Origin of the sequence: Rothia aerolata (assembly GCF_014635585.1) — a bacterium.
Taxonomy (GTDB): Bacteria; Actinomycetota; Actinomycetes; order Actinomycetales; family Micrococcaceae; genus Rothia; species Rothia aerolata.
In genome coordinates this window covers 1,164,440-1,222,110 of the sequence record NZ_BMDC01000001.1, presented here as the reverse complement: position 1 = coordinate 1,222,110, position 57,671 = coordinate 1,164,440, and the positions used below count along the sequence as shown (strand labels likewise).

The window sequence follows — 57,671 nt, the reverse complement described above, 5'->3', positions numbered from 1 at the left end:
CGAATTTACCACCTTCCCACTGGCCGGAACCGCCGCCCGCGAGGCAGAGATTGGCTCCACCGACGACGCTCAGATTGGTGAAGAGCTGATGCGCTCGCCCAAAGACCGCGCCGAGCACTCCACCGTGGTAGACGATATTCGTACCCGCCTGCTTCCCCTGTGCGAAGACATCGCTGTGCCCGCCGTGCCCCAGCTGGTGGCAACCCCGCAGCTGTGGCACCTGGGCACCAAGATTACCGGGCGACTCAGCGAGGGGCTGAGCTCCCTGGACGGCGCTCGGGCAATTCACCCGACCCCGGCGATTTGTGGTTTCCCCGGCGACCGGGCTCTGAAGCTGATCGAAGAGCTTGAGGACTTTGACCGCGGCTTCTTCGGCGGTCTGGTGGGCTGGATGGACTCCCGAGGCAACGGCGAATGGGCGCTGGTGCTGCGCTGTGCTGAAATCAGCTCGACGACCGCCACCCTCTTTGCCGGGGCAGGAATCATCGCTGCCTCCACCCCCGCCGGGGAGCACGCCGAGACCGGCAACAAGTTCGGCTCCTTTGGCAAGGCGCTGGGCATTACCACCCGCTAGCTTGCCTCGATAATCCTCTTGACCTCCAGCGGGGTGGTCACCGGGTGGAGCTTAAGTTCCAGCGGGCGGTCGAGCGCCACCGCAATAAAGTATTCGCCCTGCACCTGCCAGCCCACCCAGAACTCCTGGGCTTCTTGGCCGGCAAGAGTGAGGACGCCGCGGGTCGAGAAACCTGCCACGGCGGCTGGGTCGCGGGGAAAGTCTTGGGGGCTAAACTCCACCGCGTCAGGCCCGGCGACCAGGCCGTGACCGGTCGCCTTCAACACCGCCTCTTTGCCGGTCCAGAGGAGAAGCCGCAGTAGCTGGGCGGTCTCCCTATCAAGTGCTTCAACAGCGGTGGTTTCCGCCTCGGTGAGAGCTACCCGGTCAAAACCGTCTAAAAAGTTACCGCGCAACCGCTCGATATCCGCACCCAGCCGGGCGGCGCCGTCCTCGGTCATATCCCCGCTGGTAAGAGCACCCGCCACCATACCGGTGGTACGCGACATGCTGAGGTTCACCCCGGCAATGAGGGGCTTGCCGTGCTCGCTGCTGTTCCGGCAGACACGGCAGCTACGGTCTACCGGAATGTCGGCTGCGGCGGTGGGCCTAACCCCCAGGGCAGAGGCGGCCATAGCGCGCATGAGGGTCTGCTGGGCTGCGTAGAGGGTGGCATCATCGGCACTGCGGTACTCGGCGGCCTTCATCTGCTCGGCAATCCCCACAAAAGAAAGCCAATTGACGCCGTGCCCGGAACGCAAAACAGCAGAGGGCATCACAAAAACATCAACCTGCTGAGCGTGCGAAGAAGCCATACCCGCTATCTTACAGGCGCCCGGGTACTCGCGGTTTGGGCGCTCGCTACCGGCGCGTTTATTCTTGAACTATGGCTCAGTACCTGATTGACGCACCGGCGCCACCCCTGCCGAACCTAGAATTTGTCTATACCGGCATGGACGATCCGCGGGCCGCCTTCATGCTCGCTGACCTGCAGGGCGAATACGACCGGCTCTACCCCTCTCAGGCCCGGGCAGCCGAGGAAGATAAGGAAATCAATTCCTACCCCGCCTCCGCCTTTAGCCCCGAAGAGGGCGGCGCCTTTCTGCTGGTGCTCAGCGGGGGAGAAGCCGTTGCCGGGGGTGCCCTCATGCGCACCCACGATAGCCTGGCACTTGAAAACTCAGCGGAGTTCAAGCGGATCTGGACCCACCCGAAGTTCCGGGGCCTGGGGCTTTCAAAGTACCTGCTGGCCGAACTCGAAAACCAGGCAGCCCGCATGGGCTACGACCACGTTTTTCTCACCACCGGTCCCAAACAGCCCGTCGCGGTGGCGCTCTACCGGGCAACCGGCTACGCCCACCGGCAGGCTGAGACCCCCGCAGGATTTCCCTTCCACGCTTTTCAAAAACCCCTGAGCGAGCACCGGCGGGCGCTCAATCTTGAACTCACCCCAGAACCCCAGGAGTAACTGTGACCGACCAGAAACCGATTATTGCAGCCGCAGACGGCTCCGCCCTGGGCAACCCCGGCCCGGCGGGCTGGGCATGGTACATCGATAAAGACCACTGGGCCTCTGGCGGCTGGAAAAAGGGCACCAACAACATGGGCGAGCTCAAGGCGGTGCTGGATCTTTTCGAGTCCACCGCTCATGTGGCTGACCGCCCCCTGCATATCTTCTGCGATTCCAAGTACACCATTGATTCCATCACCAAGTGGATGCCCGGCTGGAAGAAGAAGGGCTGGAAGAAGTCAGACGGCAAGCCGGTGCTGAACCAGGACCTCATGAAGGCGCTAGACCGGGCTATTTCAGGCCGCACATACACCTTTGAGTGGGTCAAGGGCCATGCCGGTCATGAGCTCAACGAAATCGTAGACGAGCTGGCCCGGGCTGCCGCCACCGCCTATAAAAAGGGAGAGGCTCCTGAGGCTGGCCCCGGGTTCGGGGAAGACCGGGACTCTGCGAGCTCGGCGGGTTCTGAAGAGGCGGTGGACTTCTCTTTCGACTCCTTTGACTCTGACTCGACAGCGAGCACCGGCGATGCGGTGGAGGACTCTGACCGGGCTGAGGAAGAAGAGCACAGCGCCCGCATCGCCGAGATTGGCCCTGAGCGTCTAGCTGCCCATCAGGAGGATCTGCTGCTGCGCAAAGAGGTCTACACCGATGAGCAGAAGCTCGATTCTCTGCTCACCGAGGATTTCTGCTGGATTACTCCTGCTGGCCGCACCGCTGACCGGGCTACGGTTCTGGAGCACCGGGAGAGGGCTTTTGTTTCGGTGGGGGAGCCGGAGCCGGTGAGCGCCCAGCTTTTGGGTGAGTCTGCGGCGCTGGTTGTCTCACGGGTGACGACGCCGCGCGGGCAGGTGCTGCGTTCTAGCGTGTGGGTGCGGGAGAACTACCGCAACGAGATTGGTGCCTGGCTGCTGCACTTCCGCCAGGAGACGGCCTGCTAACCCCTCCCCAAAATGCTCAGGAGCCGGCTTCTGTGCAAAATGCCGCTTAGTGAACGGCTCCGTGCACAGAACCTGGCTTCTGAGCGAGAACCTACCCCAGGAACATCGCCGCGTTCGCCGACTCGGTATCGGCGTAGTTTACCCCTGCCCGGGAGAGCGCCTCGTTAATCTGGGCAATGGAGTCCTCTACCTGGCGCTGGGTAGCGCGCCAGCTATTGAGCACACCCTGAAAGTTCACCGATGCTGAACCAGTCCAGGAGTTCTGCAAATCCTGCAGGGAGGCGGTCAACCCGTTGACCTCTGAAACAATCGCATCAACCTGAGCCCGCGCAGCAGCGCTTTTTGCAGCGATAATATCGGAATCAACAACAAACTGAGCCATAATCTTTCTCCTCAAATCTAGAGTTTGATAACTCTTGATAGTTTTTACCGCAAATTAATTCTTGCGGTTGCTCTAAGACTAGGGCAGAAAAGAAGAGAAAAGAGGGCCTCAAACAAATCTGTGGATAACCACCGCCCCAGCGGGCTAAAAAATGGTTATCCACAGCAGCCGGGTGTACAGTTTGGCCGACTTATCCACATATAAGACCGAAAGTTACGCCTTCTCGCAGAGCGGGAAGCGCAGGGCAAAGGTGGCACCGCCACCGGGAGTCTCAAGAATCTCCACGCTACCGTCGTGCTGTTCCACGATACCGGCCACAATGGAAAGACCCAGACCGGTGCCGCCGGTTTCCCTGGTGCGGGAGGTATCGGCTCGGTAGAAGCGCTCAAAAACCCGCTGGCGTTCTTCCCCGTGAATACCGGGGCCGTGGTCGCGTACCTGAACCTCGGCAAGCCGGGTGCCGTCGTCCTGAACAGAAGTTCCCACCGCAATCTCCAGCGGGGAGCCCTCGGGGGTGTAGCGCAGGGCGTTGGTCATCAGGTTGGCAACCACCTGGCGCAGGCGCATCTCATCGCCGTAGACCAGTGCCTCGGTGGGTTCAGCGCCGTCCTGTAAGCCCACCACCTCAACCTCGCGGTCGGGGGCGGTTGCGAAAGCATCGTTGGAGGCGTCGGTGGCGATAGAGAGCAGGGAAACCTGCCTGTTCTCGGTTTCCCGTCGCTCGTCAATGCGGGCCAGGGTGAGCAGGTCTTCCACTAGCTGGCCCATGCGCTTAGACTCCGCTTCAATGCGGCTCATGGCGCTTGCTACCGCTTCTTCATTGGGCAGGGCTCCCTGGCGGTAGAGCTCAGAATAACCGCGAATAGAGACCAAGGGGGTACGCAACTCGTGGGAGGCATCGCCCACAAAGCGGCGCATCTTCACCTCGGAGCGTTTCTGGGCGTCAAAGGCTTTCTCAATCTGAGAGAGCATCTTGTTCAGAGAAACCGAGAGGTGGCCAATCTCAGTGTAGGGGTTGTAGTTGTTCATACGCTGGGTGAGGTCACCGGCGGCGATTCGGGCCGCGGTGCGCTCTACCTGAGCCAGGGGCTCAAAGGTGCGGGTGACCATCACCCAGCTCAGGGCAATCGAGGCAAAGAGGGTTGCCAGACCAAAGGTGAGGGTCAACAGCGCCACCAGGGTTGCCGAGGCATTCATCTGGGTGAGTGGGGTAGCAACCAAAACCGAATATTCGGTGCCGCCGGCCTTGACCCGCATGGGCATCACCCGCCACTGGGTAGCGCCCGACTGAGAATCAACGGTAATTCCAGAGCCCGAGTACTTCGAGACAGTCTCGGCATTCCAGTCGGTAATGGTAGGGGTAGAGTCGTCAGACCGAATACTGGTAATTGAGTTGAGAATCGCCCCGTTATCATCGAGCAGGTAGGCCTGAAAACGAATCAGCGGCCCGTCTGAGGGAAGCTCCCGGTTGGTAATCATATAGCTCACCAGCGCCGGGGTGTTGGAACGCATTTCGTCATCAATCTGGTTGGTCATCTGCCCGCGCAGGGCAGAAATCGCCACCAGCGAGGTCACCGAAATCGCCAGCGCCAGCAACAGACCGGTTAAAAGAACCAACTGGGTTCGCAGTGAAAGCGCACCCAGCTGGCCAAAAGTTTTTTTGATTCTCTCCACGATTTACTTTGAAGTACGCAGCAGGTAACCCACACCGCGCTTGGTGTGAATCAGGGGCTGCTGATCGGGAACGTTATCGATCTTACGGCGCAGGTAAGAGATGTAAGACTCCACAATGGAGGCATCGCCGTTGAAGTCGTATTCCCACACGTGGTCAAGAATTTGCGCCTTGGAGAGCACCCGGTTGGGGTTGAGCATCAGGTAGCGCAGCAGCTTGAACTCGGTGGGGGAAAGGTCGATCTCGCGGTCGCCGCGGAAAACCTCGTGGGCGTCGTCGTCCAGCACCAAATCCCCCACGCGCAGGCGGGAGTCGTCGAGTTCGGTCTGCTGGGTACGGCGCAGGACGGCGCGGATGCGGGCCACGACCTCGTCCAGGCTGAAGGGCTTGGTGACGTAGTCATCGCCGCCCACGGTCAAACCGGTGACCTTGTCTTCGGTGTCGTCTTTAGCGGTCAAAAACAGCACGGGGAAAAGCCGCCCCGCAGCGCGCAGCTTGCGGGTGACGGTGAAGCCATCGAGGTCGGGCATCATGACGTCGAGAACCGCCAGGTCGGGGTTCTCGGTTTCTGCCTTCTCTAGGGCCTCGCGACCATTAGAAGCGGTGACTACCTCGAACCCGGCAAAGCGCAAAGAGGTTGCCAATAGCTCAAGAATGTTCGGTTCGTCGTCTACTACCAGTAGTTTTGCTTCAGGTTGATTAGTGTTCACGGTTAGTATTCTGCTCTCTAAACCTGAGTGCTGGCTGAATCTTTAACGAGTGCCAGCTGGTGAACCCGATGCCCGGCGCCGTAGCACCGACAGAATCATCACAATCACCAGCAGCAGAAGCGCCAGCGGCACCAGCAGTAGCGAAAGCTGGGTGAGAATATGCGGTGCGGAACCGGTGGCCCACATCAGAAGCAACATCACCACCCCGGAGGCCACGCCGATAATCGCGCAGAGACCCCCGAGAGCTCCCAGGAATCGAATGGCTGAGGTAAAGGGTAGGTTGTTTTGGACCGGTGCCACGATGATCACTCCAGGGCTGTGCGGAAATATCTTTAGTTTCTCTCTCAAATATATCTAGCGAACCGCGAAATCTGACAATTGCTGGCGACCTGAGAATAAAAGCCTGTTTTAATAGAGAGTATGTCTACGGATACTATTGCTACTTCTGAACCACAGAATGATACTGAGCCCACTCTGGGTGCGGTGACCAAGCGTCGTCGCACCACCAAGGTTGATCCGGTTCTTGCCGAAGCCATTGACGTTGCCCGCGCGGGAATTCTTGAGATTACCACCGAGACTTCGATTGGCTCTGTGCACCATCTGCGTGGTGAGGAAGAGCGGCTGACCACCCACCTCTTTGAGTGCACCCTGCCCGGCTACCGCGGCTGGTTCTGGTTCGCCACTCTCTCGCGGGCACCGCGGTCGAAGCGGGCAACTATTTGCGAGGTAGGGCTTCTGCCCGGGGACGACGCTCTGCTGGCTCCCGCCTGGGTGCCCTGGGCGGAGCGCCTGAAGAATATCGCTCCCGCTGATCTTGAGGAGCTGGAGGGGTTGGACGACGCTGAGGAAGCTGACGAAGAATAAGAGCTAGTCGAGAGGGTTGATGGTTACGAGTCAAGGTCAAAGCTATCCTGCAAGTGGCCCGGCGCCGGTGGTGGGGAAATCTCCCATGTTTAGGTCGCTGTGGATTTTCAACTACCGCATTTGGTTTATCGGGGCGCTGGTTTCTAATATCGGCACCTGGATGCAGCGTACCGCCCAGGACTGGCTGGTTTTCAACGAGCTTTCTGACCACGATTCAACCCGCATGGGCATTGTGATGGCCCTGCAACTCGGCCCCCAGCTCTTTCTCGCGCCCTACGCCGGGGTGATTGCAGACCGGGCGAACCTGCGAAAACTTCTGCTCTTTACCCAGTCTGCCATGGGACTGCTGGCTCTGGGATTGGGGCTGCTGGTGGTTACCGACTGGGTGGAGATTTGGCACGTCTATATCTTTGCCCTGGCCCTAGGCGTTGTGTCTTCCCTTGACGCCCCGGTGCGGCAGACCTTTGTCTCCCAGCTGGTCTCTGACCAGGATCTTCCCAACGCTGTGGCGCTGAATTCCACCTCCTTTAACTCTGCCCGCCTCATCGGCCCCGCCCTGGCAGGTGTGATGGTGGTGGCTATCGGCACCGGCCCGGTCTTTCTCAGCAACACGGTTACCTTCCTCGCCATGATTGCGGCCATTCTGGCTATTAGAAATGACCAACTGCGGGTGATGCCCCGCTCTAAGAAGGGCGCGGGCCGCATGAGGGACGGCTTTGCCTACCTCAAATCCCGGCCAGACATTGTGACCGTGATGGTGGCGGTCTTTTTGATTGGCACCTTCGGCATGAACTCCGCCCTGCACATTGCCGCCATGGCAACTACCGAATTTGGCCAGGGCGCGGGCGAGTTCGGCCTGCTCAATTCGGTGATGGCCATCGGTTCGGTGGCCGGAACCCTGCTGGCGGCCCGGCGAGACCGCCCGCGGCTGAGGTTCATCTACGCTGCGGCGGCCGGCTTTGGCCTCTGCTCTTTCCTGGCGGCAATCTCGCCCAACATTTACTTCTTCGGCCTGGCGCTGATTCCCTCGGGCCTTGCCCTGCTAACCATTGCCACCTCGGCCAACGCCTATATTCAAATCACCACCGAGCCCGAAATGCGGGGCCGAGTGATGAGCATCTACATGGCGCTCTTTATCGGCGGCACCCCGCTGGGGGCCCCTCTGGTGGGCCTGGTCAATGACCTCTTTGGCGCTCGCTGGGGCCTGGGTTTTGCCACGGCTTCGGGCCTGCTGGCTGCGGCGGTGGGCCTGGGCTGGTACTACCGCTCCCAGCACCTGCACCTGAGCTTTGACCGCTCTGCTAAGACCAAGTTTGTTCTGCGGCGCGAGGTGCTAGACAAAGAAGAAACCGGCGATTCCGAAGAACCGCCGGTCACCACGGCCGCTATTGAGGTGCAGCAACCTCGCTAGTTAAGAAACATACAGGCTGAAGTGGGTACGCTGGCTGGCAACTGGCATCGGGGCTGGCGTTTAAGGGAGGTTGCCAGCCAGCGTACCCACGAAAGCATTACTTGTTTTCAACCACGTAATCAATGCACTTCAGCAGCGCCGAGACGTCCTCGGGGTCAATCGCGCTGAAAGTGGCAATGCGCAGCTGGTTGCGGCCCAGCTTGCGGTAGGGCTCGGTGTCTACCACGCCGTTGGCCCGCAGCGCCTTAGCCACAGCGGCGGCGTCCACAGACTCATCGAAGTCCACGGTGCAGATTACGCTGGAGCGCTCTTCCTCCTTCTGCACGAAGGGGGTGGCGAAGGATGACGACGCCGCCCAGTCGTACACGCGGCGGGCGGAGTCAGCGGTGCGCTGAGCCGCGAAGTCCAGGCCACCGTTCTCATTGAGCCACTTAATCTGCTCGTTGAGCATCACCAGGGTGGCAAGGGCGGGGGTGTTGTAGGTCTGGTTCTTGCGCGAGTTATCGATGGCGGTCACCAGGTTGAGCGAGTCGGGAATCCAGCGGCCTGACTCTGCGATTTCCTGGGCGCGGGCAATCGCCTTGGGGGAGAAGAGGGCCAGCCAAATGCCGCCGTCGGAGGCAAAATTCTTCTGGGGCGAGAAGTAGTAGACGTCGGTCTCGGCAATATCTACCTCTAAACCACCGGCAGCTGAGGTGGCGTCGATAACCACCAGAGCGTCGTCCTCAATACCGGCAGGTCGCTTCACCTCGGCGAACACGCCGGTGGAGGTTTCGTTGTGGGGCCAGGCGTAGACATCCACGCCGTCTTCGGCAACGGGGGCCGGGCGGGTGCCGGGCTCGGAGCTAATGATGCTTGAGGCCTCCAAGAAGGGAGCCTTATCGGTTGCCTTGGCAAACTTGGAGCCGAACTCGCCAAAGCTCAGGTGCTGCGCCTTGGAACGTACCAGGCCGAAAGCAGCGGCGTCCCAAAAAGCGGTGGCACCGCCGTTACCCAAAATTACCTCGTAGCCCTCGGGGGCCTTAAAGAACTGAGCCAGGCCGGTGCGAATCTCACCCACCAAATCTTTCACGGGAGCCTGGCGGTGGGAGGTTCCCAGCAACTTCTCACCGGCGGTAGAAACAGCGGCAACCTGTTCGGGGCGAACCTTCGAGGGGCCGGCGCCAAAGCGGCCATCGGCGGGGAGGATATCCTTCGGGATGGTGGGAAACTCAGTCACTTTATCTCCAAATCATGCGATCCCTGGGCGGGATGCGCTCTCGGTTTGTGCTCCCGGGGGAGCCGGCTCACATCTACTGTGCACCTCTATTGTGCAATTGTGACTAAGCTGAGACCACCAGCACGCTGAAAATGCGGCAATAATTTCAGCATCTGAGCAAACCGCCGTAATCTTACACATTTCTTCAGCTGGCTGGAGACATCTATCATAAGTAGGAGTAGGGAATATCAGCTGCCTGCCGGTGGTTATACCCCTATGGGGTAAACGCCCTAGATAAAATCGAATTGAAACCGAATCACAGACAAGATGCTTGCACACCACAAGCGCGCCAGAGGTAGAGGAAATCACCAAGAGCATGACTGATCTTATTGATACCACCGAGATGTATCTGCGCACCATCTTGGAACTGGAAGAAGAGGGCATTACCCCCATGCGCGCCCGCATTGCTGAGCGCCTGGACCACTCCGGCCCCACCGTTTCTCAGACCGTGGCGCGCATTGAGAAGAACGGTTATGTTGAAGTTGCCTCAGACCGTTCGCTGAAACTGACCGAAGAGGGCCGCAAGCGCGCCGTTGAGGTAATGCGCAAGCACCGACTGGCAGAGCGTCTTCTGGCAGATGTGATTGGTCTTGATATTGCCTATATTCACGACGAGGCCTGCCGCTGGGAGCACGTGATGAGCGAACGCGTTGAGCGCCGCCTCATGGACATTCTGCACAACCCCACCTTCTCTCCCTACGGTAACGCCATTCCCGGCCTTGAGGAGCTGGGTAGGGAAAGCAGCACCAACGACCGCCGTACCGTGACCATGAGCATTGCCGCCCGCGACTCTGGCCCCGAAGACCGTTTTACCGTCTCCCGTTTCCCCGAGTTCATTCAGACCGATATTAAACTGCTGGAGCAGCTGGGGGATGCCGGTATTCAGTACGGCTCCACCGTTTCGATTTTGGACGACGGCGACGGCTATGTGAAGGTCACCGCCGACGGCGAGACCAGCAGCCTGCGCTTGAACCAGGAGGTTGCCGACGCAATCGTGGTGAAGCGCTAGGATTTTTCTTTTTCTCTGCCCCGTGCCTGGTTCTAGGCGCGGGGCTTTTGTGTGCTTGGGGGACAGGGGTGGCCTTTCTACCTCTTTTCAGGGGACGAAAGATAAGTTACACGAGTCACACAGTATGTTGATTTGAGGGTTGGCAAGGGGTGTGTGGCATAGGTTTCTTAAAAAATTTTCAGATTTTGTTACCAAATCGTGATGTTGGTAAATGTGGGTTTCTGTGTGGGTTTTTACCAAGCTGAAGCCCTGAAAATCAAGTAAGTGCAGAAGATGTAATAGTAAGCCCACTGTGTTTTCCGTGGGATTTTTTGGCGATCCTGTGGAAAACTCACCTCAAAAAGCCTCGGTTCCGTTATCAAAGCGTGACATTTCCTCTGGGGGTGTGTAATGTTTTCTTCCGTGCCGAGCACTGGTCGGCGAGGCACCCTTGAGAACAGACACGCCTAGTTCTGCCACTGTTCACCAGATCAAGGAACAAACAACATAAACATGCTTATGGCAGAAGCGGGGGACCCAATTCTTTGGGTTCTTGATCTAAGAGCCCTTGGGGTGAAGCTACTTCTAGTAGCCGAGTGAACCTTCTACTCGAACCCGACAGCTTACCTCGTGAGGCAATGGAGGAATTACTACAATGGCTAAGCACATGGCAGCTAAGAAGAACAACATCGTACGCAACGCATCCGTAGCAGCAGTAGCATCTGCAGCACTGGTTGGTTCCATCGCTCCTGCAAACGCATTCGCAGCAGCACCCGTTGCTTCTTCAACTACCACTTCTACTTCACCCGTTCTGTCTTCCTACGACTACAACGGTTACACCTCTTCAAGCTCTTCTGTAGCTAACACCGGTCTGGCTACCCAGTCCACTCCCAAGGGTGGCGACAACAAGCCCGGTGGTCTCACCGGTGATCGCCAGACCGTTATCGACGCAGCATACGACGGCATCGGTGGCTCCTACGTTTGGGGCGGCAAGTCCTACAAGGCTTGGGACTGCTCCGGCTTCGTTTCCTACGTTTACGCTAAGGCTGGCATCAACCTGACCGCCTACACCTACACCATGGCAACCGAGCTGAAGCCGACCTCAAACCCCCAGCCCGGTGACATCGTCTTCACCAACGGCTACGCACACGTTGGCATCTACGTTGGCGATGGCAAGATGATCTCCGCTCTGAACCCCTCACAGGGTACCCAGATCACCGCTGTTGACGGTGGCGGCTTCATGCCCGTAGACGGTTACTACACCGCTTTCTAATTAGAATTAATCTCTCATCATGAGGGAGGGAGCACCCCGGTGCTCCCTTTTCTTAAATCTCTACCCTCTGGTCTTATTTTCGGGTAGAGTAAAGCAAAGACTTTCCTTGCAGGTTTAGTCTTAGACCCTGCGCAAGGAACTTCAAACCGAACAAACGTGTTTGGTTGATGCGGCCCCAGAACGACCAGCAGTGGGCCGCATTTTTTATACCCGTTTTCGGCTACTACTAGAATGGTTTCTATGCCTACTCAGTTTGAAAGCCCCACCTCAAGTTCAGACCAGGAATTCACCTTTATGGCCATTGGCATGGTGGCCGGTGCCGTGCCGGGCATCATCGTCGGCCTGATTATCTCCCTCTTCCTGGGCCACGCAGCCATGTGGGTCTCCATCGCAGGTGCTATCGGCATTATTATTGGCCTGCTGATTTCCCGCGTGATGTACAAGAAGAAGGGGCAGCGGAAGAGCCATTAGGGCTGGAGCGGGCGCGGTAATAGAGCGCCTCAGCCAACATCCCTTAATGCCAGCCCCGAGCCAGTTGGTGCCGCGCGCCCGTGCCGCCTCTCCAGTTCCGCCCTCATATTCGCCCGCGCCCTCTCCTCCCAGAGGCTCCGGGCCCTTTCGCTTTTAAAGAGTTGCTCTCTTTCCAAGAAGCCCTCCAGGATTTCTGTCCGAGCCATCCTAAAGAACTCGTCGCTGACGTGCTCATATTCTGCCCTCACCCCGCTCACATAGCGGCGGTAACGGTCGGGTTTGGCCGCCAAAATCGCCAGGTCAGCATCAAAGAAGCGGTCTATATCCTCTGCTCCCAGCCCGGCTTCTTCCATACTTTGGTCAGCTTCTCCCGCGTGCTCGGTAGTGAGCTCTATCAGCCCGGCAACCGCCTGCACCTCGGCAGGTGCTAGCGCAGCGCCGTCCTGATTCTCCGCCACCAGCGGCGTCAGCACATCGCGGGCAAACTCAGCCGAGGCGCGCTCGTCCTGCCCGGGCTGCCCCTCATAGACAATGTCGTGTAGCCAGGCCGCCAGTAGCACGGCGCGCGGCGGCTCGTGTTCGCCATAGAGGGTCTCGAGCGCGGTCAGCATCTCGAGCAAATGAGCACTGTTGTGGTATTTCCGGTGGGGCTCTTCCCATTGATCGAGCAGGTGCTCACCGAGGTCTTGGTTGCCCGGTAGCCTCTCATTCCACAGCTTGAGCAAAGTGCCACGGATTTTCTTGGGCCGCTCCTTGAATGGCACCCGTAAACCCGAGTGAATAAGTCGCCGGGTGAGCTCGCCACCGGTGACAGGCTCAGCGCCAGCTTCGATAAGGCGGTCAAAGAGTTCGGCGGGAACATCGTAATGATCGAGGTCAAAAGCCCTGGGAGAGAGGCTATTTTTACGGGCAAAATCGTGTAATTCCGTGATGCTGGCGTTGGAAACCAAATGCGAAAATAGGGTGCCGTGGGCGGGCCAGGCGGGCGGGTCGATGAGAATAGCCATGGTCTCAGTCTTACACGCCCGGTTATGCTCATGCCAAAAGAAGCACTATACTGTTGTGAGTCTAAATAGACTCGCCCTCGTAGCTCAGGGGATAGAGCACCGCTCTCCTAAAGCGGGTGTCGATGGTTCGAATCCATTCGAGGGCACACTAAAGCGAAAACTTGCATTTTTGGGTCTTAAACCGCCTGTTTAAGACCCAAAAATGCTCTTCTTTCAGCAATTACTTCTAAAACCAGGGCGAGGGCCCGGGGCACGAAGTCGCCCTGATAAAAAACTTTTTCGTAAAAGTCATCGCGAAAGATGCGAATTTCCACCCAGCCGGCCTCTTTAACGGCCCGTGCCCGGCGCACGTCACGGCGAATCTGGTCTCTTTCGCCGTGGTGAATGCCCTCGTATTGGATACTGATTTTGAGTTCTTGCAAGGCAAGGTCGGGCTGAAAGAGAAGATAGCCGAAGTCGTCAAAGATAGGAATGTTACAGCTTATTCCCTGAACCCCGGCATCTTCGAGCATAAGCCTGAGCGCTGTTTCCATGTAGGAATCGCTTCCGGTGACAGCGCGCTGGTAGGCCGCACGACATTTTGAGATACCGGCTTTGCCCTTTGAAGTACTTAGAAATTCCTCAAACTCTGTTCGGCTGACCAGCGGAATATTTTGGTCTCTTCGGTGCTGGTGAAATACAAGAAGCCCGTCAGCTACCGCAACGAGCTCTTGAACTGTTAGAAATTTTGCGAGGTCAAGAAAAGTCCGCAAGGGTGTTGTGCAACGAATATTTTGAATGACGACAGTTTCATGTCGTTCAATACTCGCTGTTGAACAGCGAATATTTTTTCGTCGAAACTGGCTAGCGGCTTCTCCCTGCGCAACATAAAGTTTTTTCTCCTTAAAGAGACGCGGAGGCAGTCGAAGCCCCAGCAACTTTGCCGCCGATATTGCCGTGACAATACAGCCGGGCATGGTGCGGGCTTGCGCCAGCAAAAGTTCGGTTTCACTGGGCTGATACCCCTCTCGTTGATAAAGGGTGTGGGCAACACGCTGGGTGCCTCTGCGGGTGACCTGCTCTCGAGAAAGACCTTGCGTGGCGGCGTCCTGGAGCGTGTAGAGGGGTAAGGAGGGGTGGTTCTTTGGCTTGCTCATAGCCTTATCTTGACTCAAATGAAATCAAAAAGCATTAAAAATATTTAATTGTGGATAAGTATGTGCAAAAACTTGCAATTTTGGGTCTTAAAAGGGCCTTTTAAGCCCCAAAATTGCAACCTGTGGAAATTATTACCTCTGCTCCGGTAGCTCTCCCGCGGCAAAAGCATTGAGCTTGCCACGCACCAGGCGAATCGCCATGAAGACCAGCTGGGCAAGCATCAGAGCAAAGAGAATCCAGCGAAGAAGCACCAAGAGGGCAGCCAGGCCAACCGGCCCGTTGGGGTTTGCAATGGCCATGTCAATCACAAAACCGCCAACAATAAAGATCACCGCGTAGGCAAGGGGCACCATCATCATGGCGCGGCGCACCGCCAGCTCAAACTTGGAGGCTGAAATCATTCCCAGCCAGCCCGCTGCCAGAATCAGGGGCAGAATCAGACCGGTTGAGCGATGAACCGCCTGGTACTGCACAATATTGTCGGCGCCCAGGCCCTGATTGATAGCAAAAGCGTCGTCGGCATTGAACCAGAGGCGGGCCTCCGGCATGGAGACCCCCGCAAGCGAACCCAGTTCTGGCAGCAGCCAGAAATGATAGTAGCCAAAGAGCAAAAGACCGATTACAAAGGCAACGCCGGCGAACATAAAGGAGCTGTTCTTCTCAGGCTCAGCGCGCATGTCTCGGTGGGTGTATTCGCCCTTGCTGAGAGGACGGCGCGCGGGCCGGGAAACCTGTGAGGGCACGGGCTTCTTGGACTCGGCCTGGGTGTTTTCGCCGTAGAGGCGGGCTTTCTGAGATTTGGAGAGTGCCACGGGGTTCTCTAACTGTGCTTGGCTATTGATATTTCAGGTCTTAAGCTTAACGCAATGTGCCGGAATTAGAATAAGTGTTCGGTTTAGACTGGTGGGTGCGATGGATTATTTGTTTGATGAAGAAGACAGCTTTATGCCCCCTGCCTACCAGGTGTCTGGTTATGGCATGGATAACGAGTATGCGCCGGCGGCTTTTTTTGAAGAAGAACAAAACCGGGCGGCCCAGCTCACCGAGGGGCTGAACGAGCAGCAAGCTGCCGCTGTGACCCACGCCGGCTCGCCCCTGCTGATTGTGGCCGGGGCTGGCTCGGGTAAGACCCGCGTGCTGACCCATCGCATAGCCTACCTACTGGCAACCGGCAGGGCCCACCAGGGGCAGATTCTTGCCATTACCTTCACCAACAAGGCCGCTGCTGAGATGCGGGAACGCATTGAGCAGCTGGTTGGTCCGCGGGCTAAGAATATGTGGATTTCCACCTTCCACTCCTTCTGCGTGCGGGTACTGCGCCGCGAGGCTAAGACCCTGGGGCTGAAATCCACCTTCTCTATTTATGACTCGGCTGATTCCCTGCGCCTGATCACACTGGTGGCCAAGGGGCTCAACCTTGACCCCAAGAAATTTGCACCCAAGACCCTGCAGAATAAGATTTCTCAGCTGAAAAACGAGCTGGTTGATTCCGAAGATTTTGCTCGGAATATGAACCCCTCTAACCCCTGGGACCAGGCCATTAACGAGGTGTATAAGGCTTACACCCAAAGGCTGAGGGCCGCTAACTCCCTGGATTTTGACGATCTCATTGCCCAGACCGTTCACCTGCTGCGAGCCAACCCGCAGGTAGCGGAGTATTACCGCCGCCGTTTCCGCCATATTCTGGTAGACGAGTATCAGGACACCAACCATGCCCAGTACGCTCTGGTGAGGGAACTGGTGGGTGCCCACGGGAGCAACCAAAACGAGCAGACCCCCTACCCCAGCGCCGTCCCCCCGGCAGAGCTGACCGTGGTGGGTGACTCTGACCAGTCGATTTATGCTTTCCGCGGGGCTGATATTCGCAATATCACCGACTTTGAAACCGACTATCCTAATGCACGCACCATTCTGCTGGAACAGAACTATCGCTCTACCCAAAACATTCTTTCCGCCGCCAATGCGGTGATTGAGCGGAATAAGGATCGCCGCCCCAAGAAGCTCTGGACTGCTTCGGGGGCAGGCGCCAAAATTACCGGTTACGTGGCTGAATCAGAGCACGCCGAGGCCCGCTTTATCGCTCAGGAGATTGACCGCCTGCGCGACGAGCACGGCGTGAAGCCCGGCGACGTTGCGATCTTCTACCGCACCAACGCGCAGTCCCGCAGCCTAGAAGATATGCTCATGCGCGTGGGCCATCCCTACCGGGTGGTCGGTGGTACCCGCTTCTACGAGCGCAAGGAAATCAAAGACGCGCTCGCCTACCTGCGCATGTTGGTCAACCCCGATGACGACGTCAACGTGCGCCGTATTCTCAACGAACCCAAGCGCGGTATTGGTGCCAAGTCGGAGTCAGTGGTGGCTGACTTTGCCGAGGGCAACCGCATTTCCTTTATGGCTGCCCTGCGCCAGGTTGAGGATATTCCGGGTATGGGAGCCGCCGGTGCCAAGAAGATTCGGGCTTTCGTGCAGCTGGTAGATGACCTCATTCAGCTGGCCGCCACCGAGAACGCCGCCACCTGCCTCGAGGCTGTGCTAGAGCAGACCGGCTACCTACAGGCTCTGCGCGAGTCCACCGATATTCAGGACGAATCGCGCGTGGAGAACCTCTCCGAGCTGGTCGATGCGGTGCGCGATTTCGAGACCGATAACCCCGGCTCAAGCCTGGAAGATTTCCTGGAACACGTAGCGCTGGTGGCCGATGCTGACCAGATTCCCAATAAGCCGCGGGCAAGCGACGACGGCGAGGGCCCCACCGCCGCTCAGATCGCCGCAGAGGTTGCCGAAGCCCGCAGCCAGGGTGTGATTACCCTGATGACCCTGCACACCGCTAAGGGCTTGGAATTCCCCGTGGTCTTTTTGACCGGCATGGAACACGGGCTCTTTCCCCACCAGCGCGCCCTCACCGATGAAAAGGAAATGAGCGAGGAGCGCCGCCTGGCCTACGTGGGGCTCACCCGCGCTATGGAGCGCCTCTACCTCACCCGCGCAGAGAACCGCTCGATGTGGGGTCAGCCCCAGTTCAACCCGCCCTCGCCTTTCCTAGAAGAAATCCCCGAGGATCTCATCGACTGGAAGCGTTTGGGTTCTGGCATGGGAAACCGCATGGGCTTCGGTAGCGGCCGCTCCGGTGGCTGGGGGTCACCGGTGCGCACCTCCCGCTTCGACGCGCCGTCCTTTGGCGGGGGCTCAGGGCAGGACGTCGCCGCCCGCCGGAGTGCGGAGCCCTCCACCGCCGCGGTGAACGGCTCCGCCGGCTACGGTCTGCGCGAGGCAACCCGCGGCCAGAATACCGCCCGAGTGCAGCAGAAAAAGGAGATTCCGGTACTGGCGGTGGGTGACCGCGTGGAACACAAGTCCTTTGGCGAGGGTGTGGTGCTTGCCCTGGAAGGGGCAGGGGATAAGACCGTTGCCAAGGTGAAGTTCGCCGGTGAAGAGAAGCGCCTGCTGCTGCGCTACGCGCCCCTTACCAAGCTGTAGGGGAGCGGGCCGGTGATGCCGATAATAAATCTGCTGATGATTTTTCTCTAAAATAGGGGAAGATACACACAGAGAGTGTGAACGAGGAAGGTCACATGGCAGACGAATATATACCCGGTGGAATCCCCGCAGACGAAGATGTACTGCGATCCACCGCCTCAGAATTTACCGAGGCGATGGGGGATGTCAGCAATACCAGGGTGCAGATTCAAGAGATTACCAATCTGACCCTGATTCGTCTTGAGGTAAATCCGGGCTCCAAGGCGGCCGCCCGTATGCAGAAGGTGCTCGGCGTTGAGCTACCCCAGTACGCGGGCCAGGTAACCGGCGATAAGCAGGCAATGCAGATTCTCTACGGCACTCGCCAGATTGTCGCCTGCCTCTGGACAGATATCGATACTTTTTTGGTGGTGACTCAGGTGGACGACGTTAAGCTGGGGCGGGCGCTCAATGCGGCCTTGGGCTCGGAGGAAGGCCTGGTGCTGGACGTTTCCGCTAACCGCTCGGTCATTGAGCTTTCGGGCCCCGAAGCCTACGAGGTGCTGGCGCAGACGGTGACCTTTGAAACCGTACCCGACTTCTTTGACGTGGGTATGGCCTGGCGCTGCTGGGTGGGGGAGGCCGAAATGCTGCTGTGGCGGGTAGATGCCGAACAGTATTTGATGATTCCCCGCAACTCGGCAACGGCACCGGTGATAATCTCGATGTTTGACGCGATTACAGATGTTAACGAAGGCTAAAAACAGCCCGGTTTCGCCCGCCCTGTAGCCGGGGCACAAGTCCATTTTTCGGGCTATTTGGCCCCGCTCGAAAGAAACTGTTGCGTAATGTTCGCTCATAACGTGATGTTTCGGCTCACGGTTAGAAATAGCAATCTGCTTTGGGCTAGAGTTGCTTCTGGAGATGCGTTGTGCCCTGGCTCTCGCCCTGAAGGTGTTTGCTACAAAAACTCCTGGGCAGAGGCGCTAGCGTGCAGCGCTGACAATGGAAAGGCCGGTCACAAGGCCGGCACGTCTTCAACGAAGAAGGATTCAAGTGGACCTGTTTGAATACCAGGCACGCGATCTGTTCGAGAAGCACGGCGTTCCCGTGCTCAAGGGCATCGTTGCCACCACTGCAGAAGAAGCAAAGGCAGCCGCTGAAGAAATCGGTGGTGTTACCGTCGTCAAGGCTCAGGTTAAGGTGGGCGGCCGCGGTAAGGCTGGCGGCGTTAAGGTTGCCAAGACTGCCGACGAGGCTTTTGAATACGCGCAGCAGATTCTCGGTATGGACATCAAGGGCCACACCGTCAACCGCGTGATGATTGCTCAGGGCGCTGACATCGCTGAGGAATACTACTTCTCCCTTCTGCTGGACCGCGCAAATCGCACCTACCTGGCCATGTGCTCGGTTGAGGGCGGTATGGAAATCGAGCAGTTGGCTAAGGAGCGCCCCGAGGCTCTGGCCAAGGTTGAGGTTAACCCCGCTGAGGGCCTGAACGAGGCTAAGGCAGAAGAGATCGTCAAGGCCGCAGGCTTCCCCGAAGACATTCAGTCTGATGTAGCCGCCGTTCTGGTTAAGCTGGGCGAGGTCTACGATAAGGAAGACGCCACCCTGGTTGAGGTCAACCCGCTGGTTAAGACCGGCGACGGCAAGATTCTTGCCCTGGACGGCAAGGTCTCCCTGGACGACAACGCTGAGTTCCGCCAGCCCGAGCACGAGAGCCTGGTCGATAAGTCGGCAGAGAACCCCCTGGAAGCTAAGGCTAAGGCTAACGACCTCAACTACGTGAAGCTGGACGGCGAGGTTGGCATTATCGGTAACGGTGCTGGTCTTGTGATGTCTACCCTGGACGTCGTTGCTTACGCTGGCGAGAACCACGGCAACGTGAAGCCCGCTAACTTTCTCGACATTGGCGGTGGCGCTTCTGCTGAGGTCATGGCCGCTGGTCTGGACGTCATTCTCAACGACGAGCAGGTTAAGTCCGTATTCGTCAACGTCTTCGGCGGCATTACCGCCTGCGACGCTGTGGCAAACGGCATTGTGAAGGCTCTGGAAATCCTGGGCGACAAGGCTAGCAAGCCCCTGGTTGTTCGCCTGGACGGCAACAACGTTGAAGAGGGTCGCAAGATTCTCAACGAGGCCAACCACCCGCTGGTTCACCAGGCAGAGACCATGGACTCCGGCGCAGACAAGGCTGCCGAGCTGGCCCACGAGGCATAATCCGCCGATTAATTTCTAGAGAATTTAGAAGGTAAAAAGACATGTCTATCTTTTTGAACAAGGACTCTAAGGTCATCGTTCAGGGCATCACCGGCGGCGAAGGCTCCAAGCACACCGCACGCATGCTCGCTTACGGCACCAACATTGTGGGCGGCGTCAACGCTCGCAAGGCGGGTACCACCGTTACCCACACCAATAAGGACGGCGCTGAGGTTGAGCTGAAGGTTTTCGGTTCGGTTTCTGAGGCTATGGAAGAGACCGGTGCGAACGTCTCTATCGTTTTCGTGCCCCCGGCCTTCACCAAGGACGCCGTCATCGAGGCAATCGATGCGGAGATTCCCCTGGTTGTTGTAATCACCGAGGGTATTCCCGTTCAGGATTCCGCTGAGTTCTGGGCCCACGCTAAGTCCAAGACCGATGCCAACGGCAAGCAGATTACCCGCATCATTGGCCCCAACTGCCCCGGTATTATCACCCCCGGCGAGGCAAACGTGGGCATTACCCCCGGTAACATCACCGGTAAGGGCAAGCTGGGCCTGGTTTCCAAGTCCGGTACCCTGACCTACCAGATGATGTACGAGCTACGCGATCTGGGCTTCACCACCGCTATCGGTATTGGCGGTGACCCCGTGATCGGCACCACCCATATCGACGCTCTGGAGGCTTTCGAGGCTGACCCCGAGACCGAGGGCATTGTGATGATTGGTGAGATTGGTGGTGACGCCGAGGAGCGCGCCGCAGAGTTCATCAAGGCCCACGTAACCAAGCCCGTTGTTGGCTACGTTGCTGGCTTCACCGCCCCCGAGGGTAAGACCATGGGTCACGCCGGTGCGATTGTTTCCGGTTCTTCCGGTACCGCTCAGGCCAAGAAGGAGGCCCTTGAGGCTGCTGGCGTGAAGGTGGGCAAGACCCCTTCAGAGACCGCTAACCTCATGCGCGAGATTTTCTCTAACAAGTAGTCTCTAGGCTTTATAGATAAAGGCTGGAGCCCTGTGCTGTTATCAGCACGGGGCGCCAGCCTTTTCTCTGCTTGCTAGCCGGCGAACTCTTCGCCCACAACGTGGTTGGCGATGTCTTTGTAACCATCGCGGGTTTCGTACTGAACCCAGTAGCCGTGGTAGATAGTAAAGGGGCCCCTCAATGTTGGCGTCGGTGGTAGATTCGCCGGTTGCCTGGAAGGTGGAGCCTGGCCAGGAGGCTCGTTCCGAGGCCAGCATGATGGGCAGGACATTATCGCCGGTGAAAGCGAAGAGGTGAATATCGTAGTCCGAGCTATCAATGATGGTTCCGCCGTTGATTTCAAAGGTGGCAATATCGCGGGGGCCCTCGTAGTTCCAGGGGGAGCTGCTGGTAATCTCAAAGTCGGTGATCTTGAGTTCCTTGGGTGTGAGGATGTAGTAGAGAAACTCTCGGGTAACCGTGAGGTCTGTTCCCTGTTCTTCATCGGGAACATAGACCGTAAAGCCTGGCACGTTCGCGCCTTCGCCGGTGACGTTGTTGATAGAGACGGTGTTGGTCACCTGATCACCGGCTTCATTGCGGGTGAGGTCTACCAGGTCTGAGGGTTCCGCCCGGTAGGGGCCTACCTGGGACGCCGCGTAGGCGGGTATCGCTGCGGTGGCGAGAATCAGCGGCGCTGACCAGGCGGCTGATTTAGCAAGGGTTCTGCGAGTGACGTGAGTAGTCATAGCTTTACCCTTTCGAGGCTCTAGGAATAAGTTTGCGTGTGGCTCCTTGTGGTGAGTTTTCTGCGGGCGTGTAAATGCGTAAAAAACCTGACCCTACTCAACGACATTTATGCCGAACACCATAAAAGTCAGGGGTATACCGTGATACTCTGAGGTGGTGTCTAACCCGAAGCACTGGGATCGGGTTAAGCTATGTATCTTAAGGGGAAAATCTAATGCAGACAGAATCAACGCAGGTTCAACGCCGTACGGTCGTTAAGGGCGCTGCCTGGGCAGCTCCGCTGGTAGTTGCCAGCGCCACAGTTCCCGCTTACGCGGCGTCCAGGTGCGTTACTTCCACCCGTTTCAGCGGCGGCAATACCTACAACTGGGGTACCTACAATTCACCCACCGGTAGAACGAACCAAACTCTCACCCTGGGCGGCCAGTTCTACATCAATGACCTTCCTGCAGATGTCACGGTCACCAAGATTACCTACGAGTTTTGGACCGAAAATCGTGTTGGCCAGGATAGCCCTGGCCCCGGTGCTTTCTACGTGAAGAACGTGAGATCCGATCGATATAACCAGCCTTCAAACGCTATGCCCTGGACTCCCACAGCTGGCTCGGGCTTTGCTAACACCACGTCTACTACCGCTAATCTGGTTAATCATACTTATCAATCTGGATCCACTGCTCAGTCGTGGAACTTGATTATGACCTGGGACGCCAGCCGAGATTCAAACATTTCCAGTCGCTATACCGCTTCATCTACCGGATCCACCGGTTGTCGTAACTTCACTACCGGCCCCTCTAGTCGTTTCGTTGTGAACTACAGCAATGTGGTAGCTTCGGGTAGCGCGAACAGCCCTTCTACCAGTATTAAGGGTGAAACCATCATTACCGTTCAGCTATCTAACGGTGAGACTCTGCGTCACGTTGCTGGGTCTGGTGCTTAAAACTTCTAGACCACCGTTGCCCCGAAAATGAGGCCCAAGAGGTAGGTGGCCAGGGCGGCGCCGTAGCCGATGGCTAGCTGGCGGAAGCCCCGCTTGGCGGGGGAGGCTCCCGAGAGCAGACCAACAATACCGCCGGTACCCAGCAGGGCAATACCCACCAGAATCAGCGAAATTATCATGGCCCAGGTGCCCGACCCGCCAAAGATGTAGGGCAGAATCGGAATGAGGGCGCCAGAGGCAAAGAAGGCAAAACTTGAGGCAGCGGCACCAATATCGCTACCGAGCGCGCCGTGCTCATTGACGCCCGCGCCCTCCTCAGCCTCGACGTCGTCCCTGAAAGAGAGCGAGGGGTCGCAGTCGTAGCTCAGGTAGCCAAAGCGCTCCAGAGCGCGGTGCTCGGCGGCCTCATCGCTCATACCGCGCGCCTTATAAATGAGCACCAGCTCGTTTTTATCGATGTTGAGATCCTTGGCCACGCGCAGGGTCACCTGGGTGGGCTGGGAGGCATCGAGCATCTCGCGCTGGGAACGAACCGAAACGAACTCGCCAGCCGCCATCGATAGCGCGCCCGCCAGTAGACCCGAGATACCCGAGAGCAGAATCATGGAGGACGATGCGCCAGAAGCGCCGATACCCATAATCAGCGCGACGTTGGAAACCAGACCGTCATTAGCTCCAAAGACGGCGGCGCGGAAGTTACCCGAGAGCTTCTCGCGGCCGCTGGTGGAAAGAGCGCGCACGATTTCTTCGTGAATGGCCTCATCCGCTGCCATTTCCTCGGTGGCGTCGGGGTCTTCGGCGTAGGGGGAGCGCTGCTCGGCACGCTGGGCCAGTGCCAGCACAAAAACCGTGCCAAAATGCTTGGCCAGGAACTCTAGCATGCGGGCAGAGACCGAGGGCTTGGGCTCGGGCAGGGCGTGCTCGCCCAGCAGGGTGCGCCAGTGGTGCTGGTGGCGCTGTTCGGCTTGGGCAACCTCGTGAAGAATCTCGGCGTCACGACCCTCAGACCGCTCTGCCAGCGAAGCGTAAATCTGGGCTTCAGAGATTTCCTCGGCAAGGTAGCGCCGCCAGCGCCTAATCTGCGACTTGGTGGGCTGGGCAACCGCCCGGTAGATGTCGGTGTTGAGGTCTTCTAAGTACCGTTGGCGGTCTTCGGGGGATACTGAGGAACTTTCAAAGCTGGGCATAAAAAACCACCTGGGAGAGAAATAGTCTGTGTCTGCCTTGAGTCTACAGACCGATTTTCTCTGCCAGGTGGGTATTACTTGAGTTCGGTAAGACGAACCTTTTTGAGCTTGGTTACAGGCTACTTAATCTCGCCGGAGCCGTTTTCCAGGTGGGCACGAACGAACCACTGGAACTTCTCCAGCTCGGCGGTCTGGCCAATTAGCAGGTCTTCGGAGACGGGGTCAACATCGCCAATCTTGGCAATGGCTGCGCGGTGGTCTTCGATAATGCCGGTGTAGACATCGTTGATAGCGCGCAGATGGGTCTGGGTGTCGGCGCGACCCTCGGGGTAGTCGCCCCAGGAGCGGTTTGCTACCAGGTCGCCAGAGAGGCCGCTGGGGGAAACGCCCAGGGTTGCCATACGCTCTGCCAGCTCGTCTGCGAAGCCGCGCACCAGTTCAATCTGAGGGTCCAGCATCTCGTGAACACCAATGAAAGAGGGCCCAACTACGTTCCAGTGAGCGTGCTTCAGAGCTAGCTGCAAATCATTCATGGCGTGCAGGCGGAGCTGGAGTGCCTCAGCTACCTGGTGGCCGGTTTCTTCGGTGAGTCCGGGAACGGTGAATGATGCTTTGCGTGACATAGTGTGCTTCCTTTCATCTGGGGAACTTCCCCGTTTTCTTATTATGAGCCTATCAAGAATAAACCCCTCAATCAAGGCTTATTATGAATTACTCAAATTAAGGATGGCCTCAAGAGTAAGTTCTTCGTGCCTCAGTCTCAGGTCACCCTCGCCTTCTGGAACCGGCACCTCACCGGGCACAACAATCACTTTCATGCCCGCGGCGGTGGCGGAACGAACTCCCGAGGGGGAGTCTTCAATAGCAACGCAGTTCTTAGGGTCTGCCTTGAGCGCTTCTGCCCCCATGAGGTAGGGCTGGGGGTCGGGCTTGGGCTTGGTGGTCTGCTGGTCTCCAATGATGGCGGCAAAGACCCCCGCCGGTGCCTTGTTGGCGGTTGCCTGTGCCACCGAGGTGGTGGCATTGGTGACAATGGCGCAGGGAATCCCCGCCTGCTTAATCTCGCCCAGAAGCGCTGAGATACCGGGCAGAAAATCGTAGCTGGCCTGCTCAAAAGCCTCGTGCATGTAGGCAATGAGCTTCTCTTCAATTTTTTCCAGCGGCAGGTCAACGCCCACCTGCTGTAGACGCTCTAGGGTGGCACGAATGGAGTAGCCCAGCACCGCCTTGGTGTCTTCGCTAGTCCAGGTGGTTCCGTGTTCCTCGCAGATCCTCTTTTTGGCTGCTTCCCAGATGGGCTCGGTGTCAACAAGGGTACCGTCATGGTCAAAAAGAATAGCTTCGGGGAACTTCTGTTCTGAATGATTCGTGCTCATATAACCAGCCTATCGAAGCTGGTCTGCCCCTGCTGTCAGCGGAGGGAGGCGCCCGGTTTTTCTTCTAAAATATTTCCTGTGAGCATAGAAGAAATCCCTGCCCGAACCCTCACGCGCGAGACCAACTGGTTCACCCGCGCGTCCCTCTATGCAGTGGTGCCCGGCGCCCTGCTGGCCGCCGGCTGGATTACCGCCGGCCGCGTGATTTTTGGGGCCGGGGGTGACTTGGTTCCCATCTTTGCCCTGACCTTTGGCCCCGGCCTGCTGGCTGTTCTGCTCTTCGCGGGCCGCTGGATGCTTCAGGATACCCAGCGGCACGAGCCCGGCACTGGAACCACCATGACCATCGCCCTTTTGCAGGTGACCACCTGGCTGCTTGCCCTCATTTTTGGCCTGCTTTGCCCCGATCGGGTAGACGGGCGAACGGTCTCTGCTGCCTCGCAGATTCTCGGCGATGACTTTATCGGTCTCTCGGCGGGTTTCGGCAATACCTTTGGCATTTTGACCTTTGTCTCTGCCTTTGCCATGTTCTTTGTGACCATGGGGCAGGCACGCCGGTCGGCCAAGCTGGCGGCGGGTATTACCGAGGACGACGAGGAGCGGCTGGCGCGCGAGAATAGCGAGTATGACTTTCTGGACTAGTTTTCGCTGTGGGCTGTATTAATCCCTTGCTGTTTCATAGTTGAGCGGAGTAGACTCAAGTTAGTTGAAAACTTGAAACTCATGAAAGGCTCACTGTGGACACAAAATTCACCACCAAAACTCAAGAAGTCATATCGGCTGCCAACATGAACGCGCAGACCGCTGGCAACCCCACCATCGAAACCGCCCACCTGTTGAAGGCGCTGATGGACCAGCGCGAGGGCGTAGCTGTTGCTGTGCTCAAGGCAGCGGGACTCGACGTAGACGCAATCTCGGTGGCGGCGTCGTCCGAAATCTCAAAGCTGCCCAAGGCGAGCGGCTCCAGCGTGGCGCAGGCGCAGTTCTCCCGCAACGCCCTGCGCGCCATTCAGACCGCCCAGGCTAAGGCAGGCCAGTTCGGCGACACCTATGTCTCTACCGAAATGCTGCTGCTGGCTATCGCCGCAGGCGACGACTCAACCGCCGAAGCCCTGAAGAAGGCAGGTGCTGACGCTAAGACCCTAGAAAAAACCATTCCGACCGTGAGAGGAGACCGCACCGTGGATAGTCCCGACCCCGAGGGCACCTTTGACGCTCTGAACAAGTACGGTACCGATCTGACCGCCATTGCCCGCGAGGGAAAACTTGACCCGGTGATCGGCCGCGACTCGGAAATTCGCCGCGTGGTGCAGGTGCTCTCCCGCCGTACCAAGAACAACCCCGTTCTCATTGGTGAACCCGGCGTGGGTAAAACCGCCGTGGTGGAGGGTCTGGCCCAGCGCATGGTCTCCGGCGACGTGCCCGAGTCTCTGCGCGGTAAAACCCTGATCTCGCTTGACCTGGGCTCGATGGTTGCCGGTGCTAAGTACCGCGGTGAATTCGAGGAGCGCCTCAAGGCTGTGCTTGAAGAAATCAAGAAGTCTGAGGGGCAGATCGTTACCTTCATCGACGAGATTCACACGGTGGTCGGAGCCGGTGCAACCGAGGGTGCTATGGACGCCGGCAATATGCTCAAGCCCATGCTCGCCCGCGGTGAGCTGCGGCTGATCGGTGCTACCACCCTCAACGAGTACCGTGAGAATATTGAGAAGGACGCCGCTCTGGAGCGTCGTTTCCAGCAGGTCTACGTGGGTGAGCCCTCCGTGGAAGACACCGTGGGCATTCTGCGCGGTCTCAAGGAGCGCTACGAGGCCCACCACAAGGTGGCTATCGCTGACTCAGCGCTGGTGGCTGCGGCCAATCTTTCCAACCGCTACATTCCCTCCCGCCAGCTACCCGATAAGGCAATTGACCTGATCGATGAGGCAGCATCGCGCCTGCGCATGGAGATTGACTCGGCTCCCGAGGAAATCGATATGCTCCGCCGTGCCGTAGACCGGCTGACCATGGAAGAGCTGGCTCTGGCAGATGAGACCGACCCCGCTTCGGTTGAGCGCCTAGAGGCCTTGCGCGCTGAAATGGCAGATAAGAAGGAAGAGCTGGATTCGCTCAACGCTCGCTGGGAAGCCGAGAAGGCCGGCCTGAACCGGGTGGGTGATATCAAGAACCAGATTGATGAGCTGCGCTCCAAGGCAGAGGTGGCCCAGCGCGAGGGCAATCTGGGTGAGGCCTCCCGTATTCTCTACGGCGAGATTCCTGCCCTTGAAGCGGAGCTCCATGACGCGCAGAAGGCAGAAAGCGAAGCCCGCGATGAGCTGATGGTCTCTGAAGAAGTCACCGCAGACGACATCGCCGAGGTGATTTCTGCCTGGACAGGCATTCCCGCCGGCAAGATGCTTCAGGGCGAGACTGAGAAGCTGCTGAATATGGAGACTGAGCTGGGCAAGCGCCTGATTGGCCAGAAGTCCGCGGTGCAGGCTGTCTCCGACGCCGTGCGCCGCTCCCGCGCAGGAATCTCTGACCCCGACCGCCCCATCGGTTCCTTCCTCTTCCTGGGCCCCACCGGCGTAGGTAAGACCGAGCTGGCTAAGGCCCTGGCAGAATTCCAGTTTGACGACGAGCACGCCTTGGTGCGCATCGACATGAGCGAATACGCCGAGAAGCACACCGTCTCCCGCCTGGTCGGTGCCCCTCCCGGCTACGTGGGTTACGACCAGGGAGGCCAGCTGACCGAAGCAGTGCGGCGGCGTCCCTACTCGGTCGTGCTACTGGACGAGGTGGAGAAGGCCCACCCCGACGTCTTCGACATTCTGCTTCAGGTGCTGGACGACGGCCGACTGACCGACGGCCAGGGCCGCACCGTGGACTTCCGCAACGTGATTCTGATTCTGACCTCTAACCTGGGCTCGCAGTTCCTGGTGGATCAGTCGATGGAGGCAGCGGAACAGAAGTCTGCCGTGATGAACGTGGTGCACTCGGCCTTCAAGCCCGAGTTCCTCAACCGCCTGGACGACATCATTATGTTCGACCCGCTCTCGGTGCAGGATCTCTCCCGCATCGTGGGCCTGCAGCTGGACTCTATGGCGGCCCGCCTCGAGTCGCGGCGCATCACCCTCGATGTCACCACGGCGGCCTCCGAGTGGCTGGGCCTGGCAGGCTACGACCCCGCCTTTGGCGCTCGCCCGCTGCGCCGCCTGGTGCAGACCGAGGTGGGCGACCGCCTGGCCCGCGCCCTGCTGGCAGGTTCTATCAAGGACGGCGACACCGTGAAGGTGGACGTGAACCCCGACGTTACCGCAGAGGGCTTGGTTGTAACGGCTGAGTAGCTGCCGCGAGCGGTGGATTTTAGGCTCTTTTGAGAGAAAAAAGAGCCTAAAATCCACCGCTCGGCTTATATTGAGAGCTACCTCGCTGACTTCTCTCAGCTTAAGCCCCTAAGCTGGCCAGCAATGAGAAAACTTTTTCCCTCTCTTGCCCTTCTAGCAGCAGCTGCGCTTCTGACAGGTTGCGCCGATTCTGAGCCGCAATCTCGCCAGCGCACCTATGAGAACTTTCCCGGGGCGCCGTCCTCAGCTGAGGCTCCGCTTGCTCCCGGGGCGAGTACCGGGCAGGGGCCTATCGCCGAGCTCGCTGACCCCACCTGGCTAGAGGAAACCGCCCAGCAGACTAAGATTCCCCAGCGGGTTCTCGCCGCCTATGCCGGAGCGGCTCTCCGCACCTCTGAAACCCAGCCTCAGTGCCAGCTGAGCTGGAATACCTTAGCGGGAATCGGTTCTGTAGAGACTGCCCACGGGCAGTATTTGGGTTCTTCCGTGGACGACGCCGGGCAAGTAACCCCGGGAATCTTCGGCCCCGCTCTCGACGGCTCTGAGGGCGTGATGGAAATTAAAGACACCGATCACGGCGAGCTCGATGACGATCAGCGCTGGGACCGCGCGGTGGGCCCCATGCAGTTTATTCCCACCAGCTGGGAGGGACCGAAGCAGGACGGCAATGCCGATGGTAACTATGACCCTCAGCAGATTGATGATGCTGTGCTCACCGCCGCCGAGCACCTGTGCCAGGGTGAATCGCTAACCACCGATGCCGGCTGGAACTCAGCCATTGCCGGCTACAACCGCTCGGTAGTCTACGCCAATAAGGTGGCGGAGAAAGCTGAAGAGTACGCTACGTCGAACGGTGGATTTTAGGCTTAAATCTGGCAATTTTAAGCCTAAAATCCACCGCTCGGCAGCGCGTGAGAGAATAGAGCCGTGAACTTCGAATCTTCCTCGCGTGCTTCAAGCTATGTTTCAGATGAAGAGAGCCTCGCCAGGCCCGATATCGCTATTGCTCACAGATCTGCCCTGCGCTCGATTGAGCGCGTAGTGGCAGAGACCGCCCAGCCCACCCCACCGGAGCAGGCACTAGCTGGTATCTCTGACATGCTGAATCAAGGCGGGGTTCTGGTTCTCACCGGAGCCGGGGTCTCTACTGCCTCGGGTATTCCCGACTACCGCGGGCCCGCCGGTTCGCTGAAGAAACACCGGCCCATGACCTATCAGGAATTCCGATACGACGACGGCGCCCGGCAGCGCTACTGGGCCCGATCCTATGTGGGCTGGCGGCGGATGCGCCGGGCCGAACCCAACGCCGCCCACTATCTGCTGGCTAAGCTAGAGCAGCGCGGGGCGCTCGCCGGACTGATTACTCAAAATGTTGACGGCCTACACCAGCGGGCCGGTTCTAAAAATATGGTGGCCCTGCACGGCGATCTTGACCGGGTGATCTGCCTGATGTGTGGCAATCTCGAAGACCGCGCCAGCATGGATTCCCGCATGGAAGAGCTCAACCCCGGCTACTTAGAACGCCTGGACTCAGATGAGCTACAGGTTAATCCCGACGGCGATGTGGAGCTGGACGACGCTTTCATCCGCGACTTTGTAATGGTCGGCTGCCAGCGCTGCGGCTCAACCCGGCTCAAACCAGATGTGGTCTACTTCGGCGAGAGTGTTCCGGCAGACCGCAAGGCTAAGGTTGCCGAGTTCCAGCGGAATTCAGAGTCCCTGCTCATTGTGGGAAGCTCTGTTGCGGTGATGAGCGGTTTCAAGTTGGCAATTGAGGCGGGAAAGAAGGACCAGAAGATTGGAATCATTAACGGCGGACCCGGCCGCGCCGATAGCCGAGCGGATTACCTGTGGCGCAGCGATGTCTCGGCGGCTCTGGCGCAGCTGATTTAGATGCAGCGACTGTAACTTCGCTTAATACGGCCAAAGTTTTACTGTTCTCTCTCGGTGATTTATGCAGTTTGCGCAAGAAAACTATTGTTTGGGGTGAATTAAGTCTCGGATAGCGGGCACTGAGTCTGCATATAAAGCAAAAAACATGTACCCTTAAGACACGAAAGACTGTAAGGGATTCCGGCGATAGTGCACGCCCACTGTAAACCGCTGGACACGATGGATAAAGAGGGGGTCACGCCATGGGGCGCGGCCGTCAAAAGGCTAAAGCAACACGGCAGGCTCGGGAGATGAAGTACTTCAGCCCTGAGACCGACTATTCTGCACTCGAGCGCGAGCTGAATAGCGCCAAGAAAAATTCATCTAAGACATCTTCGAACCATCGTTACGATGACGAAGATGATTATTCGGAGTACGCGGATAAGTACGCCGATTCATATACAGACGAAGACTAAGTGGCCTCCCAGAACCACCTAGTCTCTTTTCTGTAGAGCAAACGACAGCCCCCCGCCAGTTGCGGAGGGCTGTTTTTGTATGCCGTGAGCCTACTTGTAGCTGTTGAGCAGCACTGCTGCGCCGCCGTCCACGCCCTTAGCGCCCTGCACGTAGTCGGCTGAGTTCCGGTGGGCTCCGTCGTCGGCCTCAACGGTGCCGAGAATCCAGGAGGGCAGCCCGCGGTCATTGAGCCGCTTGACGGCGGCGTCAGCCACCGAGGGGTCTACCACGGCAATCATGCCCACGCCCAGGTTCAGGGTGCGTTCGAGATCTGCCTGGGGTACGCTGCCCAGCTCGCCGACCAGCTGGAAGATAGCGGGGATTTCCCAGGTGGAGCGGTCTACCAGGCCCACGGTGCCGGTGGGTAGCACGCGAGCTAGGTTGGCTGCCAGGCCGCCGCCGGTCACGTGCGAGAAGCCTCGAATTCCGGAGCCGGTCTGGCCGTCCTCGCCATTGACAGGGAAGGCCTCGATCAGATTAAGGCAGTCTGCGGTGTAGATACGGGTGGGTTCCAGCAGTTCCTCACCGAGGGTGCGGCCCAGCTCATCCACCTGACGGTCGAGGGGCCAGCCCGCCACGTTGATGACCTTGCGTACCAGCGAGTAGCCGTTGGAGTGAATGCCGGAGGAGGCCATAGCAATCAGGACGTCGCCCTGCCGCACTCGGTCGGGGCCGAGCAGCTCGTCTGCCTCAACGATGCCGGTGGCTGCACCGGCGACGTCATACTCGTTTTCAGCCAGCAGGCCCGGGTGCTCGGCGGTCTCGCCGCCCACCAGGGCGGTGCCTGCCAGGGAGCAGCCCTCTGCCACGCCGCGCACAATATCGGCAATGCGCTCGGGCACCACCTTGCCGGTGGCAATGTAGTCGGTCATAAAGAGGGGCTTAGCGCCGGTGACCACGATGTCATCTACCACCATGCCCACCAGGTCGTGGCCGATGGTGTGGTGAATGTCCAGAGCCTGGGCGATAGCCACCTTGGTGCCCACACCGTCGGTGGAGGTTGCCAGGTAGGGCTTCTTGAACTCCTTGAGGGCGGTCAGATCGAAGAGGCCGGCAAAGCCGCCCACTCCGCCCACCACGCCTGCGCCGTGGGTTGCCTTAATGGCGTCTTTCATCAGCTCAACCGCGCGGTCGCCCGCCTCGACGTCCACACCTGCCGATGCGTAGGTTACTTGCTGGGTGCTCTCGCTCATGAGTTGTCCTTCTCGGTTGAGTTCACGGGAACGGTGTCTTCGGGCAAAACAAGGTTTTCGAGGTCTGAGTCGGGGCCGGGCTCGCAACTGCCACCGGCTTCACCACTGGTTGCTGCCGAATCCAACTTGTTTTCCAGTACCTCGGAGCCTGGGCGGGTATCGATGGAAACCGCCTTGGCATGCTCGGGTTTGTGGGCAACGGGCCGCTGCGCGGTGACCTCGCCAATGGAGGAAGACAGGGGGCCACCGCCGCCGTTGTGCTCCTTGGTATCAAAAACCGACTTGCCGATTTTCTCGGGAATCGGAATCGGGTAGTTACCGGTAAAGCAGGCGGTGCAGAGGTTGGCTCGCTCCTGGTGGGTGGCCGCAATCATGCCGTCTTCGGAGATGTAGCCCAGCGAATCTGCGCCCAGAGACTTGCCGATTTCCTCAATGGTGAGGCCGTTGGCAATCAGCTCGGAGCGGTTGGCAAAGTCAATGCCGTAGTAGCAGGGCCACTTGACCGGGGGAGAGGAGATGCGAACGTGAACTTCCTTAGCCCCTGCCTCGCGCAGCATCCGCACCAGGGCGCGCTGGGTGTTACCGCGCACGATGGAATCGTCAATCACAATCAGGCGCTTACCCTCAACCACCGACTTGAGCGGGTTGAGCTTGAGTCGAATGCCCAGCTGGCGGATGGTCTGTGAGGGCTGAATAAAGGTTCTACCCACGTAGGCGTTTTTAACCAGGCCGTTGCCGTAGGGAATGCCGGATTCTTCGGCGTAGCCAATCGCTGCTGGCACACCCGATTCGGGGGTGGGCATCACCAGGTCTGCCTCAACGTGGTGCTCGCGGGCCAGCTGGCGGCCCATCTCAACCCGGGATTCGTAGACCGAGCGGCCAGAAATAGTGGTGTCAGGGCGGGCCAGGTAGACATACTCAAATACGCAGCCGGCGCGCTTAGCCTCGGCGAAAGTGCGGGAGCGCAGACCGCCGTCGGCGTCAATAATAATCATCTCGCCCGGGTCTACCTCGCGCACGAAAGCAGCACCCACAATATCCAGCGCGGAGGTCTCGGAGGCAACCACCCAGCCGCGATCGAGGCGACCCAGCACCAGCGGGCGAACGCCCTGGGGGTCGCGGGCGGCGTAGAGGGTGTCTTCGTCCATGAAGGTCAGACAGAAGGCGCCCTGAAGGGTGGGCAGAAGATCCAGCATTGCCTCTTCGAGAGAGTCAAAGGTGTGGTTGCCCAGCAGGGCGGTGACCAGCGCGGTGTCGGTGGTGTTGCCCTGCGCCAGCTCGCCGCGGTCGGGGGCGGCACCGGCATTTCTTTCCAGAACCCGCTCGTAGAGTTCCACCGAGTTGGTGATATTGCCGTTGTGGGCCAGGGCCAGAGTACCCTGCGGGGTGGCACCCAGGGTGGGCTGGGCGTTAGCCCAGTGGGAGGCTCCGGTGGTGGAGTAGCGGCAGTGGCCCACCGCCATATGCCCGCCCATGGCGTTGAGAGTGGGTTCATCAAACACCTGGGAGACCAGGCCCATGTCTTTATAGACGTTGATTCGCGAACCATCGCTGGTGGCGATACCCGCTGATTCTTGCCCGCGGTGCTGGAGCGCGTAGAGCCCGTAGTAGGTCAGTTTTGCTACGTCTTCTCCGGGAGCCCATACGCCAAAGACGCCGCATTCGTCTTTGGGGCCGCTATCAAGAGGATCGAGGTCGTGCGTTAGTTTTCCGTCAGGACGAACCAATTCTTGCCATCTTTTCAGTCTGAGGTTGCTGATGAATGTGTCTTGGACTGAGAACTAAATCAGTGGGCTAAGACGATACAAGTCTAGCTGATATCGCCCATTTCACAGCCTATTCGGTGTCTTCGGCGGGTAGGGCGCGCACCTTCTCGGGGTTCTTGGCCGAGCGGCGGTCAAGAATCAGCGCTATTACGATCATGACGCCGGCACCCAGGGCGGCGCAGACCACCGCCATAATGCCGTAGACAGAGCCCACGGAGTATTCGGTGGCGTAGGTGTCGATAGCGTCGCTGCCGGTGGGCCAGGGAATAAAGGTAATCAGGGTGGCTAGCAGCAGGCCCAGAATCACGCCGGTAATGGCGAAGGCGAGCATGGACGGCGCCCGGCGAATGGTCACCAGCTGCTCGCCCGGGTGGTCGGTGGATGGGGTGTTGGACGGCGCGGGGTTAGGCTGAGTACTCATGATTCACTAGTGTACCGGGTAAAGGTGGGGCTGGTTTAGAGGAGGGGCATGCGCTCGGAAAGGTCTGACCTCGACCCCGAGGCCGAAATTTTTGCCGCGCTCTCTGCCCAGCTGGAAAAGCCCAGGGCTACAGCGCACCAGGTGAAGGCATCGGTTTCTACCACGTTGGGCGGGGTGCCGCGGGTGTGGCGGGGCCCGGCAATGCACTGGGTTACGCCAAAGGGCGGTACGCGCACCTCCACCGAATTGCCCGGAGCCAGGGCGGCCAGCTCTTCTAGAAGAAAGCGGACGGCGGTGGCGCGGGTGGCGCGGGGAAGGGTGGCAAAGCGCGCCTCGGCGGTGCCGGTGCTGCCCTCGGCCTCCTCAAAAACCCGCCGTATGGCGGCAACCGCGGCGGCGCCGTCCTGCTCTGAAATCTTGCGTTTGATGGCCACTAGGCACCTGCTTCATCTAGCAGGGCTGCCAAGTCTGCGCCCGGATCAATGGCACCCACCGGCGTGCTGCCTCCAAAGATGGGGCGCATGGTGGCGGCCAGTGCTTTCTCGGCTGTCTCGGAGGAAATATAACCGGCAGCTTCGAGTAGGCGTACAGCCACCAGGGCGGTGGGGCGGGAGGCGCCGTCGAGAACCTTGACCACTGCCGAGGCGCCGGAGGGCAGGCCGATAGCCAGCACCCCTTCGGCACCGTGCTTGACCACGGCCTGGAGGTGCTCGGAGAGCACGGTGGCGGTTTTTCCTTCGCCGGTGACGTATTCGGAGTAGTCCACCATGGCGGTGGCAACGGTGGCCACCCGGGCGTCGGCGCGGATGTTCTCGATTCCTGCTCCTAAGGTGGAGTAGGCGCGGGCCAGGCCCAGGGTTGAGACCGCTGCCAGGGGAGCTCCGCAGCCGTCGGTTCCCGCTGCGAGAGGGGGCTCTTGGCAGAACTCTTCGATGGTTTCCATGACCAGTTTTTGGAGGGGGTTCTCGGGGGAGAGATAGTCCTCCACCGACCAGCCCGACTTTACGCAGGCCCAGAGGAAAGCGGCGTGCTTGCCCGAGCAGTTGAAGGCAAGGCGCTGCTTGGTGTGCCCCGCTTTAATCAGGGCGTGGAAGCTGGCTTCGTGCTGGGGCCAGGCGGGTGGGCACTGAAGGGCCTCGGCGGTGAGCCCTGCCTCTTCGAGAATGGACTGGGCGACTTTCATGTGCTCAAAGGAGCCGGTGTGGGAACCAGACGCCAGGGCAATCTGTGCGCCTGCCAGCTCTGCGCCGGCATTCATCGAAGCGATGGTCTGTAAGGGTTTAAAGGCGGAGCGGGGGTAGATGGGGGCCTCAACATCACCCAGAGAAGCCGCAACCTCGCCGTCGGGGGCCAGCACCACCGCCACCCCCAGGTGGCGGGACTCGATGAAATCGTTGCGGCGGATAACCGCCAGCTCGGCTGCCGTGTCTGCGGTGAAAGTCTGCATGTCTCAAGTATTCCACAGGCAAAGGTGCAGTAACTGCATAAAGGTTGCGAATGCCACCTTTTCAGATATTGCAGATTCTGCATGATTGCAGTTACTGTAATAATATGCCACTTTCACAGTCATCCACTCACGATGCCATCAGGGCAAAAATTGAAGACAAGCGCAAAGCCCGCAAAGAAGCCACCCACCTGGCCCTCCAAGAGGCTGCCGAACGCATAGCCATTGAATCAGGCCGGTCGGCACTGACCACCAAAGCGCTGGTGAAAGAAGCCGGGGTCTCCGAGCGCACTATCTTCAACCACTTTGCCAATATCGACCGGGTTTTGCTTTCCTGCCTGAGCACCCGACTCTCCGAACTCTTTACGGTGGAGAACTTTCCGCTGGGCCTTTCTGCCCAGGAGTTACCTGCCGCCTGCTCTGACTTTCTGCTGGGCATGATTGAAAGCCCCGAGACAGATAGGGCCCTAGAGCAGTTCGTGCAGCTGGCTGCGACCTTCATAGACGGCGAGGACCTCGAAGAGACCATTGGCAAAGAAATTCTAGAAACCCTGGCGCAGCAGGCCTGGCTCCTGTGCGACTTTATAGAGAAAAACTACCCTGAGCTTTCCTACGACCAGTGGTTCTCCATGGCGGTCTACATCAATAACGCGGTGATGGGAATAGCGATGGGACTAGCCCGCTATGTGCACTACCGGGGCGAGGGCAACCTGACGGCCCCCACCGTTGTTTCTACCTCAGAGATCAAAGAGAACATCGTCTTCGCCATTAAGAAGGTAGGCGAGGGACTGCCGGTTCTCTAGCCCCCCTTACTTTGCAATATCTCCAACACCTACAGACACAGAAAAAATAGGGAACAATGTCTACATTTCTCTACAAGCTAGGCAGCTTTGCCGCCCGCAAGGCATGGGTTGTTATCGGTATCTGGGCTCTGATTCTTGCCGGCCTGGGAGGCGCCTATGGCGCTTTCCGCGGCGAGCTCACCAACGAGATCACCATTCCCGGCACCGAGGCCCAGCAGCTACAGGAGACCCTGACCGAGAAGTTCGATACCAATGCTGCCGCCGGCATGGGGCAGGTCATTCTCGAAACAGAAGACGGCTCCGAGTTCACTGCTGACCAGAAGAAGGCGGTGGCTTCTGCTGTCTCCACTGCCGAGGGCGTGGGTCAGGTTGATTCGGTCATGGATCCCTTTGCCACCTCTGCCCAGCTGGAAGACGGTCGTAAGCAACTTGAGGACGGTCAGAAGAAGCTGGACGACGCTAAGAAGCAGCTCGACGACACCCAGCGGAAAATCGATGACGGCTCGCTAGAATCTGATGCTCGCAAGCAGATGGACGACGCCCAGAAGAAGCTGGACGAGGGCAAGCAGCAGGTTGAGCAGGCAGATCAGGCCAAGAAAGATCTTGACGACGCTCAGAAAGAGCTGGACCGCAACCGCGATGAGCTAGAACGCAACGAGCGCGAGCTCAGCCAGGCCCAGCGCGACCTCGATCAGCGCCGTGCCCAGGCTCAGGCAGCTGGTGGCGAGGCGCTCGCCCAGTTCAATGCTGCCCAGGGAGAGCTCGATGCTAACCGCGCCCAGCTTGAGGCCGGTAAGCAGCAGCTTGAAGACGACCAGCGCCAGATTGACTCGGGCCGCGACGAGCTGAAGAAGAACGAGAAGCAGATTGAGGACGCCCGCAAGCAGGTTGAAGAGGGCCAGAAGGAACTTGACGCCCAGCGCAAGTCCCTGGACGACGGCTCCCTGGTGGCCGACGCCCAGAAGCAGGTGGACGACGGCCGCGCTGAGGTAGAGAAGAACCAGAAGGAACTCGACCAGAACCGCTCCCTGATGGATATGAGCTCTGACGCCGCTGCTATCTCGGACGACGGCTCGGCGGCTATCGCTGCGGTAACCTTCAATGACGAAATCATGAAGGTTACTCCCGCCAGCCTGGAAGAAACCCGAGACGCTTTCGCCCCGCTCGAAGATGAGGGAATCAAGGTTCTCTACGACCAGAACCTAGAGGGTCAGACCCCCGAGATGGAGGCAACCGCTGAGATCGTCGGCATTATTGTGGCGCTGATTATCCTCTTCGTGATGATGGGAACCTTCATCGCCGCTGGCCTGCCCATTCTCATGGCCGTGATCGGCCTGGGTGCAGCAATGCTGGGTACTCTGGCGCTTTCCAGCGTGGTAGATATGACCTCCACGACCCCGGCCCTGGGCTCCATGCTGGGTCTGGCCGTGGGCATCGACTACACCCTCTTCATTCTTAATCGCCACCGCAATAACCTGGCGCGGGGAATGGAAATGAAGAAGTCCATTGCCTTGGCAACCGGTACCTCCGGCGGAGCGGTTGTCTTTGCTGGCACCACCGTGATTATCGCTCTACTGGCTCTGAACGTGGTGGGTATTCCCTTCCTCTCGGTCATGGGTAATGCTGCTGCCTTCGCCGTCTTCATGGCGGTGCTGGTCTCGGTCACCCTCTCTCCGGCTATCCTTTCGCTGGTGGGCCGCCGCATTATCTCTAAGAAGCGCTGGGAGGCGATCGACCGCCGTCATGCCTTGTCGCAGTCCACCGACCCCGAGATTGCAGCAGAAGCCCGCGCAGCAGCGGCCGAGAAGGAGAACCGACCGGGCAAGTGGCTGGGTGCTGTACTCTCCAAGCCCCTGGTGACCGTTTTCGCCACCGTTGCGGCGCTCATCATTCTGGCCCTGCCCATGCTAGATATGCGCCTGGGTCTGCCCGACGGCTCATCGCAGCCCGAAGACTCCGCCCAGTACCAGACCTACCGGGCTATTGAAGAGAACTTCGGCGCGGGCCAGAACGGCCAGGTGATCGTTGCCGCCAACCTGCCCGAGGGCATGGACGAGGCCAAGGCCAAGGAACTCCAGGTTGAGGTGGGCGAACAGCTGCAAGATGTCGATTCGGTGGAGAAGGTTATTCCTGCCATGATCTCCAAAGACAACGACATGCTGCTCTACCAGATCGTTCCCACCGAGGGACCCTCGGCAGAATCCACCGAGGCCCTGGTCAACAACCTGCGCGACACCACCACGTCTACCGACTACGGTGATGTCACCTACGGCGTGACCGGCCAGGCAGCGATGAACATCGACATCTCCGAGAACCTCTTTAGGGTGCTGCCCATCTACATCGCCATTGTGGTGGGGCTCTCCCTGCTGGTTCTGATTCTGGTCTTCCGCTCCATCTGGGTGCCGGTTACCGCTACCCTGGGCTTCCTCTTCTCCCTCATGGCAGCCTTCGGCATTACCACCGCAGTCTTCCAGTGGGGCTGGATGGGCTCCCTCTTCGGAGTCACCACCCCCGGGCCGATTCTCTCCTTCCTGCCGATTCTGGCAGTGGGCATTCTCTTCGGCCTGGCCATGGACTACCAGGTATTTTTGGTCTCCGCCATGCGCGAGGCCTACGCCCACGGCAAGCCTGCCAAGGACGCCGTGGTGGTCGGCTTCAACCACTCCTCCCGAGTTGTGGTGGCAGCAGCCCTCATTATGGCGGGCGTGTTCCTGGGCTTCGTCTTCTCCGGTGACCCCATGATTGCCTCCATCGGCTTCGTGCTGGCCTTCGGTGTTCTCGCTGACGCTTTCATTGTTCGCATGATGCTCATTCCGGCGCTGATGCGCCTGCTGGGTGAGAAGGCATGGACTTTGCCCCGCTGGCTCGATAAGCTCCTGCCCGACCTCGACATTGAGGGCACTAAGCTTGAACACGAGGTGGTGGAGGAACCCCGGGAGACTTCACAGGAGGCTTCTGCGGAGGCTGGCCGGGAGCCTGCTCAGGAACAGCCTGGACCTGCCCACATGGCAGAGGAAAGCCATCACGGCTCCCAGCGAGCTGAGGCAACCTCAGCGGAACCCGAACACAAGCCCCGCCACCGGGGTCCGACGCTGAGCGACGTGGAGTAGGCGCATAGAGTGAGCTAGTAGTTGAGTGCCGGAGGGGCGGGTTCAGTTGGCCCCGCCCCTCCGGCACTCTCTTTAGCCAGTCGCCCGTCTCTCTGTCATTCCGCCTGCTCTTGAGTGCTCGCGAGCTCGCACCCGCTGCGCTCCATCCTCTGTGATTTCGCTTGCTGAACAAGCCCCCTCCCTATGTGACCAAACCGTGACCTTTCGGGTAGCCTTGGAACATGAAGGTTTTGGTACTTGGCCCCGGCGGGCGCGAACACGCAATTATTCGAGCACTTCTAGCAGATCCTAAGGTTTCTGAGGTCCACAGCGCCCCCGGCAACGCCGGTATCGCCGCCGAGGTTCCGGTCCACGACATCGACGCCAACAACCCCGCAGCCGCCACCGCTCTTGCCCAAGACCTGGGTGCCGATTTGGTGGTAGTGGGCCCCGAGGCCCCCCTGGTTGCCGGCGTCGCCGATACCCTGCGGGCAGCCGGTTTCCCGGTTTTTGGCCCCGATAAAGCCGCTGCTGCCCTCGAAGGGTCCAAGGCTTTTGCTAAAGACGTGATGGCTGCCGCCAACGTTCCCACCGCTATGGCCAAGGTTGCCACCAATATCGATGAAGCCGCCGAAGCCCTCGACGCTTTCGGTGCCCCCTACGTGGTTAAGGACGACGGTCTGGCAGCGGGTAAGGGCGTTGTGGTAACCGAAGACCGCCAGGTAGCCCTCGACCATGCCCAGGCCTGCTTCTCAGCCGGCGGCACCGTGGTCATCGAAGAATTCCTCGACGGCCCCGAGGTCTCCCTCTTTGTTATTTCTGACGGCGAGCAGGTTGTGCCGCTCTCACCCGCCCAGGACTTCAAGCGCATCTTTGACAACGATGAGGGCCCCAACACCGGCGGCATGGGCGCCTACACCCCTCTGCCCTGGTTGCCCGAAGGCTTTGTGGAAGAAGTTATTGAGCGGGTTGCCCGCCCCACCATCGCAGAAATGGCGCGCCGAGGCACCCCCTTTGTGGGCGTTCTCTACTGCGGCCTTGCCGTGACCAAGCGTGGCATCCGAGTCATCGAATTCAATGCCCGCTTTGGCGACCCCGAAACTCAGGCAGTGCTGGCTCGCCTCAAGACCCCGCTGGGCCAGTTGCTTCTGTCAGCAGCTAACGGAGAACTAGACCCCGACACCGTGCTGAGCTGGGATTCCCGCTACGCGGTAGACGTCGTGATGGCGGCAGAAAACTACCCCGACTCCCCGCGTAAGGGGGACGAAATCACCGGCCTGGATTCCGCAAACTCCATGAGCGACGTCCACGTTCTTCACGCGGGCACCAAAGCCGAGGGCGAGAAGGTTCTCACCGCCGGTGGCCGAGTACTCGCCGTCGTCGCCCTGGGCGAAGGCCTCGCCGCAGCGCGGGCGGCCGCCTACGCGGGAGTGGAGGCAATCAGCTGGTCGGGAGCTCAACATCGCAGCGACATTGCCCTGGCGGCAGTTGAAAACCGAATCACTATTCCTCACCCGGAAAACTAACCAACGGAAGCGGTGGCTATCGTCGAAAAACGATAGCCACCGCTTTTGGTACTCTAACTTTTATCTAAAATCTGTAACACGCAGGAGAATCATGAGCGCTCAGAACACCCCTCTGGAGATCCCAGGCTGGACCCACGTCTATTCAGGTAAAGTCCGCGACCTCTACGTTCCCAACGAAGACCGCCTCGATGCCACCGGAGTTAGCTTCAATGACGACGCTGAACTGCGCGCCGGCTCCGTGATGGTGGTGGCCTCAGACCGAATTTCTGCCTTCGACCAGGTGATTCCCACCGAGATTCCCGATAAGGGCAAGATTCTCACCCAGATGTCGCTGTGGTGGTTCAACCAGCTGACCGGAGTGCCCAACCACGTGCTCTCCACCGATGTACCCGAACAGGTTGCGGGCCGCGCCATGATCTGCCGCTCCCTCAACATGTTTCCGGTAGAGTGCATTGCCCGCGGCTACCTCACCGGCTCCGGCCTGCAGGCCTACCGGGAAACCGGGGGAATCGGCGACGTTAAGCTACCCGAGGGCCTGGTAGACGGCTCCCGCCTGGAACCCGCCATTTTTACCCCCACCGGCAAGGCAGAGATAGGCGAACACGACGAGCTGATTACCTATGAAGAGCTCTATGCTGAGGTGGGCCAGCCCATCGGCGAACGCCTGCAGGAGCTCACCCTCTATGTTTACGAAACCGCTGAAAAGATTGCCCGGGAGCGGGGCATTATCATTGCCGATACCAAGGTTGAGTTTGGCCTTGACTCCTACCGGGGCGAGATTACCCTGGGCGATGAGGTGATGACCCCCGATTCTTCCCGCTTCTGGGACGCCGAAAAGTACGAGCCCGGCAAGCCCCAGGCCAGCTTCGATAAGCAGTACATTCGCGACTGGCTCAAGTCAGAGGAATCCGGCTGGAAGGGGGACGGCGCGGTACCGGCCCTGCCCGATGAGGTGGTTGAGAAAACCCGGGCCCGCTACGTTGAAGCTTATGAGCGGCTGACCGGGGAGAAGTTCTCCGCCTAGATTTTAGATAGTCGAGCGGTGGATTTTAGGCTTAAATTTCGCTGATTTAAGCCTAAAATCCACCGCTCGACATTTTATTTAATGAGGTCGTGGAACCAGGTGATGTGCTTGGTGACTCTCTCCTTAGCCTGCTCTGGTTCATGATTGGTCACCGCTTCTAAAATGGCCCAGTGCTGCTCCTGCAGGGCAATTTTGGTGGCGCTCCAATCGTCCAGCAGGGGAACGGCCTCCATCACGTAGCTGACCGTTGCCTGGTGCAGAGACTGAATTACCGTCTTGAGCGTGATGTTATTGGAAAGAGAAGAAATCTCATAGTGGAACCGGGCGTCGCAGAAGTGAAAACGGTCATTGGGAAGATCCGGATTATCCAGCTCGGTCAGGTAGGCCCTGGCCCGCTCAAGCGTGGCGGTGCGCTCGGGCGAATCCTCCGAAAGCGCGGCGTCATGGGCAGCCTGGCCCTCAAGTAGCACGCGGGTAGAGACCATATCGGCAATCGGAAATGTTTTGGTGGCGATGTGCATGCGCATAGCCCAGCTCAGTGCTTCAGACGGTTCAGAAGCCACCACAGCCCCCGACTTAGGCCCGGAGCCGGTGGCAGAACGCACCAGCCCCACAGCGTTGAGAATCTGTAGGCCCTCTCGAACTGAGGCTCGGGAAATACCGTATTTATCGGCCAGGGCACGTTCACCGGGGAGCCGGTCTCCCACGTGCAGTTCGCCCGAACGGAGCTTCTTTTCGATAGTTTCAAGCAGAACGCTATAGGTTCTTTCTTTCACGGGTTCCTCTGGGTCAGCGCGGGTCAATCTTTTTGATAGTAACAAGACAGCGGTGCAACCGAAGAGTTTCGGTGGCACCGCTGTTTTATTTGTTCATCTGCTCTTATACGTTAACCATAAAGGAGAGAACGTTGGTCTGTAGGAAGACCAGCAGGCAGATTGCAACGAGGAACACGATTGACCAGGGCAGCACGGCCTTCATAATCTCTGATTCCTTGCCTTCCATATCTACCGCGGTAGCCGCGATAGCCAGGGACTGCGGGGAAATCATCTTGCCTACCACGCCACCGGTGGTGTTAGCTGCCAGCAGCAGCTCGGGGTGAACGCCCTCCACACCCTGAGCGGTGAGATGGTCAGCCGCGGTTACCTGCAGCTTGGAGAAGAGGGCGTTAGCGGAGGTATCGGAACCGGTCACCGCGGTGCCCACCCAACCAAGAGTGGGGGAGAGCAGGGCGTAGATGGTACCCAGCGAAGCAACCCATTCACCGATAGCCACGGTCTGACCGGAGTAGTTCATCACGTAGGCCAGCGCCAGCACGCAGACAATGGTCAGAGCCGACCACCGCATACGGTACATCACCGCACCGATTTCTTTGACGGCGTCACCGAGGGAAATCTTGTAGTTACCGTTCTCGTTGAAGATGGAGTAGAGCGCGGCCACCACCAGGCCGGAAATCAGCAGGAAGGTGCCCGGGTTGTTGAGCCAGGTGAAGGAGTAGGTCGAGGAAACCGGGTCGCCCGCAGCGGTAACCAGACGGTCTTGCAACAACGGCATGGCGATAGAGGGAGAGGTGGTCTTGAGCCAGGCAACCAACGGGGGCAGAAGGTTGGCAACGCCGAAAATAACCACAACGATAGCGTAGGGCATCATGGCCATCCATACGCGGCCAGCGGTGAGCTCATGCTTGGCGCCCTCTTCGCTCAGCGGGGGAAGACCGTAGCGCTCGCGCACACCGGCAACGCCTCGTGGCTTGACGAAGCGTAGGAAGACCACTGCAACACCCATGGAGACGATGCAGGCAATGACGTCGGTGAGCTGGTAGGCGAAGTAGGTTGCGGTGAACCACTGGACGATACCGAAGGCTGCACCGATGACGCCGGCGTGCAGCCAGCCGTCTTTGAGGCCCTGAACGCCGTCCAGGATAAAGAGCAGAATGAAGGGGACGAAGAAAGCCAGCAGGGGTGCCTGGTGGCCAACGATTGCTGCAATAGTCTCGGCATCCTTACCGCCGACTTCACCCGCGGTAGTAATCGGAATTGCAACCGCACCGAAAGCTACCGGTGCGGTGTTGGCAATCAGCACGGTGATAGCAGCTTTGAGGGGCTTGACACCCAGGGCAAGAATCATGGTTGCGGTAATGGCAACGGGGGCACCGAAACCTGCCAGTGCCTCTAGCAGACCGCCGAAGCAGAAAGCGATTAGGATTGCCTGAATGCGCAGGTCACCGCCACCAATAAGGTCGAAGGTGCGGCGCAAGTCTTCAAAGCGGCCAGAGAGCACGGTGACCTGGTAGAACCAGATTGCCATGACGATAACCCAGACAATGGGCAGCAGGCCGTACAGCCCACCGCGCACCGCTGACATCGCGGCGAGATCCCAGGGCATGCCAAAGCCCAGTACCGCCACAAGAATTGAGACTGCTACCGCTACGATTGCGGAAATATGGGCGCGGGCCTTAACGCCGAGAAGCATAATGAAGAAGGCCAGCAACGGTAGCGTTGCAACGAGGGCAGAAAGGCCGAGGCTGCCACCCACGGCATCAGTCTGCGCGAACCATGTGTTCATCGAGTGTGTCCCCCTTATGGGAATATAGCGCCCGCATCTTTGTGGGCATAAACCATAGTGTGATGAATAAAAAATTATGTGGTCAGACCGTTAAGAATACTCTTAAGCGTGCATGATGCAAGTCACTGGGCAAAATAAGGTGCAAGAAACCTTAGGCTTATCTGCGCGGTCTCAGCCGGTGGACACTGCGGAGAATTCGGGTATAAAAAAATGACCTAATCATGCGTTCTCTCGACAATACTATTCGTGTTAAATGAGAGGTAAGACCATACATTCTTTGAGGAGAAATCATGCGTATTGCGCTATTCTCAACCTGCATCGTCGATGGCATCTACCCTCGCGTTGCCAAGGCAACCGTGGATATCCTGGAACGTCTGGGGCACGAAGTGGTGTACCCGGCTGGCCAGACCTGCTGCTCTCAGATGCACGTTAATTCCGGTTATTTTGACGATGCCTACACCATCGTGAAAAACCACGTGAAGTCTTTTGAGGCCTGGGATTTCGACGTCGCCGTTGCGCCGTCGGGCTCCTGCGTTGCCTCCCTGGGCCACCAGCAGCCCATGATTGCGCGCCGGGCGGGCGATGAAGCCCTGGCCGTGCGCGCAGAAAACCTTGCCGCCCGCACCTTCGAGCTCTCCGAGCTGTTAATCGACGTGCTGGGTATTACGGACGCCGCTGAGCAGCTGGGCTCCTACTTCCCCGAGCATGTGACCTACCACAGCTCCTGCCACGGTATGCGTCTGCTGCATTTGGGAACCCGCCAGTCAGATTTGGTCAAGACCGTTGAGGGTATCAACTTCACCGAACTTGAAGGCCTGGAACAGTGCTGCGGCTTTGGCGGTACCTTCTCCTTTAAGAACGCAGACACCTCCGGCGCCATGGTGGCAGATAAGATCAAGCACGTGAAAGAAACCGGTGCTTCAATCTGTACCGGTGGGGATGTCTCCTGCCTGATGAACATTGGCGGTGCTCTCAGCCGCGACGGTTCAGATGTTCGCACCATCCACTTTGCAGAAATTCTCGCATCCACCAAGGAGAACCCGCTCACCGTCGACGGCCCGGTTTCCCTGGCAATCTCAGGAGGTAAGTAAGCATGACCGCAGTATCACTGGGTATGCCCCAGGTTTTCCACGGTGAAGGCAACATCTTTGAAAAAGAGCCCTTCCCCAAGTACGCCAAGCGAGAGCTGACCAACGAGCAGCTGCGCGCCAACCTGGGCTTTGCCACCGGTAAAATTCGTACCAAGCGCGCCAACGTGGTGGGCGAGCTACCCGACTGGCAGGATCTGCGCACCGCGGGCTCCATGATTAAGCAGCGGGTTATGGCTAACCTGCCCGAGTATTTGGAAATGTTCGAGAAGAACTTTACCGCTGCCGGCGGCCACGTACACTGGGCCCGCAACGCCACCGAGGCTAACCAGATTGCTCTGGATATTATCAAGGCCGAGGGCGTTAACGAGATCATCAAGATTAAGTCAATGGCCACCGCTGAATCCGGCCTTAACGAGTACCTCGAAGAACACGGTGTCTCTGCCATCGAAACCGACCTGGCAGAAGAGATTGTGCAGCTAGCAGACGACCGCCCCTCTCACATTCTGGTGCCCGCGATTCACTTTAACCGCACTCAGATTCGTGACATCTTCAAGCAGAAGATTGAGGGAGTCAAGGTTGACCTCTCCGACAACCCGGCAGAGCTGGCCGAGGCCTCGCGTATCCGCCTGCGCGATAAGTTCTTCAACAACTCTGTGGCTGTCTCCGGTGTGAACTTTGGTATCGCAGAAACCGGAACCCTCTCTATCGTTGAATCCGAGGGTAACGGCCGCATGTGCCTGACCCTGCCCAACACCCTGATTTCTTTCATGGGTATTGAAAAGCTGCTTCCCTCCTTCGACGATCTGGAGGTCTTCCTGCAGCTGCTTCCGCGTTCGTCCACCGGTGAGCGCATGAACCCCTACACCTCCATGTGGACCGGCGTTACCCCCGGTGACGGCCCGCAGAATATGCACGTAATTCTCATTGATAACGGCCGCACCGCCGTGCTTTCAGATGAGGTAGGCCGCCAGGCCCTGCACTGTATTCGTTGCTCTGCCTGCATGAACGTCTGCCCCGTCTACGAGCGCGCGGGTGGCCACGCCTACGGCTCCACCTACCCCGGCCCCATTGGCGCGATTCTCTCGCCCCAGCTGGGTGGTATCGAAAACGAGTTCAACTCGACCCTGCCCTTCGCGTCGTCCCTGTGCGGTGCCTGCTACGAGGTCTGCCCGGTCAAGATCAACATTCCCGATGTGCTGGTAGACCTGCGCGGTAAGGCAGTTGATTTTGAGAAGGCCCAGGGTAAGTTCAAGGGCGGCAAGAAGCACCCCCACCCGCAGATGGACGCCATTATGTTTGGTGCCAAGCAGCTCTTCCGCTCCGGCAAGATGATGGAGCTGGCGGAGCAGGCTCTGCCCGCCTCCCACCTGGTCACCGGCAAGCAGCACAAGATTTCCTGGCTGCCCGGTCTGATTGGCGGCTGGACCAAGTACCGCGATATTCCCGAGCCCCCGAGCCAGTCTTTCCGTAACTGGTGGAAGACCACCGAGCACAAGAGCGATAAGAAGCGCTCAAGCGGTGAACGCGTGGAGATTGCGGCACTGATTGAGGCTAACAAGGGCAAGCGCGAAGAAGCCCATGCCAAGGCAAATGCGGCACAGTCGGCACGAGAAGCACAGGGAGAATAAAATGACCACCGCAAAAGAAGATATTCTGGCGCGCATCCGTGCCTCGCTGGCCGATAACCCCCAGCCGGCAGAACCGGTACGTGCTTACCGACGTCAGAGCCAGCTTTCTGCTGAGGCAACCAAGGAGATGCTGGTAGACCGTCTGATCGACTACAAGGCAAACGTCTTTTACGCTACCGAGGATAGCCTGCCCGAGAAAATCGAGGAGTTGCTCGGCGCTAATGCCCACTACGTGATTCCGGAGGGCCTCAACCAGGCCTGGCTGCCCGAAGACACCGCCACCCGCACCCGGGTGACCGACTCCGGCAACGATCAGAAGTCGGGTGCCCTGTCTCTGCGTGAGCTCGATAAGGTGGACGCGGTGATTACCAACTCCACCGTCTCCTGCGCAGAAACCGGTACGATCTTCCTCAACTCCAACCCCGATGAAGGACGCCGCGCGATCACCTTGGTGCCCGACCGCCACATCTGCGTGGTGAAGGAATCCACCATCGTGGAGCTGATTCCCGAGTCAATTGCCCGGATTTCCTACGAGCGCCCGGTGACCATGATTTCTGGCCCCTCGGCAACCTCGGACATTGAGCTGATTCGTGTGGAGGGTGTGCACGGCCCGCGTACCCTGGACGTAATTATCGTGGCCTAGGCTCAAGGAGCTTCGGTACACAGTGAGAGCGCCAGTACACATCTAGATGTGTACTGGCGCTCTCACTGTGTACTAAAGGGGAAGGGATTCTACCTACTGAGCTTCGAGGGCCACCAAACCTTCTTGCCAAGATCTTCCACCAGGGCCGGTACCAGGAAGGCCCGCACCAGGGTGGCATCTAGCAGCACGCCGAAGGCAACGATAAAGGCGAGCTGCACCAGGAAGATCAGCGGAATCACCGCCAGGGCTGCAAAGGTTGCCGCCAGCACAATTCCCGCTGAGGTAATCACCCCGCCGGTAACAATCAGGCCCTTTCTCATGCCCTCCCGGGTACCGAGCCCCAGAGATTCTTCTCGAACACGGGTCATCAGGAAGATGGTGTAGTCAATTCCCAGCGCCACCAGGAAAACAAAACCGTAGAGGGGTACGGTGGGGTCAGCGCCGGGGAAATCAAAGACGTGGTTGAAGAGCAGGGCTGCCACACCCAGTGACGCCAGGTAGGAAATCACGGTAATCACCAGCAGCAGAACCGGCGCTACGACCGAGCGGAGCAACAACATCAAAATCAGGGTGATAACCGCCAGCACGATGGGGATAATGACGGCGCGGTCGCGCTGGGCCGAGGTGATGGTATCGAGATCTGAGGCAGTTTCACCACCGACCAGGGCAGAGGGAGCTGCACTTTCAAAAGCGGAGCGGAGACGTTCCACCGTATCTTCTGCCGTCGGTGAATCGGCCGGGTCGGCGAGGGTAGCCTGAAGCAGAACCTGGCCGTTGACCTCGGTGGGGGAGGCGCTCGCAAAAACCGGCGGAAGATTCTCTGCCGAAGAACCTACCGGCAGGGTGCCCGAGGGCGAATCAGAAGAAACCACCGACACCGAGGAAACGCCGGAGTCGGAGTCGAGAGCCGCCACGGCGTCGTCCTGCTCGGAAGCATCCACCACAATATTGGCGGGCGTGCCGGAGCCACCGGGGAAGTGCTCAGCAAGAACCTCCTGGCCGGTGGCCGATTCAGAGCCGCCCAGCACCAACTCGGACTGGCGTACGCCCTCGGCGCGGAAGCTCAAGGACACCAGAGCGAAGACAGCTAGCAGGAGTGAGCAGGTAATCCAGATAGCGCGGGGCTTCGCCGCCACAAAATCGGCAATGCGCGTCCAGAGTTTTGAGTTGTATTCTGCGCCGGTCTCCAGGGCGGCGGGATCATGCTTGGGGCGGGAAGGCCAGAAAGCTACACGACCGAAGAGGGCCAGCACCGCGGGCAGGAAGGTCAGCGATGCCAGCATGGAGAAGACAATGCCGGTGGCGGCGACCGGCCCCAGAGCGGTGTTGGAGGCCAGCTGAGAGAAGAGCAGGCAGAGCAGACCTGCAATCACGGTGCCGCCGGAGGCAGCGATAGGTTCGAGGGAGCCCCGCCAGGCCTCCCGTGTTGCGGCAAAGCGACTCTGGTGGCGAATCAGCGCCTCGCGGTAGCGGGCCACGTAGAGCAGGGCGTAGTCGGTAGCGGCACCGACCACCAGAATCAGCAAAATGCCCTGCACCTGCCCGTTGATTTTGACCCAGCCCAAATCTGCCATGTGCCAGATAACGAAGATAGAGGCAGACAGCGCCATCACCGATGAGATGAGCACCAGAATAGGTAGCAGGGGCGAGCGGTAGACAACCAGCAGAATCACAAAGACCACTGCCAATGCCACCAGCAGCAGGATTCCGTCAATACCGGCGAAGGCCGCCGAGAGATCGGAGGCAAAGCCCGCCGGGCCGGTTACGTAGGATTCAAGCGAGGACGGCGCGCTGGCCAGACGTTCGCGGATGGTCTCGACGTCGTCGGAGCTGGTTTCGGGGTTGGCGAGCGGAAGTATCAGCTGGGCGGCCCGGCCGTCGTCGGAGTAAATCACCGGCGAAGCCTGGTCAAAGTCAATACCCTCTGTCTTCAGCTCATCGGCGAGGGAGCTTAGATAGTCCTTATCTCTGGCGCTGATTTCACTCTCTGATTCGAAGATGAGGATTGCGGGGGCGGCGTCAGAATCGTAAAAGTCGCCCTGCATCTGGGCCACCCTGGTGGCCTCGGATGACTCGGGCAGAAAGTCGGTGGAGGAGTTGGTGGAGACCTCGGAAATCTTGCCGAAGTAGGGGCCGCCGATACCGGCAACGGCAACCCAAACTGCCACTAGAAGGGCCGCGATGAGCACCCGGAGGCCGGGCTTGGGTTGACCTTCCTTAATCTTGGCTGACCAGGGCAAATCTGCTCGGCTCGTGGAGGTCTTGGGGGTCGGGGGCATATCTATCCTCTTCCAGTGAGTAGGGCGAAAATGGTTTCAAGGGGGCCACGGCGGATAAAGGTGCGAGCAAAAGCCCTGTGCCAGATCCAGGCGAAGAGCAGGGAAATAACCGTGAGGAAGACCAGCATGGGCCAGGAGTCGTCGCGGCTGGAAAAGCCGTAGGACGGCGCAAGGTCGGCGTAGAGCGCCAGGAGAGCAATCTGTAGAACGTAGAGGCTCAGCGTCATGCGGCCAGCCACCGTGAAAATCTCGAGGAAGGATTCCCTGCGGGAGAAAACCCGGGCTATGACTAGGCACCAGCAAACGGCGGAGGCAGCAAGGAGCAGGTCGAAACCGACCTCCCAGCGGTTGCCGGTATAGGGCAGGAACTCCATGATGGTGTGGGCGTAGTACCAGGTGGCACCGGCAGCAGCGGTGAGCAGGGGAGCTGCAAAGATTTGCAGAGCGGCAGCCCGGTTTCTGACCAGGCGAATGAGCACAATGCCCGCTGCCGCCCAAGCAACCATGGTGAAGGTACGGTAGTTGGGGCCCTCAAACATCCAGAGAGTGAGGTAGTGCAGTAGCGATCCCTCGCTAACCAGGCGCTGGTGAACCGGCTCGAAATAGGCCATAGCCCAGGGTGTGAACCACCAGCTGGCCAGGGCAATCACCGCATTGAGCCAGGTCGGCAGAAAGACGAGCAGGGCAACAATAATGCTCAGCAGACCAAGGTACTGGAGCACAATATCAACCTGGGCACCCCAGCTGGCTATATAAAGACCCAGGGCGATCAGACCGATACCGCGCACCACCGAGGAAGCAAAGAGCGTGGGAAAATTCATGCGCTCTTTGGAAAGCTCAGCGGAGATACCCACCAGCATGGCAAAGAGCGCGGCGGTTAAAAACTCTGAGAGGTTAAGGACGCCGCCGGGGCCAGCAGAGGGCGCCACATGGGCAACAAACATGGAAACCAGCGCCACGCACCGCGCCAGATCTATACCGACCATGCGCGTTGAAGCCGACACGGGCGTCGTCGTCATTAAACCCCCACTACCTGAGAAAACTGTTGCCTACCAGCCTACCCGTATAAGTAAAGTAGGCTTAGCTACGCCACAATTATTACCACCACAAAATCGGTCGGAGGGATAGATGGAAACCGCCCAGCAGCTTGGCGAACAGATAGCGCTGATCTTTAACAACACCAGCGAAGAAGTCGGTGAATATATCTCCGTTTTCTGGATTGCCCTGGTTGCCCTGCTGGCGCCCCTGGCGTCTGCGCTCTTTCGCAAGAAGATTCCCGATGTGGTCTTTCTGCTGATCTTCGGCATAATCATTGGGCCCAACATGGTGGGCCTAGCTAGTGATGCCAACGGCGTACACCTGCTCAAAGAACTGGGCTTAGGGCTTCTGTTCCTTTTGGCGGGTTACGAGATTAACCCCTCCACCCTGAAGTCTAAACAGGGTAGGTCGGCTATGGTCTCCTGGATTTTTTCCTTTGCGCTGGGGCTGCTGGTTGCCGGTCTGATTGTGGGCTTCAACCGCGGCTTTGACGTGCTGGTGACCCTGGCACTGGCCATGAGCTCCACGGCTCTGGGCACCCTGCTGCCGCTTATTAAAACCCACGGGAAAACAGGCACCAAACTGGGGGACGCGGTGATGGTGCACGGTGCCATCGGTGAGCTCTTTCCCATCTTTGCCATGTCTCTGCTGCTCTCAGCCCACTCCACCCTCACCTCGGTTCTCATTCTTCTTTCCTTCATGATTATCGCCGTGGTCGCAGCGGTTGTTCCCCACCGCCTCTTCGAGAACATTCCCGGCCTGCGCCGGGTCATGGCCGCAGAAGCCAACACCACCAGCCAGACCATGCTGCGCCTTGCCATGCTGCTGCTCACCACCCTCATGATGGCCGCGGCAGTCTTTGAACTCGACGTGGTTCTCGGCGCCTTTGCCGCCGGCTTCATTCTGCGCTCGCTCACCCCCAACGGCGCGGTGGAACCCTTTACCAAACGCCTAGAAGCGCTCGGTTTCAGTTTTCTGATTCCGCTCTTCTTTGTGGCATCTGGCATGGGAATCAACGTGAAGGTGGCTTTAGAACAGCCCCTGGTTCTGCTGGCTATCGTGGCGGGAATTCTCGTGATTCGGGGCCTACCCGTTTTCTTGCTGGAACGCTTTACTAGCACCGACTCAGGCCTGAAAACCACCAACGAAAAAGTGCAGCTGGGCCTCTACTCCGCCGCAGGCCTGCCGATTATCGTCGCGGTGACAGAGGTAGCGCTCTCCTACGAGCTCATCTCCGCCACCGCTGCCTCGCTGCTGGTGATGGCGGGAGCCCTGACCGTGCTATTCTTCCCCATCTGGGCTAAAACGGTAGACGCCCTCTTTGCCTCAGACTCCGAAGCTGGCCGAGGCGAGCCCACCACCGCCTAAAAAATCCAGGCGAAAAAATCTGAGCGCAGCAAGGCATCAAAGATAGCAACGAGTACCCTTCCCGTCATAGGGCAGCAGGAATAAACTCTCGGCGGCGGTAGGGGGTGAAGGCGGCAGCGACGTATGGACTGACGAGCGCCCCGCGCGAGGAGGGAATCAGTCGCAGAGCCTTTACCCCTACCGCCAGGTAGGTTTTTCTCACTCGGCCCGCAGCACCGTGAAGGTTTTGTCTCGCGCGACTTGCTCTACTTTCTTGAAGCGGGCCTCAACCTCGCCCCGGTAGCGCGCGTGGGAATTGTGTACCAGCAGCAGAGTGCCGCCTGGTTTGAGTACCCTGAGCGCGGCGTCCAGCAGGGGTTGCACCAGGGTTAAATCCACCCGGGTTCCCTCGTGAAAGGGCGGGTTCAGTAGCACCAGGTCTACCGAGCCGGCTTCTAGCCCTGCGGCGGCGTCGTCCCAGGTCACCTCAACCTGTGGAAAAGCCGCCAGGTTTGCCCGAGCCGAGCGCACGGCGTCGGCGTCAATATCGGTGGCAATCACGCGGCTGATAGCGCCGGTCGCGCCGCCGGTGAGCAGGTCGAGGCTGACCGAGCCGTTGCCGCAGCCGAAATCCAGCACGGTTAGGGCAGAGCGGTGTTCGCGCAGGTATTCGAGGGCGCACTGCGCCAGTAGCCTGCCACCGCGGTCGGCCCGAGCACCCGAGAAAACCCCGCCGTGCGCAACAAGTTCGCCCTTCTGAGGCGGCGAGGCCTGAACCGGTGAGGTCTGACCTGGACGAGGTTCACCCGCCAGCAGGCACCGGCGCTTGCCCTTACCTCGCAATCCCCGCACGCTCTTGAAGCTCTTGCCAAGCGTCTCATTGAAGGTGTGGCTCATGTGCTTGGTGTTTCCGCCCAGCACAAGCATGGCATTCTCCCCAGCAACCGATGAAAAATCTGTAGCCCAGTCGGCCAGAGCGCCGTGGGACTTGGATAGGCGACCGATTGCCGTGTTCCCTTGATAGTTGTTGGCCTCGAGGAAGTCCGCCAGGGCGAGGGTGGAATAGTTGGTATGACCTGCCTGGCTGAGCCCCGCGATACGCAGATAGGGGAGTGCTTCGGCTGCTTCTTTTTCGACGAGCGCACGGAGTTCGTGGGCCGCGGCGAAGGATCGCATACGTACAAGGACGCCGCCGCTCGGTTTCTCAGCCTCGGATTCAGCGGGGGCTGTGTTCAGGAGGTCTGCCAGTGCCCAGAGGGTCAGCGCAAAAGTCTGATCTTCGAGGATAACCAGGGGCCCGATGGGTTCAGCGTACTGACGATAGTCGGAGTAGATGAGCCGATCGAGGGCATCGGCACGCTGGTTGGCAAGGTCTGTCAGCTGGGTTGCAAGAGTAGAGCTAGGCACCTGCCCATTCTCTCATAGCGCCAGGTTGCCTCGCCTAAGCGCTTTCTGTTTCCGCTGCGCTTGCTCGAGAGGCCAATTATTGACCGTTTTTCTCAGATTTTCGGTATAAAAATGGCCTTTCGGCGGTGGCGCCAGATAAAGAAAAAGCCCCGGCCCCTCGTGAGAGGGAACCGGGGCTTGACCTGTCGGGATGACAGGATTTGAACCTGCGGCCTCGTCGTCCCGAACGACGCGCGCTACCAAGCTGCGCCACATCCCGATAGTTAACCTGTCAGATAATCCTGCAGGCAACTGTTCCATGATAACTGAGACCCCGCCACGAAACCAAATAGGTAGCCGTGTGACCTGCCAGGCAACAGGAGGTTATTCCTCCACCGCCATTGTCTCGTTCCAGGAGTCCACCATCTCGGCGAAGACCCCGCCCGCGGTGATCAGCGCCGAGGGGGCGCCGTCCTCAATCATCCTGCCCTCAGAGACCACCAGCACCCGGTCGGAATCCAGCACCGTGGAGAGCCGGTGGGCAATCACGAAGGAGGTGCGGCCCTGCAACAGCCGAGCCAGTCCCCGCTGCACCAGACGCTCGGTGGGAATGTCGAGGGAGGCGGTGGCTTCGTCCAGAATCAGCACCGAGGGGTTGACCAAAAAGGCGCGGGCAAAGGAGATGAGCTGTCGCTGGCCCGCCGAAACTCGGCCTCCGCGCTTGGCGAGGTTGGTCTCGTAGCCGGAGGGCAGGTTCATGATGAAGTCGTGGGCGCCCACCGACCGGGCGGCGGCGATAACCTCCTCATCGCTGGCAGACGGTCGCGCCAGGCGGATGTTATCGGCAACCGAGCCCGAGAAGAGGAAAGCCTCCTGGGTAATCATCACAACCTCGCGGCGCAGCTGTTCATCGGAGAGGTCGCGAATGTCCACGCCATCGAGCAGCAGCCTGCCCGAGCTCACGTCGTAGAAGCGGGCAATCAGCTTGGCCACCGTAGACTTGCCCGCGCCGGTCTTACCCACCAGCGCCACCTGCTGCCCGGCGGGTACGTGTAGGTCAAGCGGATGCAGAGCGGGGCGACCCGGCAGGTAGCTGAAGGAGACGTTGTCAAAGAGGACGTCGCCGCTGGGCTTGCCCTCGCGGGTGACGGGGTGCTCGGGTTCGGCTACCGAAGGCTCCTCTTCGAGGAAACTCGAGACCTTTTCCAGCGCCGAGACTGCCGACTGGAAGAGGTTGTAGAAGTCAGAGAGCGCCATGACCGGTTCAAAGACCCGGTTGGCGTAGATAGCCAGGGCCAACAGGGTGCCCACCTGCATGGAGCCACCCAGCACCGCGTAGCCGCCGATAATCATAACCGTACCCAAAAAGACATTGCCAATGGCGGTCAGTGAGGGCATAAAGATGCCGTTGACCTTGATGGAATCCATGACCTTGACCCGGAAATCTTCGGCAATGTTGCCGTAGGCGCTACGGGCCTGGGGCTCGTAGCGGAAGGCCTTAACTGCTCTAATGCCGGTGAAGGTTTCTACGAAGCGACCAATGAGCTGGGCATTGACCACGCGCTGGGCGCGGTAGGCAAGAGCAGAATGCTTACGGAACCAGCGGGTGAGAAAATAGATGGGCACCGCCGCCACCAGTAGCCCCACCCCTGCCCGCCAGTCCAGCAGAACCAGGGCGGCTACGGTAAAGACCATGCTGAGCAGGGTAGAGGCCAGCTGCGAGAGCCCCGAGTCGAGGAAGGACTTGAGGGTCTCCAAATCGGAGGTCAGGCGGGAGACCACACGGCCGGAGGTATAGGTTTCGTGGAACTGTACCGAGAGCCGCTGGGCATGGCCGAACATGCGTTTGCGCAGGTCAAAGAGGGCCCGCTGGGAGACTTTGGTGGTGAGCACAACGTTGGCGTAGAGGGTCAGTCCCGCCAGTACCGCCGCCGCAAAATAGAGGGCAACCACCAGGGTTACCGGGCCCGAATGCCCCTCCATCAGGGGAGTAATCGTGTTATCGATACCGTAGGAGAGTAGCAGGGGTAGGGCGGTGGTCAGCCCCACCGACACCACCACCAGCACCAGGGTGAGAATCAGCTGTTTCTTCAGCGGCCGAAGCACAGATCGCAGCAGTTTCAGAGATCTTGCCTGCGCTTGTTTCTGCTCTTCGGCGCTGAGTTCAACGCGGTCTTCCTGTAAAACCGGAGCTACGCGTGCCATGGGGCATCACCCTCCTCAACGATGTCAGCATCCAGGCTCATCAGCCGGGCATAGTCGGGGTTGCTCATCAGCTCGCTGTGTCGCCCGGTTGCCGCAATCGCGCCGTCCTGCATCAGCGCCACTCGGTCGGCCAGGGCCACGGTCGAGGGGCGGTGGGCGGTAATCACCACGGTGGTCTGGTTCAGGTGCTCGGAGAGCATTCCCACCACGGCCTCTTCGGTTTTAACGTCCAGGGCTGAGAGCGGGTCATCAAGAAGCAGAATACGGGGCCGGGTGGCAATGGCCCGTGCCAGGGAAAGACGCTGGCGCTGACCGCCGGAAAGGCTCATGCCTTCCTCGCCAATGAGGGTGTGCACGCCATCGGGCAGGTCGCTCACAAAGTCGCTGGCTGAGATGCGCAGGGCATCCTCAACGATCTGGTCTAGTTCCTGCTCAGTTTTGGAGGCGCGGTCAACGCCCACCAGCACGTTGTCCCGCACCGAGGAAGAAAAGAGAATCGGCTCCTCAAAAGCCACCGCAATCTGGCTTCGCAGATCGGGTAGGGGTAGATCGGCCACAGAGTGACCGTCCACCAGCAGGTCACCACCGGTAAGCGAGTAGAGTCGCGGAATCAGCTGCAGCAGGGTGGATTTTCCGCAGCCGGTAGGGCCTACCAGGGCAAGAATTTCGCCGGGCGCAACGGTCAGCGAAAGGTCTGTGAACACCGGGGTGGGGGATCCCTCGTACGAAAAGTCGGCGTGCTCAAACCGGATTTCTGCCGCCTGCTGATACGGCTGTGAAGAGGGGAGGACGTCGCTGCCCGGCTGCCCTGCCTCGGAGCCGGGTACAGGGGTGGTCACGCCGGGCACCAGCAGCACCCGCTCGCCGGAGGGCTCGCTCATGATTTCGCGGTGACGGTCCATCGCCACCTTGGAATCTAAGTACATGCTAATCATCATGCCCGAGCGTTCCACGTGGGGAGTCAGCATGGCGGTGGTCGCGAAGAAGGCGGTGAGGGCACCGACCGTCATCTGCCCGTTGGCAACCTCGTTGATACCCACCAGCAGGGAAATCGCCATGGTAGCGCCGGTCAGCAGAGAGGTTTTAACAAAGGTGGAGCCCAGGGTCTTCGAGCGGTCAATCTCGGTGTGCATGAGCTCGGCGGATTCATCTGTAAACCGGTCGAGAGCGTTCTCGCCCTGGCCCAGCGCCTTGAGCACGCGGATACCCTGCACCGACTCTTCGACCGAGGTTGCCAAATCGCCCGACTGCTGCTGGGAGCGCCGGGTCAGCTTCTTCATGCGCTTGATAAAGAACCAGAGCACCAGCAGGGTGGGCGGAAGCGAGCAGGTATAGATGAGCCCCAGCAACCAGGAGCCCCTAAAAAGATAAAAGAGGCCTACCAGAATCGCCAGAGCAGAGGTCACGGACTGGATGGAGCCAAAGGAAATCCAGCGCCGAATCATGCTCATATCCGAGGTGGAA

At 59.2% G+C, this 57,671-nt stretch carries 51 protein-coding genes, 2 tRNA genes and 1 riboswitch (2 of these 54 running past the window's edge); of the genes, 27 read left to right on the top strand and 26 right to left on the bottom strand.

Annotated features, from left to right (window positions below):
* Positions 1-574, top strand: partial view of an isochorismate synthase gene (locus IEV00_RS05490; protein WP_229723077.1) — the 3' portion only. The gene continues 515 nt to the left of window position 1, outside the view; 574 of the gene's 1,089 nt are visible here — the last part of the coding sequence; its start codon lies beyond the left edge, outside the window; the stop codon is at positions 572-574.
* On the opposite strand, the gene IEV00_RS05485 is transcribed toward IEV00_RS05490, so the two are convergent.
* A complete protein-coding gene (locus tag IEV00_RS05485; RefSeq protein WP_188359259.1) occupies positions 571-1,368 on the bottom strand; it encodes a 4'-phosphopantetheinyl transferase family protein in 798 nt (265 codons plus the stop codon). The genes IEV00_RS05490 and IEV00_RS05485 overlap by 4 nt on opposite strands.
* Positions 1,369-1,439: 71 nt before the next feature.
* Here IEV00_RS05485 and IEV00_RS05480 point away from each other — a divergent pair, with 71 nt between their 5' ends.
* Positions 1,440-2,021 (top strand): GNAT family N-acetyltransferase, encoded by a 582-nt coding sequence (locus IEV00_RS05480; RefSeq protein WP_188359258.1) that lies wholly within the window; start codon positions 1,440-1,442, stop codon positions 2,019-2,021.
* Positions 2,022-2,023: 2 nt separating this feature from the next.
* A complete protein-coding gene (locus tag IEV00_RS05475) occupies positions 2,024-3,004 on the top strand; it encodes a ribonuclease HI family protein (protein WP_229723076.1) in 981 nt (326 codons plus the stop codon).
* A gap of 91 nt (positions 3,005-3,095) precedes the next feature.
* Here the strand turns inward: IEV00_RS05475 and IEV00_RS05470 are convergent, their stop codons facing one another.
* From IEV00_RS05470 to IEV00_RS05455, 4 genes are all read right to left on the bottom strand, one after another.
* Positions 3,096-3,386 (bottom strand): WXG100 family type VII secretion target, encoded by a 291-nt coding sequence (locus IEV00_RS05470; RefSeq protein ID WP_188359257.1) that lies wholly within the window; start codon positions 3,384-3,386, stop codon positions 3,096-3,098.
* 213 nt (positions 3,387-3,599) lie between these two features.
* Positions 3,600-5,060, bottom strand: coding sequence for a sensor histidine kinase (locus tag IEV00_RS05465; RefSeq protein WP_229723075.1), 1,461 nt, complete (start codon positions 5,058-5,060; stop codon positions 3,600-3,602).
* A gap of 3 nt (positions 5,061-5,063) precedes the next feature.
* Positions 5,064-5,768: a response regulator transcription factor gene (locus tag IEV00_RS05460; RefSeq protein WP_188359256.1), complete on the bottom strand. Its 705-nt coding sequence runs from the start codon at positions 5,766-5,768 to the stop codon at positions 5,064-5,066.
* A gap of 42 nt (positions 5,769-5,810) precedes the next feature.
* Positions 5,811-6,068: a hypothetical protein gene (locus IEV00_RS05455; RefSeq protein WP_229723074.1), complete on the bottom strand. Its 258-nt coding sequence runs from the start codon at positions 6,066-6,068 to the stop codon at positions 5,811-5,813.
* Between the two features lie 120 nt (positions 6,069-6,188).
* Between IEV00_RS05455 and IEV00_RS05450 the strand changes: the two genes are divergently transcribed.
* Complete coding sequence (locus IEV00_RS05450; RefSeq protein WP_188359255.1) at positions 6,189-6,632, top strand: DUF3027 domain-containing protein; 444 nt, start codon at positions 6,189-6,191, stop codon at positions 6,630-6,632.
* A gap of 85 nt (positions 6,633-6,717) precedes the next feature.
* A complete protein-coding gene (locus IEV00_RS05445; RefSeq protein WP_188359254.1) occupies positions 6,718-8,043 on the top strand; it encodes an MFS transporter in 1,326 nt (441 codons plus the stop codon).
* A 97-nt stretch (positions 8,044-8,140) separates the two neighbouring features.
* On the opposite strand, the gene serC is transcribed toward IEV00_RS05445, so the two are convergent.
* On the bottom strand, positions 8,141-9,262 hold the full coding sequence (serC, locus tag IEV00_RS05440) for a phosphoserine transaminase (protein WP_188359253.1): 1,122 nt from the start codon (positions 9,260-9,262) through the stop codon (positions 8,141-8,143).
* A gap of 355 nt (positions 9,263-9,617) precedes the next feature.
* Between serC and IEV00_RS05435 the strand changes: the two genes are divergently transcribed.
* From IEV00_RS05435 to IEV00_RS05425, 3 genes are all read left to right on the top strand, one after another.
* A complete protein-coding gene (locus tag IEV00_RS05435) occupies positions 9,618-10,310 on the top strand; it encodes a metal-dependent transcriptional regulator (protein ID WP_188359252.1) in 693 nt (230 codons plus the stop codon).
* A 483-nt stretch (positions 10,311-10,793) separates the two neighbouring features.
* Positions 10,794-10,942: riboswitch (cyclic di-AMP (ydaO/yuaA leader) on the top strand.
* 2 nt (positions 10,943-10,944) lie between these two features.
* On the top strand, positions 10,945-11,562 hold the full coding sequence (locus IEV00_RS05430) for a C40 family peptidase (RefSeq protein ID WP_229723073.1): 618 nt from the start codon (positions 10,945-10,947) through the stop codon (positions 11,560-11,562).
* A gap of 240 nt (positions 11,563-11,802) precedes the next feature.
* Positions 11,803-12,033, top strand: a complete 231-nt coding sequence (locus IEV00_RS05425) for a hypothetical protein (protein ID WP_188359251.1) — start codon at positions 11,803-11,805, stop codon at positions 12,031-12,033.
* A gap of 29 nt (positions 12,034-12,062) precedes the next feature.
* Here the strand turns inward: IEV00_RS05425 and IEV00_RS05420 are convergent, their stop codons facing one another.
* A complete protein-coding gene (locus tag IEV00_RS05420; protein WP_188359250.1) occupies positions 12,063-13,040 on the bottom strand; it encodes a DUF4031 domain-containing protein in 978 nt (325 codons plus the stop codon).
* Positions 13,041-13,113: 73 nt separating this feature from the next.
* Here IEV00_RS05420 and IEV00_RS05415 point away from each other — a divergent pair.
* Positions 13,114-13,186, top strand: a tRNA-Arg gene (locus tag IEV00_RS05415).
* A gap of 30 nt (positions 13,187-13,216) precedes the next feature.
* On the opposite strand, the gene IEV00_RS05410 is transcribed toward IEV00_RS05415, so the two are convergent.
* Both IEV00_RS05410 and IEV00_RS05405 read right to left on the bottom strand, forming a co-directional pair.
* Positions 13,217-14,176, bottom strand: a complete 960-nt coding sequence (locus IEV00_RS05410) for a putative endonuclease domain-containing protein (protein ID WP_188359249.1) — start codon at positions 14,174-14,176, stop codon at positions 13,217-13,219.
* Positions 14,177-14,308: 132 nt separating this feature from the next.
* Positions 14,309-14,989 (bottom strand): hypothetical protein, encoded by a 681-nt coding sequence (locus tag IEV00_RS05405; RefSeq protein WP_188359248.1) that lies wholly within the window; start codon positions 14,987-14,989, stop codon positions 14,309-14,311.
* A 100-nt stretch (positions 14,990-15,089) separates the two neighbouring features.
* Between IEV00_RS05405 and pcrA the strand changes: the two genes are divergently transcribed.
* From pcrA to sucD, 4 genes are all read left to right on the top strand, one after another.
* Positions 15,090-17,657: a DNA helicase PcrA gene (gene pcrA / locus IEV00_RS05400; protein WP_188359247.1), complete on the top strand. Its 2,568-nt coding sequence runs from the start codon at positions 15,090-15,092 to the stop codon at positions 17,655-17,657.
* Positions 17,658-17,752: 95 nt separating this feature from the next.
* Complete coding sequence (locus IEV00_RS05395; protein WP_188359246.1) at positions 17,753-18,397, top strand: sarcosine oxidase subunit gamma; 645 nt, start codon at positions 17,753-17,755, stop codon at positions 18,395-18,397.
* Positions 18,398-18,692: 295 nt separating this feature from the next.
* Complete coding sequence (sucC, locus tag IEV00_RS05390; protein ID WP_188359245.1) at positions 18,693-19,859, top strand: ADP-forming succinate--CoA ligase subunit beta; 1,167 nt, start codon at positions 18,693-18,695, stop codon at positions 19,857-19,859.
* Between the two features lie 41 nt (positions 19,860-19,900).
* On the top strand, positions 19,901-20,818 hold the full coding sequence (gene sucD, locus IEV00_RS05385; protein ID WP_188359244.1) for a succinate--CoA ligase subunit alpha: 918 nt from the start codon (positions 19,901-19,903) through the stop codon (positions 20,816-20,818).
* A 42-nt stretch (positions 20,819-20,860) separates the two neighbouring features.
* Here the strand turns inward: sucD and IEV00_RS05380 are convergent, their stop codons facing one another.
* The gene (locus IEV00_RS05380) at positions 20,861-21,547 is read right to left on the bottom strand and encodes a hypothetical protein (RefSeq protein ID WP_188359243.1); all 687 of its coding nucleotides are present in this window, start codon (positions 21,545-21,547) and stop codon (positions 20,861-20,863) included.
* A 215-nt stretch (positions 21,548-21,762) separates the two neighbouring features.
* Between IEV00_RS05380 and IEV00_RS05375 the strand changes: the two genes are divergently transcribed.
* Positions 21,763-22,485, top strand: coding sequence for a hypothetical protein (locus IEV00_RS05375; RefSeq protein WP_188359242.1), 723 nt, complete (start codon positions 21,763-21,765; stop codon positions 22,483-22,485).
* Between the two features lie 5 nt (positions 22,486-22,490).
* On the opposite strand, the gene IEV00_RS05370 is transcribed toward IEV00_RS05375, so the two are convergent.
* The 3 genes from IEV00_RS05370 to IEV00_RS05360 form a co-directional block, all read right to left on the bottom strand.
* On the bottom strand, positions 22,491-23,672 hold the full coding sequence (locus IEV00_RS05370) for a VIT1/CCC1 transporter family protein (protein WP_188359241.1): 1,182 nt from the start codon (positions 23,670-23,672) through the stop codon (positions 22,491-22,493).
* A 119-nt stretch (positions 23,673-23,791) separates the two neighbouring features.
* Entirely contained in the window at positions 23,792-24,295 is a 504-nt protein-coding gene (locus IEV00_RS05365) for a Dps family protein (protein ID WP_188359240.1), read from the bottom strand.
* Positions 24,296-24,376: 81 nt separating this feature from the next.
* Positions 24,377-25,048: an HAD family hydrolase gene (locus IEV00_RS05360; RefSeq protein WP_188359239.1), complete on the bottom strand. Its 672-nt coding sequence runs from the start codon at positions 25,046-25,048 to the stop codon at positions 24,377-24,379.
* Positions 25,049-25,126: 78 nt separating this feature from the next.
* Here IEV00_RS05360 and IEV00_RS05355 point away from each other — a divergent pair, with 78 nt between their 5' ends.
* From IEV00_RS05355 to IEV00_RS05335, 5 genes are all read left to right on the top strand, one after another.
* Positions 25,127-25,690: a hypothetical protein gene (locus IEV00_RS05355; RefSeq protein ID WP_188359238.1), complete on the top strand. Its 564-nt coding sequence runs from the start codon at positions 25,127-25,129 to the stop codon at positions 25,688-25,690.
* 95 nt (positions 25,691-25,785) lie between these two features.
* On the top strand, positions 25,786-28,374 hold the full coding sequence (clpB, locus tag IEV00_RS05350; protein ID WP_188359237.1) for an ATP-dependent chaperone ClpB: 2,589 nt from the start codon (positions 25,786-25,788) through the stop codon (positions 28,372-28,374).
* Positions 28,375-28,497: 123 nt separating this feature from the next.
* Positions 28,498-29,238 (top strand): lysozyme family protein, encoded by a 741-nt coding sequence (locus IEV00_RS05345; RefSeq protein WP_188359236.1) that lies wholly within the window; start codon positions 28,498-28,500, stop codon positions 29,236-29,238.
* 63 nt (positions 29,239-29,301) lie between these two features.
* On the top strand, positions 29,302-30,267 hold the full coding sequence (locus tag IEV00_RS05340; protein WP_373868220.1) for a Sir2 family NAD-dependent protein deacetylase: 966 nt from the start codon (positions 29,302-29,304) through the stop codon (positions 30,265-30,267).
* Positions 30,268-30,509: 242 nt separating this feature from the next.
* On the top strand, positions 30,510-30,722 hold the full coding sequence (locus IEV00_RS05335; RefSeq protein ID WP_188359235.1) for a DUF3073 domain-containing protein: 213 nt from the start codon (positions 30,510-30,512) through the stop codon (positions 30,720-30,722).
* A 90-nt stretch (positions 30,723-30,812) separates the two neighbouring features.
* Here IEV00_RS05335 and purM read toward each other — a convergent pair whose 3' ends face one another.
* From purM to IEV00_RS05310, 5 genes are all read right to left on the bottom strand, one after another.
* On the bottom strand, positions 30,813-31,955 hold the full coding sequence (gene purM, locus IEV00_RS05330) for a phosphoribosylformylglycinamidine cyclo-ligase (RefSeq protein WP_188359234.1): 1,143 nt from the start codon (positions 31,953-31,955) through the stop codon (positions 30,813-30,815).
* Positions 31,952-33,682 carry an amidophosphoribosyltransferase gene (gene purF / locus IEV00_RS05325; RefSeq protein ID WP_188359233.1) on the bottom strand — a complete coding sequence of 577 codons (1,731 nt, stop codon included), beginning with the start codon at positions 33,680-33,682 and terminating at the stop codon, positions 31,952-31,954. The genes purM and purF overlap by 4 nt, the downstream gene beginning before the upstream one ends.
* A gap of 109 nt (positions 33,683-33,791) precedes the next feature.
* Positions 33,792-34,142: a hypothetical protein gene (locus tag IEV00_RS05320; protein WP_188359232.1), complete on the bottom strand. Its 351-nt coding sequence runs from the start codon at positions 34,140-34,142 to the stop codon at positions 33,792-33,794.
* A gap of 35 nt (positions 34,143-34,177) precedes the next feature.
* Complete coding sequence (locus IEV00_RS05315) at positions 34,178-34,576, bottom strand: sterol carrier family protein (RefSeq protein ID WP_188359231.1); 399 nt, start codon at positions 34,574-34,576, stop codon at positions 34,178-34,180.
* Positions 34,576-35,589: an asparaginase gene (locus tag IEV00_RS05310; protein WP_188359230.1), complete on the bottom strand. Its 1,014-nt coding sequence runs from the start codon at positions 35,587-35,589 to the stop codon at positions 34,576-34,578. The genes IEV00_RS05315 and IEV00_RS05310 overlap by 1 nt, the downstream gene beginning before the upstream one ends.
* Positions 35,590-35,693: 104 nt before the next feature.
* Between IEV00_RS05310 and IEV00_RS05305 the strand changes: the two genes are divergently transcribed.
* The 4 genes from IEV00_RS05305 to IEV00_RS05290 all read left to right on the top strand — a co-directional run bounded on the left by IEV00_RS05305 (position 35,694) and on the right by IEV00_RS05290 (position 42,028).
* Positions 35,694-36,389: a TetR/AcrR family transcriptional regulator gene (locus IEV00_RS05305; RefSeq protein ID WP_188359229.1), complete on the top strand. Its 696-nt coding sequence runs from the start codon at positions 35,694-35,696 to the stop codon at positions 36,387-36,389.
* A 56-nt stretch (positions 36,390-36,445) separates the two neighbouring features.
* A complete protein-coding gene (locus IEV00_RS05300; protein WP_229723072.1) occupies positions 36,446-39,499 on the top strand; it encodes an MMPL family transporter in 3,054 nt (1,017 codons plus the stop codon).
* 221 nt (positions 39,500-39,720) lie between these two features.
* A complete protein-coding gene (purD, locus tag IEV00_RS05295) occupies positions 39,721-41,004 on the top strand; it encodes a phosphoribosylamine--glycine ligase (RefSeq protein ID WP_188359228.1) in 1,284 nt (427 codons plus the stop codon).
* Between the two features lie 91 nt (positions 41,005-41,095).
* Complete coding sequence (locus IEV00_RS05290) at positions 41,096-42,028, top strand: phosphoribosylaminoimidazolesuccinocarboxamide synthase (protein ID WP_188359227.1); 933 nt, start codon at positions 41,096-41,098, stop codon at positions 42,026-42,028.
* A 74-nt stretch (positions 42,029-42,102) separates the two neighbouring features.
* Here the strand turns inward: IEV00_RS05290 and IEV00_RS05285 are convergent, their stop codons facing one another.
* Positions 42,103-42,804: a FadR/GntR family transcriptional regulator gene (locus IEV00_RS05285; protein ID WP_188359226.1), complete on the bottom strand. Its 702-nt coding sequence runs from the start codon at positions 42,802-42,804 to the stop codon at positions 42,103-42,105.
* A gap of 103 nt (positions 42,805-42,907) precedes the next feature.
* Positions 42,908-44,590 carry an L-lactate permease gene (locus tag IEV00_RS05280; protein WP_188359225.1) on the bottom strand — a complete coding sequence of 561 codons (1,683 nt, stop codon included), beginning with the start codon at positions 44,588-44,590 and terminating at the stop codon, positions 42,908-42,910.
* Positions 44,591-44,880: 290 nt separating this feature from the next.
* On the opposite strand from IEV00_RS05280, the gene IEV00_RS05275 reads away from it, so the two are divergent.
* From IEV00_RS05275 to IEV00_RS05265, 3 genes are read left to right on the top strand one after another with little or no spacing between them, the layout of a single operon-like run.
* Entirely contained in the window at positions 44,881-45,681 is an 801-nt protein-coding gene (locus tag IEV00_RS05275) for a (Fe-S)-binding protein (RefSeq protein ID WP_188359224.1), read from the top strand.
* A gap of 2 nt (positions 45,682-45,683) precedes the next feature.
* Complete coding sequence (locus tag IEV00_RS05270; protein WP_188359223.1) at positions 45,684-47,309, top strand: LutB/LldF family L-lactate oxidation iron-sulfur protein; 1,626 nt, start codon at positions 45,684-45,686, stop codon at positions 47,307-47,309.
* Between the two features lies 1 nt (position 47,310).
* Positions 47,311-47,952, top strand: a complete 642-nt coding sequence (locus tag IEV00_RS05265; protein ID WP_188359222.1) for a LutC/YkgG family protein — start codon at positions 47,311-47,313, stop codon at positions 47,950-47,952.
* Between the two features lie 89 nt (positions 47,953-48,041).
* On the opposite strand, the gene IEV00_RS05260 is transcribed toward IEV00_RS05265, so the two are convergent.
* Both IEV00_RS05260 and IEV00_RS05255 read right to left on the bottom strand, forming a co-directional pair.
* A complete protein-coding gene (locus IEV00_RS05260; protein WP_188359221.1) occupies positions 48,042-50,231 on the bottom strand; it encodes an MMPL family transporter in 2,190 nt (729 codons plus the stop codon).
* A 2-nt stretch (positions 50,232-50,233) separates the two neighbouring features.
* Complete coding sequence (locus tag IEV00_RS05255) at positions 50,234-51,250, bottom strand: acyltransferase family protein (protein ID WP_188359220.1); 1,017 nt, start codon at positions 51,248-51,250, stop codon at positions 50,234-50,236.
* Positions 51,251-51,359: 109 nt separating this feature from the next.
* Here IEV00_RS05255 and IEV00_RS05250 point away from each other — a divergent pair, with 109 nt between their 5' ends.
* A complete protein-coding gene (locus tag IEV00_RS05250) occupies positions 51,360-52,637 on the top strand; it encodes a cation:proton antiporter (RefSeq protein ID WP_188359219.1) in 1,278 nt (425 codons plus the stop codon).
* Positions 52,638-52,835: 198 nt separating this feature from the next.
* Here the strand turns inward: IEV00_RS05250 and IEV00_RS05245 are convergent, their stop codons facing one another.
* From IEV00_RS05245 to IEV00_RS05230, 4 genes are all read right to left on the bottom strand, one after another.
* A complete protein-coding gene (locus IEV00_RS05245; RefSeq protein ID WP_229723071.1) occupies positions 52,836-54,023 on the bottom strand; it encodes a class I SAM-dependent methyltransferase in 1,188 nt (395 codons plus the stop codon).
* A gap of 185 nt (positions 54,024-54,208) precedes the next feature.
* A tRNA-Pro gene (locus IEV00_RS05240) sits at positions 54,209-54,282 on the bottom strand.
* Positions 54,283-54,386: 104 nt separating this feature from the next.
* Positions 54,387-56,207 carry an ABC transporter ATP-binding protein gene (locus IEV00_RS05235; protein ID WP_188359218.1) on the bottom strand — a complete coding sequence of 607 codons (1,821 nt, stop codon included), beginning with the start codon at positions 56,205-56,207 and terminating at the stop codon, positions 54,387-54,389.
* Positions 56,195-57,671 carry the 3' portion of an ABC transporter ATP-binding protein gene (locus IEV00_RS05230; RefSeq protein WP_188359217.1) on the bottom strand. 419 nt of this gene lie beyond the right edge of the window, so only the last 1,477 of its 1,896 coding nucleotides appear in the window; its start codon lies beyond the right edge, outside the window — the gene reads right to left on this strand; its stop codon occupies positions 56,195-56,197. Before IEV00_RS05230 ends, IEV00_RS05235 begins: the two co-directional genes overlap by 13 nt.

Coding starts and splice junctions, on each gene's coding strand:
- IEV00_RS05485 (WP_188359259.1), bottom strand. CDS start 1,368: ATGGCTTCTTCGCACGCTCAGCAGGTTGATGTTTTTGTGATGCCCTCT.
- IEV00_RS05480 (WP_188359258.1), top strand. CDS start 1,440: ATGGCTCAGTACCTGATTGACGCACCGGCGCCACCCCTGCCGAACCTA.
- IEV00_RS05470 (WP_188359257.1), bottom strand. CDS start 3,386: ATGGCTCAGTTTGTTGTTGATTCCGATATTATCGCTGCAAAAAGCGCT.
- IEV00_RS05450 (WP_188359255.1), top strand. CDS start 6,189: ATGTCTACGGATACTATTGCTACTTCTGAACCACAGAATGATACTGAG.
- IEV00_RS05445 (WP_188359254.1), top strand. CDS start 6,718: ATGTTTAGGTCGCTGTGGATTTTCAACTACCGCATTTGGTTTATCGGG.
- IEV00_RS05435 (WP_188359252.1), top strand. CDS start 9,618: ATGACTGATCTTATTGATACCACCGAGATGTATCTGCGCACCATCTTG.
- IEV00_RS05430 (WP_229723073.1), top strand. CDS start 10,945: ATGGCTAAGCACATGGCAGCTAAGAAGAACAACATCGTACGCAACGCA.
- IEV00_RS05425 (WP_188359251.1), top strand. CDS start 11,803: ATGCCTACTCAGTTTGAAAGCCCCACCTCAAGTTCAGACCAGGAATTC.
- IEV00_RS05420 (WP_188359250.1), bottom strand. CDS start 13,040: ATGGCTATTCTCATCGACCCGCCCGCCTGGCCCGCCCACGGCACCCTA.
- IEV00_RS05410 (WP_188359249.1), bottom strand. CDS start 14,176: ATGAGCAAGCCAAAGAACCACCCCTCCTTACCCCTCTACACGCTCCAG.
- pcrA (WP_188359247.1), top strand. CDS start 15,090: ATGGATTATTTGTTTGATGAAGAAGACAGCTTTATGCCCCCTGCCTAC.
- IEV00_RS05395 (WP_188359246.1), top strand. CDS start 17,753: ATGGCAGACGAATATATACCCGGTGGAATCCCCGCAGACGAAGATGTA.
- sucD (WP_188359244.1), top strand. CDS start 19,901: ATGTCTATCTTTTTGAACAAGGACTCTAAGGTCATCGTTCAGGGCATC.
- IEV00_RS05380 (WP_188359243.1), bottom strand. CDS start 21,547: ATGACTACTCACGTCACTCGCAGAACCCTTGCTAAATCAGCCGCCTGG.
- IEV00_RS05375 (WP_188359242.1), top strand. CDS start 21,763: ATGCAGACAGAATCAACGCAGGTTCAACGCCGTACGGTCGTTAAGGGC.
- IEV00_RS05370 (WP_188359241.1), bottom strand. CDS start 23,672: ATGCCCAGCTTTGAAAGTTCCTCAGTATCCCCCGAAGACCGCCAACGG.
- IEV00_RS05365 (WP_188359240.1), bottom strand. CDS start 24,295: ATGTCACGCAAAGCATCATTCACCGTTCCCGGACTCACCGAAGAAACC.
- IEV00_RS05360 (WP_188359239.1), bottom strand. CDS start 25,048: ATGAGCACGAATCATTCAGAACAGAAGTTCCCCGAAGCTATTCTTTTT.
- IEV00_RS05345 (WP_188359236.1), top strand. CDS start 28,498: ATGAGAAAACTTTTTCCCTCTCTTGCCCTTCTAGCAGCAGCTGCGCTT.
- IEV00_RS05335 (WP_188359235.1), top strand. CDS start 30,510: ATGGGGCGCGGCCGTCAAAAGGCTAAAGCAACACGGCAGGCTCGGGAG.
- purM (WP_188359234.1), bottom strand. CDS start 31,955: ATGAGCGAGAGCACCCAGCAAGTAACCTACGCATCGGCAGGTGTGGAC.
- IEV00_RS05320 (WP_188359232.1), bottom strand. CDS start 34,142: ATGAGTACTCAGCCTAACCCCGCGCCGTCCAACACCCCATCCACCGAC.
- IEV00_RS05310 (WP_188359230.1), bottom strand. CDS start 35,589: ATGCAGACTTTCACCGCAGACACGGCAGCCGAGCTGGCGGTTATCCGC.
- IEV00_RS05305 (WP_188359229.1), top strand. CDS start 35,694: ATGCCACTTTCACAGTCATCCACTCACGATGCCATCAGGGCAAAAATT.
- IEV00_RS05300 (WP_229723072.1), top strand. CDS start 36,446: ATGTCTACATTTCTCTACAAGCTAGGCAGCTTTGCCGCCCGCAAGGCA.
- purD (WP_188359228.1), top strand. CDS start 39,721: ATGAAGGTTTTGGTACTTGGCCCCGGCGGGCGCGAACACGCAATTATT.
- IEV00_RS05290 (WP_188359227.1), top strand. CDS start 41,096: ATGAGCGCTCAGAACACCCCTCTGGAGATCCCAGGCTGGACCCACGTC.
- IEV00_RS05280 (WP_188359225.1), bottom strand. CDS start 44,590: ATGAACACATGGTTCGCGCAGACTGATGCCGTGGGTGGCAGCCTCGGC.
- IEV00_RS05275 (WP_188359224.1), top strand. CDS start 44,881: ATGCGTATTGCGCTATTCTCAACCTGCATCGTCGATGGCATCTACCCT.
- IEV00_RS05270 (WP_188359223.1), top strand. CDS start 45,684: ATGACCGCAGTATCACTGGGTATGCCCCAGGTTTTCCACGGTGAAGGC.
- IEV00_RS05265 (WP_188359222.1), top strand. CDS start 47,311: ATGACCACCGCAAAAGAAGATATTCTGGCGCGCATCCGTGCCTCGCTG.
- IEV00_RS05260 (WP_188359221.1), bottom strand. CDS start 50,231: ATGCCCCCGACCCCCAAGACCTCCACGAGCCGAGCAGATTTGCCCTGG.
- IEV00_RS05255 (WP_188359220.1), bottom strand. CDS start 51,250: ATGACGACGACGCCCGTGTCGGCTTCAACGCGCATGGTCGGTATAGAT.
- IEV00_RS05250 (WP_188359219.1), top strand. CDS start 51,360: ATGGAAACCGCCCAGCAGCTTGGCGAACAGATAGCGCTGATCTTTAAC.
- IEV00_RS05235 (WP_188359218.1), bottom strand. CDS start 56,207: ATGGCACGCGTAGCTCCGGTTTTACAGGAAGACCGCGTTGAACTCAGC.